This is a genomic window from Massilia sp. BSC265, assembly GCF_000740675.1.
Lineage (GTDB): Bacteria > Pseudomonadota > Gammaproteobacteria > Burkholderiales > Burkholderiaceae_D > Telluria.
This window is the reverse complement of sequence record NZ_JPXI01000033.1, coordinates 1-57,309: the sequence shown is the minus strand read 5'-3', so window position 1 is coordinate 57,309 and position 57,309 is coordinate 1. Positions and strand designations below refer to the sequence as shown.

The window sequence follows — 57,309 nt, the reverse complement described above, 5'->3', positions numbered from 1 at the left end:
TTCAGCACCGAGGTCTTCGGGTCCCGTCCCATGCGCGCCGTGCCTACCTCGTGGATCGCCAGGCCCGGCGGGTATTCCTGTTCCGTCAGCTTGCGCTTGCGCACGTCCTTGAGGCCGAGGTCTTCCAGGATGTTGGCGGCGGTATCGGCCATGTCCTCGCGCATCTTGCGGTCGTTCTCGCCATGGGTGATGTCGATATGGAGCAGCGGGATGCCCCACTTGTCCTTCCTCGTCGGGTGCAGGCTCACCATGTTCTCGAAGCGCGGCAGCATTTCCCCTTGTCCGCCCAGGCTGAAGTGCCAGGGGCCGGGCTTCCTGAGCATGGCCTTGAAGTCCTTGCCGAAACCGGGCTGCCATGCGGCCGACTGCCAGCCGTCGCGCGCGGCACCGCCGGCCAGCGCGTAGCCGCGCAGGAAGGCCGGGTGCTTGTCGATCACGTTGCGAAAGCGCGGGATGTAGGTCGCGGTCGGGCGTCGCCCGCGGTAGTAGTCGTTCTCGAAGCCCTCGACCCGGCCGCTGGCGCCGGCGGCCCACAGGTGGTCCATCAGGTAGTGGCCGAGCACGCCGGACGAGTTGGCCAGGCCGTTGGGGAAGGCGCTCGAGGTCGAGTTCAGCAGGATCGCGGTGGAGGCCAGCGTGGACGCGCACAGCACCACCACCTTGGCGTGGAATTCGCGCGTCTCCATGGTCTCGGCATCGATCACCCGCACGCCCGTGGCGCGGTTGGTCTTGGCGTCGTAGAGCACGCTGTGCACGATGCTGTTGGTGGCAATGCGCAGGCGCCCGGTCTTGATGGCGGCCGGCAGGGTCGCGCTCTGGGTCGAGAAGTAGGCGCCGAAGGAGCAGCCGCGGTGGCACTGGCTGCGCGCCTGGCAGGGGGCGCGGCCCTGCGCCAGGTGTTCGTCGCTGGCCTTGTTCAGGTTCGCGGTGCGGCCGATGATCATGCGCGCCGGGGCGTACTTGGCGTCGAATTTCTGTTTCAGCGCCAGTTCGACCGTGTTGAACTCGAAGGGCGGCAGGAATTCGCCGTCCGGCAGCACCGCCAGGCCTTCCTTGCTGCCGCTGATGCCGACGAAGCGCTCGACGTGGCTGTACCATGGCGCCAGGTCGGTATAGCGGATCGGCCAGTCGGTGCCGTGGCCGTCCTTGAGGTTGGCCTCGAAGTCCAGGTCGCTCCAGCGGTAGGACTGGCGCGCCCACATCAGCGACTTGCCGCCCAACTGGTTGCCGCGGATCCAGCTGAACGGACGGCCATCGGGGGTCGAGTAGGGCATGTCGCGGTCGTTGTTGAAGAACTGCTTGGTGTGCTCATCAAAAGCGTAGCACTGGCGCTGGACGCCGTATTGCTCGTCGGCCACCTTGGCATCCACCCTGCCGCGGTTGGGCATGGTCCACGGGTCCTTGTTCTCGCCGATGTAATCGATGCCATGCTCGACCGGCCGGCCGCGTTCGACCATCAGGGTCTTGAGCCCCCGTTCGGTCAATTCCTTGGCGGCCCAGCCGCCGGTGATGCCCGAGCCGACGACGATGGCGTCGAACTGCTCGGGGCTGCTCTTGATGTAAAACGAGGAGACTGGTTCCATGGGCGCGCTTGGGTAGGGTTCGTGTCGGGTTCGTCGGCCGCGTATCAGTTGATGGCCCAGCTGCGGGTCGACCGGGTGAGCTTGTAGTTGCCCTTGAAGCCGCCCGGGATGGGCAAGTAGGCCAGCTCGCGCGTGGCGCCGGCTTCCGAGGTGTAGTAGGCAAAGGCCACGTAGCCCTTCAGCTGGCGGAAGAAACCCTGCTCACCGGCGCCGAAGGGCGTGCTGCCCGTGTCGAGCGCGTGCAGCAACGCGACCTGGCGCGCCGCCGGCAGGGCGGTGAAACGCTTGCCGCCCTGCGCCTGGGCCACCGCGTCGATGCGCGCCAGCCCGGCCTTGAAGCGCGCCTGCTCTGGCGCCAGCGCGCACACCTTGAGCAGGTGGTCGATGGTGCGGTGCGCGCCGACCCCCAGGGCGCCCGGGGTGTCTGTCTTGGGGATGATCAGTTCGGCCAGCACGCCGGTCAGCAGCAGCTCGTCGCGCGTGAGGAGCACGGGTTCGTACGCGGTGCCGTTCTTCGCTGCGGTCGCGGCGGCCAGCACCTCGCCGCTGGAGGCAAGCGCGGACAATCCAGTCAGTCCGCACAGGGCGCCCAGGCGCAGCAGGGCCGAACGTCTCGTCCGGGCGGCGGGCTCGAGAGGCTTCAACATGGGTTCCTCTTTCGTGAAAAGTTCGTGAACGGCAAAAAGCAGGCGGTGTCGGATCAGGCGGGCAGGCCGGGGTCAGGGCGGGCCTGGGAGGCCCGGCCGGCTGCCAGCGACAGTTGGTACTGCTTGGGCGTGATCCCGACGATGCTGCGGAACTGCTTGGTGAAGTAGCTCTGCCCGCCGAAACCGGTCGCCAGGGCGACCCGGGCAATGCTGTTGGCGCCGGGCAGCAGGCGGCAGGCTTCGTGGACCTTCATGTGCAGCACGTACTGCTTGGGGGTGAGCGAGAAGTGCTCCTTGAACTTGCGCTCGAAGGTCGACAGCGACATGCAGGACAGCCTGGCCAGGTGGTCGATGCTGATGTTCTCCGTCAGGTGCTCCTGTATGTATTCGATGCAGTCCTTGAATGCGTGGAAGGGCGCGATCGTGTCCTGCGAACGGCGGGCATCGCGCGAGAAGCCCTCGATGCCGACAATCGTCCCCTCCCGGTCGCGGATCGGCGCCTTGGTCGTGAACAGCCAGGTCAGTTCGCCGTTGCCGCCTTCGATCACTTCCAGCTTGTTCTTGACGGTGACGCCGGTTTCCATCACCGCAAGGTCGTCGGCGCGGATGCGGTCGGCGATGTCGCGGCGGAAGAAATCGTGGTCGGTCTTGCCGAGGATGTCTTTCACGTTGCCCAGGTCATGCTGCTCCTGCAGCAGGCGGTTGCCCCAGACGAACTGTCCGGCCCTGTTCTTCGCGAAGTAATAGGTGTCGGAGAGCGTGTCGAACAGGGTGCTTGGTGTCGAGATGCCATGCGCCGCAAAGAAATTGGCACATTCCTCGCGTGCCGCGGAAGAGGATGGGGTGCAGAGGGATGGCGCACGGGCGGCGCGGCGGCGCCCTTTGGGCTCCTTGCTCTCCTTGCGCTCGGTGGGCTCACTGCGCGAGCCCATGGCAATGACCATGCCCATGCCGACGACAATTGTGCTCATCCTGCCTGTCTCCGTTCTTGTGGTGGAACCGTGTGTGCGCGCTACCACTGCTGTTGTGTCGAGCCCTCGACCGGTTCCTTATGGAGAAATAGTAGCATTCTGAAAAGTTTAAGAGTGTCAATAATTCGGAGAAATTTATAACGAATTCGGCAAGCTGCGTGTTTGTGGTAGCGCTAACAACAATGGCCGTGCTAGATTGACATTGCCCGTAGCGACGGGCTACCCGCGCCGCGACGGCGGCCTTTTTTCCACAGCCAGTATTTATAAGAGAAGGAGACGCTTGATGACCCGCATTTCCCCGGCCCGCCGCACCGCCATGTCCCACATTGCCCGCCTGGGCCTCCTGGCCGGCGCCCTGGCGCTGTGCACGCCGCTGTACGCCGCCGAGGCCGGATGGACCTCGCTGTTCAACGGCCGCGACCTGTCCGGCTGGACGACCTGGGTCAGCATGCAGCCGACTTCCCCGAACATGAAGACGCCGACGTCCGTGCGCGGCCTGAATAACGATCCGCGCAAGGTGTTTTCGGTGGTCGACGGCATGCTGCGGGTGTCGGGCGAGGAGTGGGGCGCCATCACCACGGTCGGCGAATACGAGAACTTCCACCTGAAGCTCGAATACAAGTGGGGCGGCAAGAAATGGGCGCCGCGACTTGGCGCGCCGCGCGACAGCGGGCTGCTGTACTACGTGGTCGGCCCGGAAGGCGCCCAGAGCGGCCACTGGGCGCGCAGCCATGAAGCCCAGATCCAGGAAGGCGATACCGGCGACTACCACAGCCTGGACGGCGTGACGGTCGATGCCCATGTGGGGGACGCCAACGAGGGCGACTGGAAATTCTTCCGCTACGACCCCAGCCTGCCGATGCGCACGGGGCTGAAATCGCGCATCCTCAAGCGGGGCAACTACGAGAAGCCGACCGGAGAATGGAACACGCTGGAAGTGATCGCCGACGGCAAGACCCTGATCCACATCGTCAACGGCCGCGAGGTGCTGCGCGCCGAGAATCCGCGCCAGAACGTCGGCGGCCGGATGGTGCCGCACACGCGCGGCAAGTTCTCGTTGCAGTCGGAGGGCGCGGAGACCTTCTTCCGCAACATCCAGGTCAGGGCGCTGGCCGGGCCGGCCGGCGCCGCGAAGTTCTGAATCGGCGCAGGTGGATCGGTTAAAATAATTGCAATATTGCCGAAGTGAACTGGAAGCCCTTGAAATTGCTATCGGTATCCCTATATTGCTGCAATCCGTTTGTGTTTAACCCTTTAACCTGATCCACCACCCACGAGGAACAAGATGGCAGTTGCCGAAAAAGAAACCCTTGGCTTCCAGGCGGAAGTAAAACAGCTGTTGCAGCTCATGATTCACTCCTTGTACTCGAACAAGGAAATCTTCCTGCGCGAACTGATCTCGAACGCCTCCGACGCCGCCGACAAGCTGCGCTTCGAGGCGATCAACAACGATGCCCTGTACGGCAACGACCATGAGCTGAAGATCAAGGTCAGCTTCGACAAGGATGCACGCACCATCACGATTTCGGACAACGGCATCGGCATGAGCCGCGACGAAGTCATCTCGCACCTGGGCACCATCGCCAAGTCGGGCACCAAGGAATTCTTCAGCAAGCTGTCGGGCGACCAGCAGCAGGATGCGGCCCTGATCGGCCAGTTCGGCGTCGGCTTCTACTCGGCCTTCATCGTGGCCGACCGCGTCATCGTCAACACCCGCCGCGCCGGCGCTTTCGCCGCGGACGGCGTGCGCTGGGAGTCGACCGGTGAGGGCGACTACAGTGTCGAGCAGATCGAGAAGCCAGGCCGCGGCACCGACGTGATCCTGCACCTGCGCGCCGGCGAGGAAGAGCTGCTGTCGTCGTGGAAGCTGAAGTCGATCATCCGCAAGTACTCGGACCACATCTCGCTGCCGATCGTGATGCAGAAGGAAGAGTGGGACGAAGAGAAGAAGCAGACCGTCCTGAAGGACGAATTCGAGACCGTCAACCAGGCCAGCGCGCTGTGGGCGCGCTCGAAGAGCGACATCACCGAAGAGCAGTACAACGAGTTCTACAAGCACGTGTCGCACGACTTCCAGGACCCGCTGGCCTACACCCACAACCGGGTCGAGGGCCGCAGCGAATACACCCAGCTGCTGTTCGTGCCGAGCCACGCCCCGTTCGACCTGTGGGACCGCAACAAGCGCGCCGGCATCAAGCTGTACGTGAAGCGCGTGTTCATCATGGACGACGCCGAACAGCTGATGCCGACCTACCTGCGCTTCATCAAGGGCGTGATCGATTCGAGCGACCTGCCGCTGAACGTCTCGCGCGAGATCCTGCAGGAGTCGCGCGACGTGCGCGTGATCCGCGAAGGCTCGACCAAGCGCGTGCTGGGCATGCTGGAAGAGATGGCCAACTCCGAAGAGCAGGCCGGCAAGGACAAGTACGCGACCTTCTGGAAGGAATTCGGCCAGGTGCTCAAGGAAGGCATCGGCGAGGACGCGACCAACAAGGACCGCATCGCCAAGCTGTTGCGCTTCGCTTCGACCGCCAATGATTCGGACGCGCAGAACGTGTCCTTCGAAGACTACGTCAAGCGCATGAAGGAAGGCCAGGACAAGATCTACTACGTCACCGCCGACAGCTACAACGCTGCGAAGAACAGCCCGCACCTGGAGATCTTCCGCAAGAAGGGCGTCGAAGTGCTCTTGATGACGGACCGCGTCGACGAGTGGATGCTGTCCTTCCTGAGCGAATTCGAGGGCAAGGAACTGGTATCCGTCGCCAAGGGCGGCCTGGACCTGGGCGGCCTGGAGGACGAGGCCGAGAAGAAGGAGCACGCGGAGACGGAAGCAGGCTACAAGGAACTGGTCGAGAAGATGAAGGGCGCGCTGGGCGACAAGGCCAAGGACGTGCGCGTGACCTTCCGCCTGACCGATTCGCCGGCCTGCCTGGTCGCGGACGAGAACGAGCTGTCGGGTAACCTGCTGCGCATGCTGAAGGCGGCTGGCCAGAATGCGCCGGAATCGAAGCCGATCCTCGAGATCAACCCGAGCCATCCGCTGGTAATGCGCCTGAAGTACGAGGACGCAAACGGCGCGCGCTTCGCCGACTGGTCGCACATCCTGTTCGACCAGGCCATGCTGGCCGAGGGCGGCAGCCTGAGCGACCCGGCTTCCTTCGTGAAGCGCCTCAACGAGATGCTGCTGGCGACCGCGAAGTAAACGTCGCGCATTCGTCACACCATGAGCCGGGGCCCTGCGCCCCGGTTTTCGTTTGTGTTTTTCGTAGGGTGGGCGGCTCCACCCGGACATCAGTCAGCCTGCGGCTCTTCCGCCGCCCACGCGTCCGACATGCGTTCCCTTGTCGAAGCGCGTCGATGGTCCGCGGCCTGCCTTGACCGCGTGGGCGGCGCCGGCGCTATCGGCGAATCGAACGAGAGGGTGGAGCCGCCCACCCTGGGCATCCTTGGTACTTACGCTTGCTGGCCGACGTCATGCCCCAGCTCGTCGCAGAATTCCTGGAGCAGGCGCTCGCCCTCGGGCCAGGGGCCGTGGCCCGAGTCCGCGTTGACGTGGCCGGCGTCGCCGATGTGCACCAGGCGGCTGCCCCAGGCCTGGGCCAGGGCGCCGGCGCGTTCGGGCGTGATGTAGGGATCGTTGCCGCTGGCGAGCACGACGCTCGGGAAGGGCAGGGGTGCGAGCGGAATCGGCGCGAAGCCGCCGGCCGAACCGTTCGGGGCCGGGTAGCTCGGCGCCTCGACGTCGCTCGGGGCCACGAGGAAAGCGCCGGCCACCTTCAGCGGCGAGCCGCTGGCGGCCCAGTGCGCCACGAGCATGCAGCCGAGGCTGTGCGCGACCAGGATCGGGGCGCCTTTGCAGGCGCCGATGGCGGCATCCAGCTCGGCCACCCATTCGTGGCGCTCCGGGCTGTTCCAGTCGCGGTGCTCGGCCTTGGTCCAGGCCGGGTAGCGCCCCTGCCACTGGCTCTGCCAGTGCTCGGGACCGGAATTCCACAGGCCCGCCAGGATCAGTATGTCGCACTTCATCGCGCCTCCGCCGTTGGGAAAAGATTAACGGCGATTGTACGTCGAAAGCCAGAGGGGCGGCATCAGGCCCCGGATTTTTCGACCGCGACGATGGGCCGGCGCGGCGCCAGCAGCCGCGCGAACATCGCCTGGAACACATGGCGGCGATGTTCCGTGAGCGTGCCGAGGGCGAAGGTCGTCGCGATGATCGCTGCCACCAGACCGAACAGGTCGGCGCTGGAAGTGCGGTCGTGCGGATAGACTGCCAGCCACAGCCCGATGACGATCGCATGCGACAGGTAGAGCGTGAAGGTGTACGAGGCCAGCAGCCGCACTGACGGCGCAATGCGCAGCAGCCCAGTGAAGCCGGCATCGCGCGCGCAGGCGAAGTTGAGCAGCACGATCGCGCAGACCACGTAGTCGCCAAGGAAGCGGTCGGCGCTGCCCAGGGGCAGCCCCGGAAAGGGCCACCAGGCGATGGCCGCCATGCGTAGCGGGTCTTCCAGGCCCAGGGCCACCCAGGCGCCCAGCAGCAGCAGGCTGGCCAGCCATCCGGCGCGGGCCGCGGCAACGCCGAGCCAAGGCTCCCGATGGCGCCGGCACAGCCAGGCGCCGGCGAGCCACACCGGCAGCAGGAGCCACAGCTTGTAGCCCATGAGGGCCAGCGCCAGCCCCATGAGAAGGATGCGGCGGCGCCCGCGCAGGTAGCAGGCCAGGCCGAACAGCAGGTAGTACCAGGCTTCGTAGTTGAGCGACCAGTAGGGTTCCATGTAGGGCGGCACTTCGGTCAGGGTCCAGTGCTGGCCGAGGAAGAGCAGATGGAACGGTACGTACACATGCAGTTTGTCGAGCACGTAGCCGTAGGGCGGGACCTGGTCGGTGAAGGCGCGCACGGCGAATGCGCAAGCCAGCCCCAGCAGCAAGACCGGCAGGGCCACCGAATACAGGCGTGACAGGCGCGCCAGCGCATACTGGCGTGCGGACGGGCGGCGCTGCGCCACCGTCGAGGCGATCACGAAGCCGGACAGCACGAAGAACACGATCACGGCTTCGCGCCCCATTTCCGGCACGACGCCCCAGGCCCCTTTCGGGACGGCCTTGAAGTAGTCGAAATGGGCGAGCACCACCATGACCGCCGCCAGGAAGCGGGTCAGGTCGAGGTAGACGGAAAAGGGCTGCGGGAGTGCCGGCGGGGCTGACTGCATTGTTTCCTCATGTCATGGGAACAATGCGATCATACACCGCCCGTCCCGCGCGGCTTACAAAGCAGTGCGCAAAGCAAACAATTCCGGGAACAGGACCACGTCGAGCATCTTGCGCAGGTAGCTGGCGCCGGAGGTGCCGCCGGTGCCCGTCTTGAAGCCGATGATGCGCTCGACCGTGCTCACGTGGCGGAAACGCCAGAAGCGGAAGGCGGTCTCCAGGTCGACCAGCTTCTCGGCCAGTTCGTACAGGGCCCAGTGGTGCTCGGTATCCTGGTAGACCTGCAGCCAGGCCGCCTTCACGCTCTCGTCGCCCGCGGTAGGGCGGGTCCAGTCCGCCGCCAGGCGTTCCGGCGACACGCGGAAGCCGCTGCGCGCCAGCAGCATCACCGCCTCGTCGTAGACGGAAGGGGCGTGCAGCTCGCGTTCGAGGATGGCATGCGCCTCCGGCGACTTCTCGTGCACGCCCAGCAGGTTCGGGTTCTTGTTGCCGAGGATGAATTCCAGCTCGCGGTACTGGAAGGACTGGAAGCCCGAGGACGCGCCCAGGTAGGGGCGGATCGCGGTGTATTCGGGCGGCGTCATGGTCGCCAGCACGTCCCAGGCATGCACCAGCTGGTCCATGATGCGCGCCACCCGCGCCAGCATCTTGAAGGCCGGCGGCAGGTTGTCTTCCTTGATGTGGCGGCGCACGGCCTGCAGCTCGTGCAGCATCAGCTTGATCCACAGCTCGCTGGTCTGGTGCTGGATGATGAACAGCATCTCGTTGTGGTTCGGCGAGAGCGGGTGCTGGGCCGTGAGGATGCTATCCAGGCCGAGGTAGTCGCCGTAGCTCATGGACTCCTTGAAGTCCAGCTTGGCGCCGTGCCACTCGGGCGGCTTGGGGTTCGCTTGATCGTTCATTGCGGTTTCCCGGTAAAGCGTCAGGTGACGGCGCTGCGCTCGGCCCGGATGTCGTAGGCTTCGCGGTCGAGGATGTCCTTCAGGATCGCCACCGCGTCCCAGACGTCGGCGAAACTGGTGTACAGCGGCGTGAAGCCGAAGCGCATGATCTCCGGCTCGCGGTAGTCGCCGATCACGCCGCGCGCGATCAGGGCCTGCATCACCGCATAGCCGTGCGGGTGGGTGAAGCTGGCCTGGCTGCCGCGGCGCGGGTGTTCGCGCGGCGTCACCAGGCCGAGCGGATGTCCGCCGCAGGTCGATTCGACCAGCTCGATGAACAGGTCCGTCAGCGCCAGCGATTTCTCGCGGATCGCCGCCATCGTGGTCTCCTCGAACACCTCGAGCCCGCACTCGACCAGGGCCAGCGATACCACCGGCTGGGTCCCGCACAGCGCGCGCCCGATGCCGTCAGCGGCCGCGAAGCCATGCGACATCGCGAAGGGCCTGGCATGGCTCCACCAGCCCGTGAGCGGATGGGAAAACGCGGCCAGGTGGCGCTGCGGCACCCAGATGAAGGCGGGGGCGCCGGGACCGCCGTTCAGGTATTTATAGGTGCAGCCGACCGCGAAGTCGGCTTCCGCCGCGTGCAGGTCGACCGGCACCGCGCCGGCCGAATGGGCCAGGTCCCAGACGGTCAGCGCGCCGGCCGCGTGGGCTTGGCGGGAAAGCAGCGCCATGTCGTGCTGGTAGCCGGTCCGGTAGTTGACGTGGGTGAGCATCAACACCGCGCAGTCGGCGTCCACTGCGGCCGGGATCTCCTCCACCGAATCGACCAGGCGCACCCGATAGCCGCGATCCAGCCACTGGGTCAGGCCTTCGGCCATGTAGATATCGGTCGGGAAGTTGCTGCGCTCGGTGACGATGGTGCGCCTGGCCGCGCCCGGGCCCCGGGCCTGCAGCTGCAGTGCGGCGGCCAGCGCCTTGAACAGGTTGAGCGAGGTGGTGTCGGTGACCACGACTTCGCCTTCCTTCGCCCCGATCAAGGGCGCGAGGCGATCCCCGAGGCGTTTCGGCAGTTCGAACCAGCCGGCCGTGTTCCAGCTCTTGATCAGGTCCTGGCCCCATTCGCGGGCCACGACCTCCTGGGCGCGCGCCAGCGCCGTCTTCGGCCGGGCGCCGAGCGAATTGCCGTCGAGGTAGATGACGCCCTCGGGCAGGTCGAAGCGCTCGCGCAGGGCGCGCAGCGGGTCGCTTCGGTCGCGCGCGACGCAGTCGTCGCGTGTCATTACAGCGCTCATGCAGCTTCCTTCATTGGTAACTGGCGCAGGATGGCCCGCACCGGGCTGGCATCCATGCCGGCGAATTTCAGGGGCAGGGCGACCAGTTCGTAGTCGCCCTCGGGGACCTCGTCCAGCACGATGCCCTCCAGGATGGCCATGCCGCTTCGGCGCACCGCGTGGTGGGCGTCCAGGGTTTTCGAATCCTGCGGGTCGAGCGAGGGCGCATCGGTGCCGACCAGGATCGCGCCGCGGCTGGCCAGCAGGGCGATCGTGGCCGCGCTGATGGCCGGGAAGTCGGGGTCCCAGGCGTGCTGGGGGCTGTCCGCGTAGGTACGCAACAGCACGCGCGGCGGGACGCCGTCCAGCTTGTCCGCGAGGTGGGCCGGCTCGACGGCCCCGACACCCAGGCAATGGATCACGCGGCAGGCGCCGATATAGGGCCGCAGGTCGACCTGGTCGATCGACTTGCCGGCCGGGTCGTAGTGGCTGGGCGCGTCGGTGTGGGCGCCGAGGTGGGTCGTCATCGTCATGCGGCTGACGCGGACCGGGCAGCCGTCCTCCATCTCCCAGGTAGGGGTGGCTTCGAAGGGCGTGTCGCCCGGCCAGACCGGAAGGCCGCTCGATATCGTGGGGCTGAGATCCCAGATGCGTAAAGATTCCATGCAGCGCCTTTGATTGGTTGAGGCTTGAAGTTGTTGCCGGTTTCGCAGTGTAGCAAGTTCCGGTGCCGGACGTCTGGATTTCTTGTCTTGCCAACAACTTTTTCCACCGCAAAAAATTTTTAAAAAATTTTCTCAAGAACCCTCAAGTTCCCTGAACCCTTGCCGTTATCCCTCCTGGAAGCGCGATAAAGGGTCGTGAAAAATATTTTCAACAAACCCTCAAGTTCCCGGCAAGTGCTCCGCTAATGAGGTGGAGGAGGGCAGCGAAGGATTTGAAAAAATATTTTGCGAAAACCCTAAAGTATTCCTAAAGCTTGACGTAAACCGTATCAAGCGCACGACAGAAGCCTCGTCATGCGTCCACAATTTGGCGGATTTTTCCGCACATCAACAGCCCCGTTTTCATAGGGGCGCCAGAGTGATCCAGCAGGGTTTGTCAGACAAACTCCTACGGGTCATGCCGTCATTTCGCGGACAAAAAATACAGGGTTTGTCCAATACCGAAAAAGTTTCCTCACAGTCAGAATCTATCTCAACGGCAACACCTCAGTGGCAACGATGGCAACTGAGCAGCCGATTCAACGGATACGGAGAGATAGAAAATGACGATGAACGACATGATGGCTGAAATCCGCGACGCTAACCTGAGCTACCTGATGCTGGCCCAGCAGATGATCCGTGCCGACAAAGTCACCGCCATCTTCCGACTCGGCGTCTCCGCCGACATCGCCGACCTGATCGAAGGCATGAGCAATGCCCAGATCCTGAAATTGGCAAGCGGCAACATGATGCTGGCCCGCTTCCGCTTCGACGACACCGCCATCCTCTCGATGCTGACCAGCCACACCAAGGAGCGCAGCCTGGCCCAGTCGCACGCCGCAATCCTGATGGCCGGCCAGCCGGTGGAAGAGATCGTATAAAATCCCGCTGGACGCGGTCCCGTCGGGACCGCATGGCAAGTAAGTAATACGGAAGTAATACGAGCGGGAGCAGCAATGAGCAAGAAGAGTGTCGTATCGGAAGCGCAGGAAATCCAGCTTGCGATCGAACTGATCAACCTGGGGGCGCGCCTCCAGCTGCTCGAAACCGAAGTCTCGCTCTCGCGCGAGCGCCTGCTCAAGCTCTACAAGGAACTGAAGGGCGTCTCACCGCCCAAGGGCATGTTGCCGTTCTCGACCGACTGGTTCCTGACCTGGCAACCGAACATCCATTCCTCGCTCTTCATCAATATCCATAACTTCCTGGTCGAACATGCCGGCGCCACCGGCATCCAGGCGGTGATGAAGGCGTATCAACTCTACCTCGAGCAGATGCCGCCCGAGCCGGGCGAAGAGCCGCTGCTGTCGCTCACCCGCGCCTGGACCCTGGTGCGCTTCTTCCAGAGCGGCATGCTGGTGCTGGCCCCATGCCAGAAGTGCCAGGGCAAGTTCGTCGTCAACGCCCTCGACCTGAACGCCGGCTACCTGTGCGGCCTGTGCCACATGCCTTCGCGCGCCGGCAAGACGCGCAAGGCGAAAGATGCCAAGGATGCGGCCGCCGCCGCCGGGGCTGCCTTCAAACAGGACGAGTGAAACCCGCCATTGCGGCACTGCTCCTGCAGGCTGCCGCTTTCCCGCTGACACTGGCCCTGACCTGGCTGCTGGCCACCGCCAACATCCCGATGTCGTACTTGTCCGTGGCCGTGATCCAGGGCCTGGTCGCCGCCGGCCTGACCTGGTGGCGCGGCCTCGCCAGCTGGTGGCGCGCCATCCAGCTGCTGTTCCCCATCGGGCTGTTCGGCGCATTTCAACTGGCGATCCCGCCGCTGGCCTTTCTCGCCGCCTTCCTGTTCCTGCTTCTGCTGTACTGGTCCACCTACCGCACCCAGGTGCCGTACTACCCGTCCGGCCGGTGTGTGTGGGAGGCCGTGACCGGGCTCCTGCCGGCTCAGCGGGCCGATCGGCGGCCGGTACGCGTGATCGACATCGGCAGCGGCCTGGGCGGCCTGGTGCTGGACCTGGCGCGCCGCGGTCCCGCCGTCGAGGCGACCGGGATCGAACTGGCGCCGCTGCCCTGGCTGGTGAGCCGGCTGCGGGCGCGCCTGGCGGGGAGTAGGGCCCGCTTCATTCGCGGCGACTACAACGCCGTCAATTTCGGCGAATTCGACCTCGTGTTCGCCTATCTCTCGCCGGCCGCCATGGATGCCCTGTGGCGCAAGGCGGCACGCGAAATGCGACCCGGTTCCCTGCTTCTGAGTTACGAATTCGTCATTGACGATCGCTTACCGAACCGTACCGTCTATCCCACAGAGGGCGGTCCGCCCCTTCATATCTGGCACTTTTAGGCGACAAAACCGGCCTTTCTGCTTGCCGATAGGCCATTCTCCCGCTAGAGTGGTTCCTGGCGTCAACTTTGCCTGAAGTAACTATTTTTGTCGTCATTATTTGAGTCTGCCGGACGAAGCATTCCCGGCATATCTGGAGCGGAATTCCTTGTTAGTCATTCTTGGTTACATCGTCGTCTGCGCCTGCGTATTCGGCGGTTTTGCCCTGGCCGGCGGCCACCTGGCCTCGCTGTGGCAGCCGATCGAACTGCTGATGATCGGCGGCGCCGCCCTCGGTGCGTTCTTCGTCGGTAACACCATGAAGTCGGTCAAGGCGACCATGAAGGCCCTGCCGACCGTGTTCAAGGGCTCCCAGTACACCAAGGACATGTACATGGAGCTGATGGCGCTGCAATTCGACGTGCTCTCGAAAGTGCGCAAGGAAGGCCTGATGTCGATCGAAGGCGACATCGAGGCGCCGGAAGCCTCGCCGCTGTTCTCGAAGTATCCGGCGGTGCTGGCCGACCACCACATCGTCGAATTCATGACCGACTACCTGCGCCTGATGGTGTCGGGGAACATGGATGCGATGCAGATCGAAAACCTGATGGACAACGAGATCGAGACCCACCACCACGAAGGCGCGGTCCCGGCCCACGTGATCTCCAAGCTGGGCGACGGCCTGCCGGCCTTCGGTATCGTGGCGGCGGTGATGGGCGTGGTCCACACGATGGAATCGGTGGGCCTGCCGCCGGCCGAGCTGGGCATCCTGATCGCGAAGGCGCTGGTCGGTACCTTCCTCGGCATCCTGCTGGCCTACGCGTTCGTGACCCCGCTGGCCAGCGTGCTGGAACAGAAGCTGGAAGAATCGACCAAGATGTTCCAGTGCGTGAAGGTCACGCTGCTGGCGAGCCTGAACGGCTATGCGCCGGCCCTCGCCGTCGAATTCGGCCGCAAGGTGCTGTACTCGACCGAGCGTCCGAGCTTCGCCGAGCTCGAAGAGCACATCAAGCGCAAGAAGTAAGACGTGATGCTGCTGCATTCCACGCATTTATCCGATCCACCGCAGGAATTGAAGCGAGGAGGGGGGCATGGCTGACGACAACATGCGTCCCATCGTCGTCAAGCGCATCAAGAAGGTCCAGGGCGGCCACCACGGCGGCGCCTGGAAGATCGCCTACGCCGACTTCGTGACCGCGATGATGGCCTTCTTCCTGCTCATGTGGCTGCTCGGCTCGACCGCCAAGGGCGACCTGGAAGGCATCTCGGAATACTTCAAGACGCCGCTCAAGGTGGCGATGGCGGGCGGCTCGGGCGCGGGCGATTCCTCGTCGGTGATCAAGGGCGGCGGCACCGACCTGACCCGCCGCAACGGCCAGGTCAAGAAGGGCGACATCGATCCGACCTCGAAGACCTACAACCTGGAAGCGGCCAAGGCCCAGGTCGCGCGCGCCGAAGCCGAGCGCCTCGAGTCGCTGAAGGCCAAGATCGAATCGGTCATCGAGGTCAACCCGCTGCTCAAGAAGTACAAGAACCAGCTGCTGCTCGACATCACCAGCGAAGGCCTGCGCATCCAGATCGTGGACGAGCAGAACCGCCCGATGTTCGAACTGGCCAAGGCCGAGCTGCAGCCGTACACGAAAGAGATCCTGAACGTGATCGGCATGGTGCTCAACGAAGTCCCGAACAAGATCGGCCTGTCGGGCCATACCGACGCCACTCCGTACTTCAGCCACGCCGGCTACAGCAACTGGGAATTGTCGGCCGACCGCGCCAATGCCTCGCGCCGCGAACTGGTGCGCGGCGGCCTGGCCGACGACAAGGTGCTGCGCGTGGTAGGCCTGGCCTCGGCGGCCCACCTGGACCGCAAGGACCCGTTCAACCCGATCAACCGGCGCATCAGCATCATCGTCATGAACAAGCGCACCGAGGAAGCCGTACAGCGCGACGCGGCTTCGCTCGAGGTGCCGGCGCAGCAACCCGCAGCAGCCGCCGAGGCGGTCGCTGCGGCCGGCAAGTAGTCCAGCTGGAGACTCGAATGAAAAGAAAAAAGATTCTCGGATCGCACGTCAAGCGCCTGCTCTCGGGTGTGGCCATCCACGGGCGCCGTCACCTGACCGAGGTCGAGACCGATCTGCTGCAGACCGAGCTGCTGCTGGAGGAAGCCATCGACAAGCTGACCAGCAGCTTCATGGCCATCCACTCGGCGGTCGGGGCGCGCCAGGACGCAATCAACCGCCTGCTGGCCGGTGAGACGCCGAGCGCCGAAGACAGCGCGAACCTGGCGGACATGTCGGGAGAGATCGGCCAGCACGTGAATTCGGCCATCACCAGCATGCAGTTCCAGGACATGACCAGCCAGCTGATCGACCGCACGCTGCGCCGCGTGGCCGGCCTGCGCGAGTTCCTCGGCACGCTCAGCGAGCATGGGGCCGAGATCGCGCCGGAAACCGACAGCGAGGAAATCATCGAGCGTCTGGGCAAGGTCAGCATGGCGCTGGCGATCCAGTCGCTCGAACTGCGCAGCATGCTGCGCAAGTCGGTGGACCAGCATCACCTGGAGAGCGGGGACATCGAACTCTTCTGAGTGCGTTGCCAAGCTGGACACAACGATACAACGACACTTCGCCACTTAACATTCAACCGGAACATACCGGGATAAAACAGCAGGAGCAAAACATGGCAAAAACGATTCTCGCGGTCGACGATTCCAGTTCGCTGCGCCAGATGGTGGCCTTCAGCCTGAAGGCGGCTGGCTACAACGTGGTGGAAGCCGTCGACGGCCAGGATGGCCTCGACAAGGCGAAGCTGCAGAGCGTCGACCTGGTCCTGACCGACCAGAACATGCCGCGCATGGACGGCCTGGCCCTGATCAAGACCCTGCGCACGCTGCCGGCCTACGCCAAGACCCCGATCCTGATGCTGACCACCGAGTCGTCCGACGAGATGAAGGCCAAGGGGCGCGCCGCGGGCGCCAACGGCTGGCTGGTCAAGCCTTTCGATCCGCAGCGCCTCATCGAGGTAGTGAAAAAAGTCATCGGTTAAGCCGATGATGCGCCGGGTAATTCAGGGAATAGCACCATGACGATCGACATCAGCCAGTTCTACCAGGTCTTTTTCGACGAGGCAGAGGAACTGCTCGCCGAAATGGAGCGGCTGCTGCTGGCGGTCGACGTGGCATCGCCCGACCCGGAAGACCTGAACGCCATCTTCCGCACCGCCCACTCGGTCAAGGGCGGGGCCTCAACCTTCGGCCTGACCGACATGAGCGAAGTCACGCACGTGCTCGAGTCGCTGCTGGACCGCATCCGCAAGGGCGAGATGGCGCTGACCTCGAACCACGTGGACGCCTTCCTGTCGGCCAAGGACAGCCTCAAGATGCAGCTCGACGGCCACCGTCACGGCGGAGCAGTCGACCAGGAAGCGGTCGCCAACGTGCGCATGGTGCTGCACGACCTGGCCGAAGGCCTGGTGCCGCACGCGCCCGTGGTGGCGCCGTCCTACCTGACCGCCGAGGCCAAGGTACATCATCCGACGGAAGGCGCGCACCGCTACAAGATCGAGCTGCCGCCGGTCGAGCAGCGCGACATCAGCGCCCTGGTCGACGAGCTGGGCCTGATGGGCCGGACCAAGGTCACGCCCCTGGAGGCGGGGCGCAGCGCCATCGTCATCACCACGCACGAGAGCCTGGACGACATCATCGCGATCTGCTCCTTCGTGCTCAATCCGGAAGACCTGAAGATCTTCGAGGCCCCGGCCCTCACGCCGGAGCAGCGCGCCATCGAGGCCGCCGAGCGCAAGCGCATCGAGGACGAGCAGGGTTACGGCTTCTTCGACTTCGACGACGACGGTGACGCCGCCGCGGCAAAGGAAGACGAGCTGTCGGACGACGAGCGCGGCTACGGCTTCTTCCAGCCGATCGAACAGATCCGCGCCGCGGCCGGCATCACGGGCGAGCCGAAGCCGCTTGCTGCGCCGAAGGGGCCGGAACCGCTCGAACCGTCGGAGCTGGCCGCCGAGAAGAAGACCGCCGCCAAGAAAGACCCGCACGCGGAATCGTCCTCGATCCGGGTGTCGGTCGAGAAGGTCGACCAGTTGATCAACCTGATCGGCGAACTGGTGATCACCAACGCCATGCTCGAGCAGAGGAGCGGCGGGCTGGACCCGATGCAGCATGAGCGCCTGCTCAATTCCATCAGCCAGCTGGGCCGCAACACCCGCGAGCTGCAGGAGGCGGTGATGTCGATCCGCATGATGCCGATGGACTTCGTGTTCTCGCGCTTCCCGCGCATGGTGCGCGACCTGGCCAGCAAGCTGGGCAAGAAGGTCGACTTCATCACCAACGGCGCCGCCACGGAACTGGACAAGGGCTTGATCGAGCGCATCGTCGATCCGCTCACCCACCTGGTGCGCAACTCGATCGACCACGGCATCGAGATGCCGGCCGCGCGCGTAGCAAGCGGCAAGTCCGAAGCCGGGCGCCTGTTCCTGTCCGCCGGCCACCAGGGCGGCAACATCGTCATCGAAGTCTCGGACGACGGCGGGGGGCTGAACCGCGAGCGTATCCTGGCAAAGGCGACCCAGAACGGCCTGCCGGTCAGCGACAACATGAGCGACGAGGAAGTCTGGCAGCTGATCTTCGCACCGGGCTTCTCGACCGCCGAGCAGGTGACCGACGTGTCGGGCCGCGGCGTCGGCATGGACGTCGTCAAGCGCAACATCACCTCGATGGGCGGCAGCGTCGACATCCGCTCGGCGCGCGGCTTCGGCACCACGATCTCGATCTCGCTGCCTCTGACGCTGGCCATCCTGGACGGCATGTCGATCCGCAGTGGCGAAGAAATCTACATCCTGCCGCTTTCCTTTGTCGTCGAGTCGCTGCAGCCGGCGCCCCAGGACATCCGCGAGATCGCGGGCCGCGGGCGCGTGCTGAAGGTGCGCGGCGAATACCTGCCCATGATTCCGCTGTACCAGATGTTCGACATCGAGCCTCGCATCACCGACCCGTCCGAGGGCATCGTGGTGATCCTCGAGACCGAGGGCAAGAAGGCGGCGCTGTTCGTCGACGAACTGGTGGGCCAGCAGCAGGTGGTGGTGAAGAACCTGGAAGCGAACTACCGCAAGGTGGCCGGCATTTCGGGCGCCACCATCCTGGGCGACGGCGGCGTCGCCCTGATCCTCGACGTGGCCGCGCTAGTGCGTTCTTCGCGCCAGCTGCTCGGCGACACCGTCGTATCGTGAAGCTTTTACAAAACATCAACCCCGAGAGGACGTGACCATGTCTACTGTACAGAACACCAAGCCAAGCGATGGCGCTGCCGAGGGCACCGGCCGCGAATTCCTGGCCTTTACCCTGGGCTCCGAGGAATACGGCATCGACATCCTCAAGGTGCAGGAGATCCGCGGCTACGAGGCGGTGACCCGCATCGCCAACGCACCCGAATTCATCAAGGGCGTCATCAACCTGCGTGGCATCATCATCCCCGTGGTCGACATGCGCATCAAGTTCAAGCTGGGCACCCCGGTCTACGACCAGTTCACCGTGGTGATCATCCTGAACATCGGCGGCCGCATCATGGGCATGGTGGTGGACAGCGTGTCGGACGTGACCACGCTCACGCCGGACCAGATCAAGCCGGCGCCGGAGATGGGCACCGCCTTCAACTCGGACTACATGATCGGCCTGGGCACCGTGGACGAGCGCATGCTGATCCTGGTCGACATCGACAAACTGATGTCGTCCAGCGAAATGGGCCTGATGGACAAGCTGGCAGCATAAGCAGTGGTAGGGTGGGCGGGTATCCCGCCCACGCGGCGATAGTTACAGGCGAGATCACCGAATCGGGTGTCGCAGCCGATAACGATCACCGCGTGGGCGGCGAAGCCGCCCACGCTACGAGAACCACGGTTTCGGCACACGCAGCAGGAAACAGATAGTCCGGATCTCCGGGCAAATAGCAACGAAGAGGCAACAACGTGCCGCAGCAACGAACCGATACGGCCAAGGAATTCGATTTCACGCGCAGTGACTTCGAACGGGTCCGCGCGCTGATCTACCAGCGCGCCGGCATCTCGCTGGCCGACAGCAAGCAGGAAATGGTCTACAGCCGCCTGGCGCGGCGCCTTCGCGCCACCGGCATCCAGTCCTTCGCACGCTACCTCGACGACCTGGAAGCGGGCCGCACGCCGGCCGAATGGGAAGCCTTCACCAATGCGCTGACCACCAACCTGACCTCGTTCTTCCGCGAAGCCCACCATTTCCCGCTGCTGGCCGAGCACCTCGCGGGCCTGCGCCGCCGCGACGGTGCTCCGCTCACCATCTGGTGCTCGGCCGCGTCCACCGGCGAGGAGCCCTACTCGATCGCCATGACCGCCTGCGAGGCCTTCAACACGCTCACGCCGCCCGTGCAGGTGGTGGCCACCGACATCGACACCAATGTGTTGGCGGTCGGCGCCAGCGGGGTCTACCCGATGGAACGCGTGGAGAAGGTCGGCCCGGAACGCCTCAAGCGCTTCTTCCTGAAAGGGAAGGGCGCCAACGAGGGCATGGCGCGGGTGCGTCCGGAACTGCGCCAGCTGGTGAATTTCCGCCAGCTGAATTTGCTTGCGGGCGAGTGGCCGGTGGAAGGGCAGTTCGATGCGATCTTCTGCCGCAACGTGATGATCTACTTCGACAAGGACACCCAGCGCCGGATCCTTGCGCGTTTCGTGCCACTGATGAAGCCCCATGCCCTGCTGTTCGCCGGGCACTCCGAAAACTTCCTGTACGTGTCGGATTCGCTGCGCCTGCGCGGCAAGACGGTGTACGAACTTCACCAGGCTGCGGGCCACCATGTGCCCTGACGCACCGCCATGAACAGCACGCCATGAACAACCAGTTCGCCACCAACGTCTACTACGACCGCACCTTCGACTGCGACGCCGCCAAGATCCTGCCGGGCGAGTACTACTACACCGGCAAGAACATGCTGATCGTGACCGTGCTCGGCTCCTGCGTGTCGGCCTGCATCCGCGACCGCGTCACCGGCCTGGGCGGCATGAACCATTTCATGCTGCCGGACGGCGGCGACGGCGGCAGCCCGGTGTCGGCCTCGATGCGCTACGGGAGCTTCGCGATGGAGATCCTGATCAACGACCTGCTCAAGGCCGGCGCGCGCCGGGAGAACCTGGAAGCCAAGGTGTTCGGCGGCGGCGCGGTGCTGCGCGGCTTCACCGCCATGAACGTGGGCGAGCGCAATGCCGCCTTCGTGATGAGCTTCCTGAAGACCGAGCGCATCCCGGTGCTGGCCTCGGACCTGAACGATGTCTACCCGCGCAAGGTGTACTTCTTCCCCAAGACCGGCAAGGTGCTGGTGAAGAAGCTGATGCAGACCCAAAACGATACGCTGGCAAAACGTGAACTCGATTACGCCAAACGACTCAAGGTCGAACCGGTCGGCGGCGACATCGACCTCTTTTAAGCGTTTTGACCGGATAAGAACAAGACCTGAAAGGACGACGCATGACAATCAAGGTACTGATCGTCGACGACTCTGCGCTGATCCGCAGCGTGATGAGCGAAATCGTCAACTCCCAGCCCGACATGGAAGTGGTGGCCACGGCCCCCGATCCGCTGGTCGCGCGCGAGCTGATCAAGCGCCACAACCCCGACGTGCTCACCCTCGACGTCGAGATGCCGAAGATGGACGGCCTCGACTTCCTGGAAAAGCTGATGCGCCTGCGCCCGATGCCGGTGCTGATGGTGTCCTCGCTGACCGAGCGCGGCTCGGAGATCACGATGCGCGCGCTGGAACTGGGCGCGGTCGACTTCGTGACGAAGCCGAAGATCTCGATCCAGACCGGGATGCGCGAATACACCGAGCTGATCGCCGACAAGATCCGCGCCACCGCGCGCGCCCGCATCAAGCGCATGGTGCCGGGCAGCGTGCCGGCGCCCCAGCTCTCGGCCCTGCGCAGCCCGCTGATATCGTCGGAGAAGCTGATCATCATCGGCGCCTCCACCGGCGGCACCGAGGCGATCCGCGAATTCCTGATGCAAATGCCCTCGGACTGCCCGGGCATCCTGATCGCCCAGCACATGCCGGAAGGCTTTACCAGCTCCTTCGCCAAGCGCCTCGATTCGCTGTGCAAGATCAACGTGACCGAATCGCAGGGCAACGAGCGGGTGCTGCCGGGCCATGCCTACATCGCCCCCGGCCACTCGCACCTGCTCTTGAGCCGTTCCGGCGCCAACTACATGACGAAGATCGAGCAGAGCCCACCGGTCAACCGGCACCGGCCCTCGGTGGACGTGCTGTTCCGCAGCGCGGCCCAGGCCGCGGGCAAGAATGCCGTTGGTGTTATCCTGACCGGCATGGGCAAGGACGGCGCCGCGGGCATGCTGGACATGCGCCATGCGGGAGCGCACAATTTTGCCCAGGACGAGGCAAGCTGTGTGGTGTTCGGCATGCCGCGCGAGGCGATCGCATTGGGCGCCGCCCACGAGGTAGGCAGCCTGCAGGCCCTGCCGCGCATGGTGCTCGATCACCTGGCATCGCAGGGCGGCCGGGCGTTGCGTGTTTGATCCGTATGCAGTTGTATTGCTGCCATTTTATCGCCGTACGGCAACAAAAATGCTATTCTTGAGCCTGATCCCCGGTCGCGCGCATTTGTCATTCGCATTTGTCATTGCCTTGCTGTGCCGATTCAGCGCCCACCCACTAAACCAAAGTAAAAGATTCACAACGGAGTAATTCATGGCTGATCCAAAGATGCGTTTTCTGGTTGTTGACGATTTCTCGACGATGCGGCGCATCGTCCGGAATCTGTTGAAAGAACTGGGTTATGCCAATGTCGACGAAGCCGAGGACGGCGTGATGGCGCTGGCCAAGCTGCGCAGCGAGCCTTTCGATTTCGTGGTGTCGGACTGGAACATGCCGAACATGGACGGCCTGACCATGCTGCAGAACATCCGCGCCGATCCCGCGCTGGCCAAGCTGCCGGTGCTGATGGTGACCGCCGAAGCCAAGAAGGAAAACATCATCGCGGCCGCGCAGGCAGGCGCCAGCGGCTACGTGGTCAAGCCGTTCACGGCCGCCACGCTGGACGAGAAGCTCAACAAGATCTTCGAAAAAATGAAGGCTGGAGCCTGAAATGCTGGAGCAGACCGCGGCACCGGCCGAGTCCTCCCATGAAGAGGTCCTGAGCCGGATCGGGCACATGACGCGCGCGCTGCACGAGAGCCTGCGCGGTCTCGGCCTGGACAAGCTGATCGAGAAGGCGGCAAGCGACATCCCGGATGCCCGCGACCGCCTCGACTATGTGGCGCGGCTGTCGGAACAGGCTGCCAAGCGCGTGCTGGACGCCACCGACGCCGCCGGCCCGGTGCAGGATGCGATCGAGACCAGGTCGAACGAGCTGTCCGGCGCCTGGCAGGCGCTGCTGGACAAAGGCGCCTCGGAAGAGGACTGGCGCGCGCTGGCGCAGCGCACGATCGCCGGCCTCGATGAGTCCCGCGCCGGCGCCGTGGCCACGCGTGCCCAGCTAATGGACATCATGATGGCCCAGGACTTTCAGGACCTGACCGGCCAGGTGATCGGACGCATCACCGGCATTGCCCAGAACCTCGAGAAGCAGCTGGTGCAGGTGCTGATCGACTTCGCCCCGAGCGAAATCCGGCGCGAGATCGACAACGGCCTGCTCAACGGCCCGCAGATCAACCCGCAGGGCAAGAGCGAAGTGGTGGCGGACCAGGGTCAGGTCGACGACCTGCTCGACAGCCTCGGCTTCTAGGCGCGCCGGGTAGGGCGCCTCGCGCACCGAAACACGTTTCATTCACGCGCCACATGCATCAAACAAACTTCATCGTTCGCGAACCCCTGCTCGACCCCAAGCAGCGCGTCATCGGCTACGAACTGTCGTGGCAGCATCACGACGGCAAGGTTCCGACCGACCAGGAGCTGGAAGACCTGGTCGGCTTCGTCGCCGAGCACGTCATCCATGCCGAGCACGGCTGGCTACTGCGCGACAAGATCCTGTTCCTCGACGCCGTCCCGGAGATGCTCTCGCTCGATGCGCTGCACGCGCTGCCGCCGGAGCGCACCGTGTTGACCCTCGACATCCGCAAGCTGACCGACCCGAACGTGCGCGCGGCGGTACAGGCGGTACGCGTGGGTGGGGTGGGTATATCGATCCGCGGGGCGGACCTCAAGCTACTGGGCCGCAATCTGTCGCCCTATGCCTCGTATGTCGAGGTGCAGTTCGCAGGCAGCGACGTGGCCACCCAGGCGCGCACCTATGCGGCCGCCAAGCATGCGGCGGTGCGCATGGTGGGCCGGCCGGTGGCCACCTGGTCCGACTTCGACGCCTGTGCTGCGCTCGGCCTGGACGCCTTCGTGGGCAAGCTGCACCTGACCCCGCGGCCGGGCAACCCGGTCAAGGGCATGAACCCGACCCAGGGCGTGATCCTGCAGCTGATGCAGATGGTACAGAACAACGAAGACGTGCCGAAGCTGGAGAACGTGCTCAAGCGCGATCCGGCGCTCACCTACAAGCTGCTCAGCTACATCAATTCGGCCGGTTTCGGGGCCGCGCGCAGGGTAGAGTCGCTGCGCCAGGCGATCGCCCTGATGGGCTACGCGCCCCTGTACCGCTGGCTGGTGCTGCTGCTGGCCACGGCCAGCACGAGCGGCTATTCACCGGTGCTGATGGAAACCGCGGTGGTGCGCGGCCGCCTGGCCGAGCTGCTCGGCGCCACCCGCCTGCGCGGGGAGGGCGAGCACCTGTTCGTCGCCGGCATGTTCTCGCTGCTGGACCGCCTGCTGGGCCTGCCGATGCAGGAGGTGCTGGAGACGGTGCCGCTGCCCGAGGAGGTGGTCAGGGCGCTGGTCTCGCGCGACGGCAAATATGGACCCTACCTGGCGCTTGCGGAGGCTTGCGAGCTCAATTCCAGGCTGGTTGCCTCGCTGGCCGAATCGCTCGACATCAGCCCGCTGGAAGTCAACAAGGCGCACCTGTCGGCCCTGGCCTGGGCCCAGTCCATCGCGGCCTAGGGCTCGATAACAAAGGGGAACAATGCCACTGGCCTTGCTCTCCGATGCTTTGTCTGTCGCCACGCTCAGCGTGCGGCAGCCCGCCGCGCCGCCGGCCTGCTGGTCACGAAGCGCTCCAGCGTCTGCTGCATCTGCATCGAGATGCTGGAGAAGCTGCACCCTATCTGCACCTGCTCGCCCAGCAGGAAGGTGCGGAAAGGCCGCAGCAGGCGCACCTCGAGGTCGGCCATGATCACCAGGTTCGGCCCCAGTTGCAGCCGCACGCCATCCAGCTTCTTCCCCACGTGCAGGCCGAAGCATTGTTCGGGCGTGGCGCGCAGCCCGACACCGCTCTGCGAGAAGTCGTACAGGGGCAGTTCCATCTCTGCGCCCTTGATGCGGAAGGTGGCCAGGTAGTGCACCCCCACCGGCGTCTCGACGCGCCGCGCCGCGCGGCGGTTCAACACCAGGCAGGAAGGCGGGAATTCGGCCGCGACGTGCATCTTGTTGGAAGGTAGCGGCTTCCAGGACTGGTCGAGGTCGAACTGCAGCTTGGCGTTGCCGCCGAGCGAAGCGACCAGGGTGGCCTTGCCGGCGGGCGGACGCTCGCTGCCGGTGAAGTCGATGACGAAATCCGGCAGCTCCGGGTCGACCGATTCGATGCGCGCCAGCAGCGGCTCGATCCAGCCCGACGGGAATACCGTGACCGGCTCGCCGGACAGCGAAAGCGCCGTCAGCGCCTCGCCGATGTCGAAGGGATCGCGCATTTCGTGCGGCTCGGCGGTGCTGCCGATGCGGCTGAGCGCGTCGTTCGGCTTCGGCGGGCCCTTGCGGTCGATGGGGGCAGTGGTTTCAGTCACGGCATCAAGTCCTTGCAAGATTCCTTCATGTTGCGCGGATGCCTGGTGGCTGCCGCGCGTCTCAAGTATAAGGCCACACTCACGCGTATTGCAATTTTGCAAGCAAAGATGGTGTTTTTACACCGTTCAGATCTCGAGGTTGTCGATCAGGCGCGTGTTGCCGAGTTTGGCTGCGGCGAGCACCACCAGCGGGGTGCCGGCTTCCAGGTCGGCGCTGCCGGGCGCCTGCAGGTCGATGCGCTTGCGGATCGAGACATAGTCCGGCTTCCAGCCGCGCGCGGCCAGGAAGTCCATGGCCTGGCGCTCGACGCCGGCGACGTCGCGGCTGCCTCCGCGCATCGCCTCGGCCACGGCATTGAGCTGCTGGTACAGCCTTGGGGCTTCCGCGCGCTCCTCGATTGAGAGGTAGCCGTTGCGCGACGACAGGGCCAGGCCGTCCTCGGCGCGGAAGGTCTCGGCGCCGATGATCTCGGTCGGCAGGGCGAATTGGCGTGCCATGTTACGGACGATCATCAGCTGCTGGTAATCCTTCTTGCCGAACACGGCCACGCGCGGCTGCACGCAGGAGAACAGCTTGGTCACCACGGTGCAGACGCCGTCGAAAAAGCCGGGGCGGAACTCGCCTTCGAGCGTGTTGCCCAGGCCCTCGGGCGGGCGCACGCGGTATTCCTGCGGCTCCGGATACATGTCCTTCTCGGTCGGCGCGAACAGCACGTAGACGCCTTCCTTCTCCAGTTTCTCGACGTCGGCCTGGAAGGTGCGCGGGTACTTGTCGAAATCCTCGTTCGGACCGAACTGCAGGCGATTGACGAAGATGGAGGCCACCACCGGGTCGCCATGCCGGCGCGCCAGGCGCATCAGGGACAGGTGGCCCTCGTGCAGGTTGCCCATCGTCGGCACGAAGGCGGTGCGCAGCTGGCCGCGCAGCTGGTCGCGCAATTCGTCGATGGAGGAAATGATTTTCATGGGTTGACTGAATAGGAATAAAGTAACCGGCTCTTCAAGCCGGGGAATAGGCCAGACGCACATAGATCGGCGCGAAGGGCTCGGCCTGCGTGATCTCGATCAAGGTTTCCTTCGCCAATTCGAGCATGGCGACAAAGTGTACAACCACGATTGGAATCGTGTGCTGGCCTGCGAACAATTCGGAAAATTCGACGAAGCGCTGCGACTGCAGGGTGCGCAGGATGGCCGACATGTGCTCGCGCACCGACAGTTCCTGGCGGCTGATCCGGTGGTGCTGGGTCAGCTTGGCGCGGCGCATCACGTCGAGCCAGGCGCGCTGCAGGTCCCATGGGTCGACGTCGGGCAGGGCGGGCGCCAGGCCCTGTTCCACGAACAACTGCGGACGCACGAAGTCGCGGCCTTCCTGGGGCAGGGAGCCGAGCGCCACTGCCGCGGCCTTGATCTGCTCGTAGTCCAGCAGCCGGCGCACCAGTTCCGCGCGCGGGTCGCCGACGTCCTCGACCAGGTCGTCCTGCCGTTTGGGGAGCAGCATCCGCGACTTGATCTCGATCAGCATCGCCGCCATGAGCAGGTACTCGGCGGCCAGTTCCAGGTTGCGCTGGCGGATCTGCTCGACGTATTCCAGGTATTGCAGGGTCACCTGCGCCATCGGGATGTCGAGGATGTTGAAGTTCTGCTTGCGGATCAGGTACAGCAGCAGGTCGAGCGGACCTTCGAAGGCGTCGAGGAAGACCTCGAGCGCATCCGGCGGAATGTACAAGTCGTTGGGCAGGCGCGTCAGCGGCTCGCCGTACAGGCGGGCGATGGTGGCTTCGGCCGCATCGGCCGCCGCATTCAGCTGGGCGTCGTCGGGTGGGAGAGGCGCCCCATCCTGCGGGGGATCGGCCGGCAGCGCATCAGGCAACTGCGGTGCGGCCTGCTCGGGCAGCATGGGAGCGCTATCCCCGGCCTCAGACCTTGGACTGGTACGGGTAGGCTTGCTGGCGCAGGCGCGAAGCCTTGATGCGTTCCTGTTCGTCCAGCGACAGCGGGGCCTTGTCCCACAGCAGGGCACGGCCGGCAACCTGGCGCTCTTCCATGCCAGGGGTCTTGGCCTTCAGTTCGTTGATGAACTTGGTGTGCTCGGATTCGTACAGCGAGTGTTGTTTCTTGAAGAACATGATTTCCAGAATGAAGTGAGGACAGACACGGCATGTTGCGGGGCAGATTCTTCCGCCCCGGCGTGTCCGGGTCAAGTTTACTTGTGCAGTTCGTTCAGCTGGCGGGCAATGATGTCGTGGCTGAGCCACAGCACCGGGGCAATCTTTTCAGAAGCGCCATGGAACATCAGCGGACCGGCGCCTTCCAATACCAGACTCGACAGGTGGTCGGTGATGAGTGCCTTCTTGTCCTTGTGCAGGGCGGTAATGGCTTCCGAGGTGCCGATCATGACCTCGGCCAGTTCCGGAGTATTGTCCATCGGCCAGGCTTCGAAGTTGCGGAAGTGGGCGCTGGTGGCGTCATTGTTGTAGCGCTCGATGGTGTCGAGCAGCGAATGCAGCGAGGTGCCTTCGCCCAGCAGGTCCTGGCAGATCTGCCACTGCTGCTCGGCCCATTCTCCGCCGCCTTCCTTCTTCAGTGCGGTGAGCAGGGGGAACAGCGACAGCTCGACGCCCACGAAGATGTCCGAGGAATTGGTGCGGATTTCCGGGCAGTTGAACACGGTGGCATAGACGCCCCCGTTCCAGGCGGCCTGCGCGATCGACTCCAGGCGCATCTTGGCGTAGCCCTGGGTGTAGTTGGTGTAGGTCTGCCAGACGTACTGCCCGCCGATCAGGATCTCGGTGCCGTGATAGCCGTAGGCGGTGTAGCGCACTTCGCCGCCGGCTTTCGTGACGCGCTCGCGGATCGCGCTTGAAGCATCGATCAGGTACTTCAGTGTGTTGGCGGTGACTTCGTCGAAGTTCATCAGGATCAGCTTGCCCAGATCGCTGTCGAGCAGGGCGCGCGAGGACATAAAGCGCTCGCCGCGGCCTTTATAGATGCGGTTGGCGATGGCCAGGAAGGCCTTGATCTTCGGGATGCCGCCGGCCATGGTGTGGGCGAAGAAGACGTTGGCGCCTTCCGGGACCAGCTTGTCGATCTCGCCCATGACCTCGGCGGCGCTGGTGGTGAAGCGGCGCACGCCGGCTTCGCGGCAGCGCTCGATCTTTTCCCAGTCCAGCTTGTCTTCCTGCCAGCTCTTCAGGGTGATCCCGGACAGCATCTCGGTCGGGTTCTGCTCGCCTTCCGGCGCATCCATGTCGAAACCGGCCATCAGCGGCACGTTGATGATCTTGCCGCCGAGCTTTTCTTCCGCCTCGGCGTGCTCCTCTGCGGTCAGGGCGCGCAGGGCGCCGGATTCGTCGCGGCGGCCCACGGTGATGCCGACGATGGTCATGCCGGCCTGGCGTGCCTCGTCGATCAGGCCGTTCACATAGCCGCGGCCGAACAGCTCGCCGAACAGGACGAACACGTCGCCCTTGCGGAACACGTTGGCTTGCGGAATATGGCGGAGAGGAGTGAATTCGGTCATCTTATTATCTACCTATCTTGTATGGTCTGAAGAAGGCCTGCCGGCGAGGGCCGTAGGGGCACGAGTTTCAGAAAAAACACGCCATTATAACGCTGTGGTTGACGGCGGGAGTTGATTTTGGCGGTGGACAAGGGGCGGGAAAGCGCCGGAAATGCGGAGGGCGCCGGGCTCCCATGGGGCGGGAACCCGGCCGATGTTCGGAACTTAGCGAATGCGCATGCCCGGCGTCGCCCCCGGCATCGGATCCAGCAGGTACAGCCCCGGATTCGCCTTCTCGTCCGCGCTGGATGCGCACAGCACCATGCCTTCCGACACGCCGAACTTCATCTTGCGCGGCGCCAGGTTCGCGACCATGACGGTCAGCTTGCCGACCAGCTCTTCCGGCTTGTAGGCCGACTTGATGCCCGAGAACACATTACGGTAGCGGCCTTCGCCGACGTCCAGGGTCAGGCGCAGCAGCTTGCCGGCGCCTTCGACGTGTTCGCAGTTGACGATCTTCGCCACGCGCAGGTCGACCTTCAGGAAGTCATCGATCGAGATTTCCGGGGCCAGTTCCTCGATATCGCCTGCAGCAGCTTCCGCAGCCGGCGCCGCAGCTTCGGCGGCTGCAGCCGGGGCGGCGGCAGGAGCGGCAGCAGGGACGGCGGGCTTGTCGAACAGGTTCTCGACCATCTTCGCGTCGACGCGCTGCATCAGGTGGCTGTAGGCGCCGATGGTACGGCCCAGCATGGTTTCGTAGACGGCCGCGCCGTGGGTGTCAGCCCAGCTCAGCTCGCCGTCGCCCAGGAACTCGACCACGCGCGCCGCCACCTGCGGCAGCACCGGCGACAGCATGATGCTCAGCTGGCGGAACAGGATCAGCGCGGTGGTGCAGACGTCGTGCAGCTCCGCAGTCTTCGATTCGTCCTTGGCCAGCAGCCAGGGCTTGTTCTCGTCCACGTACTGGTTGACGATGTCGGCGATCTCCATGATTTCGCGCATCGCACGGCCGTACTCGCGCGCCTCGAAGGCGGCGGCGATGCCGGCCTGGCGCTCGGCGCCATCGATCATCAGGGCCTTGCAGATCCACGTCTTGGCGCTATCCGACAGGCTATCGGCCAGCTTGCCGTCGAACTTCTTGGCAATGAAACCGGCGCAGCGGCTGGCGATGTTGATGTACTTGCCGATCAGGTCGCTGTTGACGCGGGCGACGAAGTCCTCGCCGTTGAAGTCCAGGTCTTCCACCTTGGCGTTCAGCTTGAAGGCCAGGTAGTAGCGCAGCCATTCCGGGTTCATGCCCAGTTCGAGGTAGCGCAGCGGCGAGATGCCGGTGCCGCGCGACTTGGACATCTTTTCGTTGTTGACGGTCAGGTGGCCGTGCACCGCGACCTTCAGCTTGTCGATGATCGGGTGGTTCGAGAAATGCAGCATCGCCGGCCAGAACAGCAGGTGGAAGGAGACGATGTCCTTGCCGATGAAGTGAATCTGCTCGGCCGCCGGGTCGTTCAGGAAGGCTTCGTAGTCGACGCCCTTTTTGCTGAAATAGTTCTTCAGCGAGGCCAGGTAGCCGACCGGCGCGTCCAGCCACACATAGAAGAACTTGCCCGGCGCATCCGGAATCGGGATGCCGAAATAGGGTGCGTCGCGCGAGATATCCCAGTCGGCCAGCTTCTCGCCGGATTCGCCCAGCCATTCCGAAACCTTGTTGACCATTTCCGGCTGCAAGCGACCCGGGGTGTTCAGCCATTCCTTCAGGAAACCGAAGCAGCGCGGGTCGGACAGCTTGAAGAAGTACTGCTCCGAAGGTTTCAGGATCGGCGTCGAGCCGGTGAAGACCGAGAACGGGTTGATCAGTTCGGTCGGCTGGTAGGCGGCGCCGCAGACTTCGCAGTTGTCCCCGTACTGGTCCTTGGCGTGGCAGGTCGGGCACTCGCCCTTGATGTTGCGGTCGGCAAGGAACATGCCCTTGACCGGGTCGTAGAAGCGGTCGACGGTCCTGGTGACGATCAGGCCGGCGTCGCGGAGTTGACGGTAGATGCCCTGCGAGAGTTCGACGTTTTCCGGCGAATCGGTGGAATACCAATTGTCGAAGGCGATGTGGAAGCCGTCCAGGTACTGCGGGCGGCCGGCGGCGATCTTGGCCACGAATTCCTGCGGCGTGATGCCTTCCTTCTCGGCCGCGATCATGATCGGGGTGCCGTGGGTATCGTCGGCGCAGACGAAGTGCACCTGGCGCTGCACACCATTGTCGCGCTGCATTCGCTGGAAGCGGACCCAGATGTCGGCCTGGATGTATTCCATCATATGGCCGATATGGAAGGCAGCATTGGCGTAGGGCAGGGCAGTGGTGACGAACAGCTTGCGGGTCATGGTCGAAGCGCTTGGGTTATATGAAAAGAAGCATTTTAACAGCGGAAGGCCCCCCTGCGCAGGTCCAGGGTACCGGGTTTGCCAAACCAACAAGAAGCAAGATGCATTTTGCGTTACACTTCGCCCCTATCACACTGGAGAAATTCATGAGCATCACTGAGAACGATGTCAAGGCAGCATTGTCGGCGGTCATCGATCCTAACACCGGGAAAGATTTCGTTTCTTCCAAATCAATCAAGAACATCAAGCTCAGCGGCAGCGACGTTTCCTTCGACGTCGAGCTGGGCTATCCGGCCGCCAGCCAGATGGCGAGCATCCGCGACAGCGTCGTGGCCGGCGTCAAGGGACTGCCCGGCGTGGGCCAGGTTACGGCCAAGGTCTACAGCAAGATCCTGTCGCATGCAGTGCAGCGTGGCCTGAAGGTCATGCCGAACGTGAAGAACATCATCGCGGTCGCCTCCGGCAAGGGCGGGGTCGGCAAGTCGACCACCGCCGTCAACCTGGCGCTGGCCCTGGCGGCCGAAGGCGCCAGTGTCGGCATCCTCGATGCCGATATCTACGGCCCTTCGCAGCCGATGATGTTGGGGATTAACGCGCGTCCCGAGAGCCGCGACGGCAAGACCATGGAGCCGCTGGAGAACCACGGCGTGCAGGTGTCCTCGATCGGCTTCATGATCGACCCTGACGAGCCGATGGTCTGGCGCGGTCCGATGGTCACCGGCGCACTGCAGCAGCTGCTCGAGCAGACCAACTGGCGCGACCTCGATTACCTGATCGTCGACATGCCCCCGGGCACCGGCGACATCCAGCTGACCCTGTCGCAGAAAGTGCCGGTCACCGGCGCCGTGATCGTTACCACGCCGCAGGACATCGCGCTGCTCGACGCGCGCAAGGGCCTCAAGATGTTCGAGAAGGTCGGCATCCCGATCATCGGCGTGGTCGAGAACATGAGCACCCACATCTGTTCGAACTGCGGCCACCACGAGGAAATCTTCGGAGCGGGCGGCGGCGAGAAGATGTGCCGCGACTTCGGCGTCGACTTCCTCGGCAAGCTGCCGCTCACGCTGTCGATCCGCGAGCAGACCGATTCCGGCCGCCCGACCGTGGTGGCCGATCCGGAGGGGCCGGTCGCGAGCGTTTACAAGCAGATCGCGCGCAAGGTCGCCGTCAAGGTCGCCGAGAAGGCCAAGGACATGACCAGCAAGTTCCCGAGCATCGTCGTCAAGAACGACTAATTTTTACCAACTGGTAAATTTCCAGGTTCTTCGATGCGACTCTCGGCCATCCGCGAGCGCCTGGCGGCGCTCGGCGCGCTGCCGCTGCACCAGGAGCGCGTGCTGCGCGACTGGGTGCAGGGCGCCGCGCACGAGCGCGGACGGCGCCCCGCCTCCGATTTCCTTCCGAAACCCGTGCGCGAAGCCTTGCCCGCGCTCGACGAGGAGCTGGCCGGCCTGGTGCGGCTGGTCTCCAGCCACCCGGGCGAGGACGGCTCCGAGCGCCTGCTCGTCGGCTTGCAGGATGGCCAGATGGTCGAATCCGTGCTGCTGCCGCGCGACGGCGTGTGCGTGTCGAGCCAGGTCGGCTGCGCGGTCGGCTGCCGCTTTTGCATGACCGGCCGCGAAGGCCTGCTGCGCCAGGTGACGAGCGGCGAGATTGTCGCCCAGGTGGTGCTCGCGCGTTCCCGCCGCCCGGTGAAGAAGGTTGTCTTCATGGGCATGGGGGAGCCGGCCCACAACCTCGACAACGTGCTGGAAGCGATCGAGTTGCTGGGCGTCGAGGCGAACATCGCGCACAAGAACCTGGTGTTTTCCACGGTAGGCGACCTGCGCGCCTTCGAGCGCCTGGCGGGAAGCCGGGTGAAGCCGGCACTGGCGCTGTCGCTGCACACCACGAAGCCCGACCTGCGCGCCGAACTGCTGCCGCGTGCGCCACGCCTGACACCGCAGGAACTGGTGGCGCACGGCGAGCGCTATGCGCGCCTGACCGGCTACCCGATCCAGTACCAGTGGACGCTGCTGGAGGGCGTGAACGACGGCCCGGACGAGATGGACGGCATCGTGTCCCTCCTGCGCGGCAAGTACGCCATCCTCAACATGATTCCGTATAACACGGTGCCCGACCTGGACTTTCGCCGGCCCGGCTGGGAGCGTGCCCGCGAGATCGCGGCGAGCCTGCACGCGCGCGGTGTGCTGACCAAGCTGCGCGATTCGGCCGGGCAGGACGTCGAAGGCGGCTGCGGCCAGCTGCGGGCGCGGGCTGGCCGCACGATCGCACTGCGCCGCGCCTGACATGGAGGTTTTGTCGGGCGCTTTCACGCCAGCGGCGCGGGCCGTCCCAACAAATAACCTTGTCCGGCCTTGATGCCCAGACCGCGCAGTACGGCCAGCTCGGCATCCGTCTCGATGCCCTCGGCCACCACGTCGCTGCCGGTATCGCGCGCGAAGCCGGTCAGGGCGGCGGCCAGCGCCCGGCGGCCGGGATCGCCGTCGATGCCCTGGACCAGACTCTGGTCGAGCTTGATGATGTCGGGCCGGAGCTGCAGGATATGGCGGAAGCTGGCGTAGCCCGAGCCGGCGTCGTCGATCGCCAGCCTCAGGCCGGACCGGCGCAGGCCGGCCAGGGCGCCGGCAATGGCCGGATACTCCTCGACGGGCGCGTGCTCGGTCAGTTCCAGCACCAATCTGTCGAGCGGCGCGGCGCCGAGGCGGGAAGCCAGTGCGCCGCTCAGGATCGTGCAGGGGGACACGTTCAGGGACAGGTAGGCCTGCGGCGGCAGCCTGGCAAGGCCGGACAGGGCCAGCTCGATGGCGAGCAGTTCGAGTTCGGTGCCCTTGTCGACCCGATGCGCGTCTTCGAACCAGCCTGCCGGGCAGCTCGCGGGAGCGGGAAAGCGCGACAGCGCTTCGTAGCCGAGCACGCCGCCGCTGGAGAGGTCGACAATGGGCTGGCAGGCGATGGCGATCGCGCGCCCGCCCATCACCTCCGCGAGACGGGCACAGGTCTCTTCGGCCGCCCGCTCGGCGATCACCCGCTGCTCCAGCATCGTCGCAATCAGGCGGGCGAAACGCCGCAGCGCGTCCACGTCGACCTCGCGCAGCGAGGAACTCGGGCTGCGGTTGTAGCAGCAGAAGGTCCCGAACACCGAGCCGTCGGACAGCCAGATCGGCACGCCCAGGTGGGCGCGGATCTTCAGCGCCTCGGTGCTGCCCAGGCGCTTCAGGATGGGGTAGATGTGGCTGTCGTCGACGATGGGCGGGATCGAGCCGTCGACCACATGTTGGCAGTAGCTCTCCGCCAGCGGGTCCGAATGGCCCGGCTGGACCGGCAATTCGCCGTCGGCCGCGATGTGGCGAAAGATCCGGCGGCCGTGCCTGAACTCGGAAACGAAGGCCACGTCCATGCGCAGGCAGATCCTGGCCAGGTCGACGGCGGACAGGATGATCTCATGCAGCGGTGCTTGCGACTGCCTGGTTTGTGTCACGTTCGACATGGCTTGCGCTACCCTGGGTTGTCTGAGTGACATTCTAAGAAACTGTTCGCAGATCGACAATACCCACCCCGCAGAAGATGCCTGTTGCATGCCAGGGTAGGCGGGCGCTGAGCAGCATCGAAGCGGCTCTTCTTTTCGGCAACTTTCTGTTTGAAAATAAAGTTCACCGGAATATTCCTCCCTACACTCGGTAGGAGAGCGTGGGCATGGGATAAGCGATGAGCGACAAGAGAGACCAACGGTGGCGCGGGCGTTACCTGGACGCGGCTCACCTGTTCATACCCGCCAGGCTGCGTCACGACGCGGCCGTGCTCGCCCGTGCCGAGAACGTGGTCAACGCAGCCCTGATGGCGGCCACCGCCGGCCCGCTCTACGCCCTGGCCTACTGGAAGCTCGGCCTGAAGCTGGCTGCCGCCGAGATCCTGGCCTGCTGCCTGGTCATGCTGATGGCGCCGCCCGTGCTGCGCCTGACCGGCAGCATCGCAGCCGCGCGCGAGCTGTTCCTGTGCGCGCTGTTCTTCAATTTCACCTGGCTGACCTGGCACCTGGGCGGCATCGACGCGCCCACGGCCAGCTGGCTGATCACCGCCCCGGTGGTGGCGATGTTCCTTGGCGGCGTGGCAAGCGGCGTGTTCTGGCTGGCGGTCAGCTGCAGCGCCGCCGCCACGATCTGGGGCTTGAGCGCCTACGGCCTGGCGGCGCCGGGCGCGCCACGCCTCGACATGCCGCTCCTGCACCTGATCTGCAACATCGGCCTGTACGTGGTGGTGCTGGTGTTCGTGCTGCTGTTCGAGCTGACCAAGACCGAAGGCTTCGTCAAGCTGCAGCACGCCCTGTCCACCATCAACGAGCTGGCGATCCGCGACGAGCTCACGGGCAGCCACAACCGCCGTTTCATGCTCGGGCTGATCGACCGCGAGAAGGAGCGCGCCGACCGCAATGGCCGGCCGTTCTGCCTGTGCCTGTTCGACATCGACTTCTTCAAGCGCATCAACGACACCTACGGGCACGCGGCCGGTGACCTGGTGCTGCGCCGCTTCGCCGCGGCGGTGCAGGGGCAGATCCGCGGCACCGACGCCTTCGGGCGCTACGGCGGCGAAGAATTCCTGCTGATGCTGCCCGAGACCTCGGCGCCGGACGCGCTGGTGCTGGCAGAGCGGGTGCGGCGGGTGATCGCGGGCCTGCGCTGCGCTGACAAGGGCTCGGATATCACGCTCACGGTGTCGGTCGGCGTGGCCGAGTACCGGATCGGCGAAGCCATGGCGCAAGCCATCGCGCGCGCCGACGAAGCCTTGTACGTGGCCAAGTCGCTGGGGCGCAATCGGGTGCAGTGCCATGACGACGACGAGCGCCTGCCGGTGGTGCCGAGGCAGGAAGCCCAGAGGGGAGGGAGGCAAGGCGAGGGCGTCGGCCCAAGGGTGAGCGCGGCGCGCCTGCTCGATGGTGCCCAGTGCGACCAGCTTACCGGACTGCTCAACCGGAACCTGTTGCGCGACCGCCTGCGCCACGCGATGGACCGGGCCAACCGCAACCGCCGCCTGGTGGCGCTGCTGCTCCTGAACATCAACGGCTTCAAGGAGATCAACGACGAACTCGGCTACGAAGCCGGCGACGAGCTGCTGACCCGGGCCGGCACCGAGATCCGGCGCTGCCTGCGCGACTCCGACACGGTGGCGCGCTGGGGCGGCGACGAATTCATCGCGCTGCTGGAAGACCTGAGCTTCGAATCCGACGCCCAGGTGGTGGCCGAGAAGATCCTCGACCGCTTCGGCCTGCCCTTGAGCGTGGCGGGGCGCGAGTGCTTCGTCACGCTGGCGGTGGGCGTGGCCCTGTACCCGGCGGCCGACTGCGGCCTCGACGCCCTGCTCAAGCGCGCCGATACCGCCATGCGCGGCGCCAAGCGCTGGGGCGAGAACAGCGTCCAGGTCTACTCGGGGGACACGGTGCAGCCGCAGAGCGAGCGCCTGGCGCTGAAGAATGGGCTGCGCGACGCCCTCACGCAAGGGCAGTTGTTCCTGGAGTACCAGCCGCAGATCGACCTGGCCACGCGGCGCGTGATCGGCGTCGAGGCCCTGCTGCGCTGGCAGCATCCGGTGTACGGGCGCGTCGATCCGGGACGCTTCATCCCGCTGGCCGAGGAGACCGGCTTGATCGTCCCGATCGGCGACTGGGCGCTGCGCACCGCCTGCCTGCAGAACCGTGCCTGGCGCGCGGCCGGGCTCCCCGAGATCAAGACCGCGGTGAACCTGTCGGCGCGCCAGCTCAAGGAGCCGGGGCTGCCGGCGCGGGTGCTGGGGATCCTGGCGGAGACCGGGATGCCGGCGCGCTGCCTCGACCTCGAGATCACCGAAGGCATGCTGATCGAAGACCTGGCGGGCAACTGCGCCCTGATGAACGGGCTGCGCCAGGCCGGCGTGGTGGTCTCGATCGACGACTTCGGCACCGGCTACTCGAGCCTGAACTACCTGTCCGAACTGCCGATCGACATCCTCAAGATGGACGGCCTGTTCGTGCGCCGCCTGGGCAAGGCGGGCGGCGCGGGGGGCGGCGCCGGCATGGTCGACGGGCGCTCGTTTGCGATCGCCGAGGCCATCGTATCGATGGCGCACCGTCTCGGCCTGAGCGTGATCGCCGAAGCGGTCGAGACACCCGAGCAGCTGGCCGACCTGTGCGCGATGGGGTGCGACGCCGCCCAGGGGTATTACTTTGCCCGGCCGCTGCCGCCCGCCGAGGTGGCGGCGCTGCTGGGGCGCCAGGTCGAGGACGAGTCCCTCGAGCCGGCCTGAGTTCCTATCGCTTGCTTGTTTCTGGAGGATACCGTGCTGAATGAACCGATTCCGTTTGATCCCGCCCACGACCTGGATGCGTTGGCCGCGTCGGGGGCCCTGGGCGGCAATGTTGCCCTGTTCCGCCAGCCGCGCGGCCGCGACCTGCTGCGCCGCGCCGCGCCTCTCGAGGAGTGGTGTGAGCTGCGCGCGCGCCACGGGGTCTGGCCCTATTGCCGCACACTGGACGGTCCGCCGGCGCCGATCGCCCTGGTGGAGGGCGACGGCCTGGCGGCGCAGCAGGGCATCAATTTCGCTTCGCAGGACTACCTGTCGCTGAGCGCCCATCCGGCTGTCATCGAAGCGGCGATGCGCGTGCTGGCCGAGTGCGGGCCGCACAGCGCCGGCTCGGCCATCCTGCTCGGGAACAGCCGCTATTCCGCCGCGCTGGAGGAAGCCATCGGCAGCTTGCTGGACTGCCAGCACGTGGTGCTGTTCCCGACCGGTTGGGCGCGGCTTTCGGTGCGGTGACGTCCCTGGTGCACGGCAACGACCACGTCCTGATCGACGCGCTGGCCCATGCCTCGCTGCGCCAGGGCGCCGCTGCCGCCACCCGGAACGTGGCCGCGTTCCGCCACAACGACTGCGACCACCTGCGCGAGCTGCTGGCCGGAATCCGCGCGGTGGATGCCGGCGGCGCGATCCTGGTCGTCACCGAAGGCCTGTTCAGCATGGACGCCGACAGTCCGGACCTGCCGCTGATGCAGTACCTGTGCCGCGAGTATGGCGCCACGCTGCTGGTGGACGTGGCGCACGACCTCGGGGCCATCGGGCCGGGCGGCACGGGCGCCATCGGCGCCCAGGGCATGCTGGGCAAGATCGACATCGTGATGGGCGCCTTTTCCAAGACCTTCGCCTCGAACGGCGGCTTCGTCGCCTGCTCGGAGCGCAGCGTGCGGCGCCAGTTGCAGCTGTTCGCGGGCCCGCACATGTTCTCGAATGCACTGTCGCCGGTGCAGGCGGCCACGGTGCTGGAATGCCTGCGCATCGCGACGGGCGACGAAGGCGAACGGCTGCGCGCGGACGTGATGCGCAATGCGGTCGAACTGCGCGCCCTGTTGCAGGAGGAGGGCATGCGCTGTTTGGGCAAGCCGTCGCCGATCGTGCCCTTGTGGCTGGGCTCCGAGTCCGCCACGCGGGTCGCCGGCATGCTGCTGGCGCGCGAGCAGGTGTTCGTCAACCCGATGGAATTTCCCGGCGTGCCCCTCGGCTCGGCACGCCTGCGGCTTCAGCTGATGGCCCGGCATACGCCGGCCCAGGTCCGGCGCGCGGCGCGGCAGCTGGCCTCGGCGGTGCGGCGCGCCCTCGAGGCGCCGCGGCCGGCGCTCCGCCCATCCGGGGAGGGCTGAGGCAGGGCGGGCGGTCCGACAGGCGGCCATCGGCGCGGATGGTGCGCGCCGATGGCGGCGGGGTAAAATAACGCCTTTACCTTTCTTGCATCCAGTCATGACCGTCCGCACCCGCTTCGCACCCAGCCCGACCGGCTACCTCCACCTGGGCGGCGCCCGCACCGCGCTGTATTCCTGGGCCTATGCACGCCACTTCGGCGGCACCTTCATCCTGCGCATCGAAGACACCGACCTCGAACGCTCGACGCCCGAAGCCGTGCAGGCGATCCTGGACGGCATGCAGTGGCTCGGCCTGTCGCACGACGAAGGCCCGTTCTACCAGATGCAGCGCATGGACCGCTACCGCGAGGTGATCGCGTCGATGCTGGAGCAGGGCAGCGCCTACCTGTGCTACTGCTCGCCGGAAGAAGTCGAAGCGATGCGCGAGCGCATGCGCGCCGCGGGCGAGAAGCCGCGCTACGACGGCACCTGGCGCCCGGAGCCGGGCAAGGTGCTTCCGGAAGTGCCGGCAGGCGTCAAGCCGGTGGTGCGCTTCAAGAATCCGCTCGACGGCGAAGTCACCTGGAACGACGTGGTCAAGGGACCGATCACCATTGCCAACAAGGAGCTCGACGACCTGATCATCGCGCGCCCGGACGGCACCCCGACCTATAACTTCTGCGTGTCCGTGGATGACTGGGACATGAAGATCACCCACGTGCTGCGCGGCGACGACCACGTGAACAACACGCCGCGCCAGATCAACATCCTGCGCGCGCTCGGCGCCGAGCTGCCGCAGTACGGCCACCTGCCGATGATCCTGGGTGCGGACGGCCAGAAACTGTCGAAGCGCCACGGCGCGGTGAGCGTCATGCAGTATCCGGAGCAGGGCTACCTGCCGGAAGCGATGCTCAACTACCTCGCGCGCCTGGGCTGGAGCCACGGCGACGACGAGATCTTCTCGATGGAGCAGTTCGTCGAGTGGTTCAACCTGGAGCACCTGACCGCATCGGCGGCACAGTTCAACCCGGAAAAGCTGGCCTGGCTGAACAACCACTATATCAAGCAGGCCGACAACGAGCGCCTGGCCGCCCTGGCGCGTCCGGTGCTGGAGCGCGAAGGCGCGCAGTTCGAAGGCGCACCTGAGCTGTCGACCGTGGTCGCCCTGGTGAAGGACCGCGCCAACACCGTCAACGAGCTGGCCGATACCGCCATGCTGTTCTACCGCGAGCCGCAACCGGATGCCGCGCTGCTGGCCCAGCACCTGACCGACGCCGTGCGCCCGGCGCTGGCCACCTTTGCCGAGCGCTGCAAGGATGTGGAGTGGAGCAAGGCCGCGATTGCCGCCATGTTCAAGGAAGTCCTGGCGGCGCACGGCCTGAAGATGCCGCAGATCGCCATGCCGCTGCGCCTGATCGTCACCGGCCAGCTGCAGACCCCGGCCATCGATGCAGTGCTGGAACTGTTCGGTCGCGAGGTCGTCTTGGCGCGCGTGGCGAAGTACCTGTAAGGGCCTGTTTTGCGGAGCGCGCATTTTCTGAAAACAGGTATTTGCGAAATGCAAGGCGCTCCGCTATAATGCTCGCACTTCAGCAGCACACGGTAGCAAAGAAGCAGTACGCTACAGTGTGAAAAGAGGGGGTATAGCTCAGCTGGGAGAGCGCTTGCATGGCATGCAAGAGGTCAGCGGTTCGATCCCGCTTACCTCCACCAATACGCTGAAGTGCGGCAGCAGTCGGGTCGCGGTAGTAAAGTAGTACGGTAGTTCCGAGGTCCCCATCGTCTAGAGGCCTAGGACATCACCCTTTCACGGTGAGTACCGGGGTTCGAATCCCCGTGGGGACGCCAGCGCGCAACCAGCGGCGCGCAGTAGTAGAAGTAGTTGCAGTATGTTAGAATGTTGTTTTCCCGTAGGGGGTATAGCTCAGCTGGGAGAGCGCTTGCATGGCATGCAAGAGGTCAGCGGTTCGATCCCGCTTACCTCCACCACGTAGGAAAAACAACGTTGTAACAGTCCAGGGTCCCCATCGTCTAGAGGCCTAGGACATCACCCTTTCACGGTGAGTACCGGGGTTCGAATCCCCGTGGGGACGCCAAGAATTTGGTAGTAGATAATAAATGAGTTGATGCCGCGGTGCGGCGCAACCGGAAACAAGTAGCAGCAAGTACAGTTCATAGGTCCCCATCGTCTAGAGGCCTAGGACATCACCCTTTCACGGTGAGTACCGGGGTTCGAATCCCCGTGGGGACGCCAGTACAAGACCGGAGTAGACCAACGCGCGTGCGCGGAGAGGTGCTCCGGTTTTTCTTTTTGTCCATCGCTTTTGCGTGATCGACATGCCATCCAATCCAAACCTGACCCTCGCGATCTTCTGCAAAGTCGTCGACAACTATGGCGACATCGGCATCTGCTGGCGCCTCGCGCGCCAGCTGTGGCGCGAGCACGGCGTCCACGTCACGCTGTGGGTCGACGACCTCGTCAGCTTCCGCCGCATCTGTCCCGAGGTCGACACGGCTGCCGGCGCGCAGCAGGTCGACGGCGTGCTGGTGCGCCACTGGTGCGATCAGGAAGGCAGGTTCGCGCCCGAAGACGTTGCCGACATCGTGATCGAATTCTTCGCGGTCGACCCTCCGCCGGGCTATGTCGCAGCCATGGCGCAGCGCTTGCCGCGTCCGGTGTGGTTCAACCTCGAAGGCCTCACGGCGGAAGAGTGGGTGGAGGGCTGCCATCGGCTGCCGTCCATGCATCCGCGCCTGAAGTTGACGAAGCACTTCTTCTTCCCGGGTTTTACCGCGAAAACCGGCGGCCTGCTGCATGAAGCCGGCCTGGACGAGCAGCGCAGGGCTTTCCAGGCCGACCGCGCGGCGATCGCCGCTTTCCTGGCTGGCCTCGGCCTTGCCGAGGCCGAGATGGAGGCGCTGAAGGTATCGCTGTTCTGCTATCCGCACGCGCCGGTCGCCGACCTGTTGCGCGCCTGGTCGACCGGCTCCCAGCCGGTAAGCTGCCTGGTGCCGGAAGGTGTTGCAGTGGAAACCGTCCGTGCATTCATGGGGAGCGACGCACGCGCAGGCGACCATGCCACGCGCGGTGCCCTGACCGTGCGCGTGCTGCCTTTCGTCCCGCAGCCCGACTACGACCGGCTGCTGTGGGCCTGCGACCTGAATTTCGTGCGGGGCGAGGATTCCTTCGTGCGTGCCCAATGGGCGGGGCGGCCCTTCGTCTGGCACATCTATCCACAGGACGAGAACCTGCACCACAAAAAATTGCGCGCCTTTCTCGATCGCTATGCCCGCGGCCCCGGCCTCGAGGCACTCGAGCACCTCTCGCTCGGATGGAATGGCGCGATCGACATCGGTTCAATGTCGGTGGCATGGCAGGACCTGCGGGCCGAATTGGAGCGCATCGCCATTCGTGCAGAAGAATGGCGCCGGGAAGTGCTCGCCCATGGTGATTTGACGACGAAGCTGCTTGATTTCACCCGTGAACTGGGGATGGCTGCGGAAAATCCGGTATAATGCGCGATTAGTCTGCAACGAATTACACACGATCAAACGTAGGCTTCAAAGCTCACTTCGCTCATAGCCACCGCTGATTTAATGCAACTTACTTTTTACGTAAAATTACTATGAAATTCGCTAAAGAAATCCGTGTTGGCAACATCATTATGGTCGAAGACAAGCCGTTCATCGTGCTGCGTTCGGACGTGAACGGTTCGAGCCGCACGGGCTTCACCTACAAGTGGAAGATGAAGAATCTTCTGACCAACGCGCCGCTGGAAAACGTGTTCCGCGGCGACGACAAGTTCGACGTCGTCGTGCTGGACAAGAAGCCGGTGACCTACTCGTACTTCGCCGACCCGCTGTACGTCTTCATGGACGAAGAGTACAACCAGTACGAAATCGAAGAAGAGAACATGGGCGACGCCATCAACTACCTGAAAGACGGTATGGAATGCGAAGCCGTGTTTTACGACGGCAAGGCCATCTCGGTGGAACTGCCGACCACCATCGCGCGCCTGGTCGTGTACTCGGAACCGGCCGTCAAGGGCAACACCTCGGGCAACGTCCTGAAGGAAGCCAAGATCGAGAACGCCATCGAAGCCAAGCAGCATACCGTGATGGTGCCGCTGTTCGTCAGCACCGACGACGTCATCGAGATCGACACCCGTACCAACGAGTACAAGAAAGTCGTCCGTAACTAACCGGCGACACAAGGAAAAACGCTGCTTCGGCAGCGTTTTTTTTTGCCCGTTGTCTTGCCTGGGAGTAGCAGTAGAAGAGGCATCGACCACGACTTTCCGTGCCCGCATGTTGTGTGGCATGAGTAACTTTACTGTTATGCTCATGCATTATTTGACATGGAGGCTTGTATGAAGCGCAGGGATTTCGTTCGGCTCGGAGTAAGCGCAGGCGTGGCGGTGGGCGCCAGTGCCGGGGTGGCACAAGCGGCGGCAGCGGCCAAGGCGCCGGGCGCGGGCGCGGCCGGCATCCTGGATGCAGGCGTGCGCGAGCAGGGGGCCCGGATGGCGGCCGGCAAGCTCACGTCGACCTCCCTGGTGCAGCAATACCTGGCGCGCATTGCCGCCATCGACAAGGCTGGTCCGCGCCTGAATTCGGTGATCGAAACCAACCCCGATGCCCTCAAGATCGCCGCCGAGATGGACCGCGAACGTGCGGCAGGGAAGGTACGCGGGCCGCTGCACGGTATCCCTGTCCTGCTGAAGGACAACATCGCCACCGCCGACCGCATGAGCACCAGCGCCGGTTCGCTGGCGCTCGACGGTGTGCGCGCGGTCAAGGATGCCCACATCGTCACCATGTTGCGCAATGCCGGCGCCGTCATCATCGGCAAGACCAACCTGTCCGAGTGGGCCAACATGCGCTCGACCCGTTCGGTGAGCGGCTGGAGCGGCCGCGGCGGGCAGACCAAGAACCCCTATGCGCTCGACCGCAACACGAGCGGCTCCAGCTCGGGCTCGGGCGCCGCGGCGGCGGCCAGCCTGGCCACGCTGACCGTCGGCACCGAGACCGACGGCTCGATCGTCTCGCCCTCGTCTTCGTGCGGTATCGTCGGCATCAAGCCGACCCTGGGCCTGCTCAGCCGCAGCGGCATCATCCCGATCGCCCATTCGCAGGACACGGCCGGCCCGATGACGCGCAGCGTGGCGGACGCGGCCCTGATGCTGGCCGCGATGGCGGGCCCGGATCCGGACGACAAGGCGACCGCCGATAGCAGGCACCACCTGGCCGACTACGCGGCAGCCCTGCGGCTTGACGGCCTGAAGGGCAAGCGCATCGGCGTGGCCCGCAACTTCTTTGGCAGCAACGACGCGGTGGATGCGATCATCGAGAAGGAACTGGCCGTGCTGAAGGCGCAGGGGGCGATCCTGGTCGACGTGAAGGTGCCGAATGTCGACAAGTACAACGAGAGCGAACTGCAGGTGCTGCTGTACGAATTCGCGCCGGGCCTGGAAGCCTGGCTGAAGCATTATGCGCCGCATGCGCCGATCAAGAACATGCTTGATGTGATCACGTTCAACGAAAAGAACGCGGCGCGCGAAATGCCGTATTTCAAGCAGGAACACCTAATAGCAGCCCAGGCCAAGCCAGGGCTGGATGCGCGCGAATACCGCGAGGCCCTGGCAAACGACCTGCGCTATTCGCGCGACGAAGGCATCGACCAGGTCATGAAGGAGCACAAGCTCGATGCGCTGGTAGCGCCGACCGGCGGCCCGGCATGGCTGACCGACTACGTCAATGGCGACCACTACGGCGGCAGCTTCTCGAGCCCGGCCGCCGTGGCGGGCTATCCCCACATCACGGTGCCGGCCGGCTTCACGCGCGGGTTGCCGGTGGGGATGTCGTTCGTGGGCGGGGCGTGGAGCGAAGCGTCCCTCATCGGGATGGCCTATGCCTACGAGCAGGCATCGATGCGCCGGCGCGCGCCGATGTATCCGGCCACCATCAACGTCAAGTTGTAACCGAGCGGCCGCTCAGCGTCCCGCGTTCTGGCGCGCCTTGGCGAACTGCGGCCCCCACAGCGGGTGGCCATGTTCGCCGGGCGCCAGGTCGAACGAGCCATCCAGTCGCAATGCACGCTCGAAGGCCTGGCGGCAGGGAACCGGCCGGTTGGTGACGCAATAGCTGAACGCGGTGTACTTGAGCGCGCTGACGCGGTTGCGTACCGAGCCGCCGTTCATGTCGCTCGAGGTGAGCCGCTTGATCGCGCCATTGAAGTCGCCGTCGTGGTACAGGGCAATGCCTTCGCGCAGGGCGGTGTCGTCGCGGTTGGAGGCCGGCCGTTCGGGGCGTGGCGAAGGCCGCTCGTTGCGCTCCGCGCGCTCGGCGCGGGGGTGGGAGCGATCGTCCACGCGCGCACGGGAACGCGGCGGATCGTTCTTCCCCAGGATGGAATTCAGCTGCGAATTCAGTTCGGCGCAGCCGCCGAGCAGCAGCAGGGTGCCGAGCAGGCCGGCGCGCAAGCCGTGCAAGCGATAGGTCGGGATGCGCGGATTCACTCCACCTCCTCTTCAGTAAAGTCCATTTCGATCACCGAGGCCCCGCCCTTGACGGCGTTCACCGTCACGGTGTGCTCGGGGAAGCTCGGGTTGACGATGCGGATCGTGTGCTGGCCGGGCGCCAGGGTCAGGCGCTTGAGCGGCGGGCTGGCGCCGTAGTCGACGCCGTTGACCTGCACCATGCCCCAGGGCTTGATCACCAGCTTGTAGGTCGCGCCGGCTGCGGCTGGCACGGCGCGATGCGCGGCAGGCTGGTCAGGCGCGGCGGTGCTTGCAGGCGGGATTGTGGCGGCATGCGAATCGGCCGGCGTCGCCGCGGCAGCCAGGTCCGCCGGGCCGGTGGCGGCGAGGGCCGCAGGATCGCCTGCGGCAGCACCTGCAGGCGCTGCCGCCGGCTCGGGCGCCGGGCTTGTGTGCGCAGGGGAATCCTGCGGCGCCTGCCCGGCATCGCCTGGCAGGGCCAGCGTGACGGTATCGCGCGAGTCTGCCTGGTGCAGCAGGGCGAACAGGGCGCCCAGGGCGGCCAGCAGGACGGTTGCCGCGGCGACCAGCAGCAGCCAGCGTCGCGGGCCGCCCTCGTCGCTCACGGGGGCGGATTCATCGAGGAAGGAAGCCGGCTGCTCCGGCGGCGTCGACAGCGGCTGCGCGGGGACCGGCGGGCCGAGCGGCACGATGCCGAGCAGGTTGCGCAACTGTTCGATAGTGTGGGGGCGCTGCTGCGGATCGGGTGACAGGCAGCGGTCGACCGCGGTGACGAAAGTATCGCTGTATTCGTCTCCAGTGTTGTTCGGTATCCGGCCCCGCAGCGGGGCCGCCGGCGGATACTCCCTGGTAATGGCGTAATGGACCACGGCTGCCAGGTCGTGCATGTCGCCGGCTTCCGACCAGGCGTTGCCGACATCGGAAGACGGCAGGAGCATGGGGTCGCCGGAGTCGAGGACCAGCACCGTGTCGGGGCTGATGGGGCGGTGCGGCATCTGCATCGCATACTGCAGTTCGAGCGACTGCAGGATCTGGCGGAAAATGCGCCGGCACCAGACCTCGTTGACGAGTTCCTGGTTGAACTCGACGACCTCGCGCACGGTCCGGCCATCGGTCTGTTGTTGCTGGGTTACGGGAGTGCTGGTCATCATGGCGTCGAGCCGCGCCCTGACACGCAGGAATGTGCCCGGAGTGTGTCCCGGCGCGGTATTTGTATTTTGACAAATAATGCCAGATTTGCCGCGCCGGTGCCGCTGCTGAGCCAAACGTGCGCGGCTGTTACAACTTCGTTACAACTCAGCCATATGAGCGCCTGGCCTCGCCCCCGGGGCAAGACGGAACAAGACAGCCATGGAGGCTTTGCCGGGCGCTGTCAGACTTCGAGGAAGCGCATCTTGAAGTAGCGGCCCTTGATGGCGCCGAATTCCGGCCCCGGCGCCTGGCGGTCGCTGAGCCTGGCTACTGCCGCGTGGGCGGCGTGGCGGTCGAGCGCCACGTAGCTGGCGAACTCGCCGACGTTGATCTTGCCCACCTGTTCCTTGCTCAGGCCGGCATCGCCGGTCAGGGCGCCGAGGATGTCGCCCGGGCGCAGCTTGGCCTTCTTGCCGCCCGCGATGTGCAGGGTCAGCATGGGTGCCGGCGCGGCGACTTCGGGATGCTCGCCCAGCTCTTCCAGCTTGTGCCATTCCGCCGGCGCGTCCTGGTATTCCTCGATCAGGCGCACCCATTTCTTCTCGTTCGGCGCGCACAGCGTGAGCGCCAGTCCTGCCTCCTCGCCGCGGCCGGTGCGGCCGATGCGGTGCACGTGCACTTCCGGGTCCTTCGACACGTCGGCATTGATCACGGTGTCGAGATTGGGGATGTCGAGGCCGCGTGCGGCGACGTCGGTCGCCACCAGCACCGAGCAGCTGCGGTTGGCGAACAGCACCAGGATCTCGTCGCGCTCCTGCTGTTCCAGCTCGCCGTACAGCGCCAGCGCCGAGAAGCCCTGGGCGCGCAGGTGATCGGCCAGCTCGCGGCAATGCGCCTTGGTGTTGCAGAAGGCGAGGGTGGAGACAGGTTGATAATGCTTGAGCAGCCGGGCCACCGCTTCGTCGCGTCCCTCGAAGCCGATCTCGTAGAAGCGCTGTTCGATCTTTTCGGCGCTGTGCTGGCTCTCGACCGCCACTTCGAGCGGGTCAACCAGGAAGCCGGCAGTGGCGAAGCGGATGTCGTCCGGATAGGTTGCGGAGAACAGCAGGGTCTGGCGGCGCTGCGGGCAAGCCGAAACGATGCCCTCGATCTCGTCGTAGAAGCCCATGTCGGTCATGCGGTCGGCCTCGTCCAGCACCAGGGTCTGGACCTTCGACAGGTCGAGGGTCTGGCGTCCGAGGTGGTCGCGGATGCGGCCCGGCGTGCCGACCACGATGTGGGCGCCGTGTTCGAGGGAGGCGATCTGCGGGCGCATGGCCACGCCGCCGGTGAGGGTCAGGATCTTGACGTTGCCCACGCCGCGCGCCAGACGCCGCAGCTCGTTCGCGACCTGGTCGGCCAGCTCGCGCGTCGGGCACAGCACCAGGCCCTGCACCGCGAACCAGGCCGGGTTGAGCTTGTGCAGGACGCCGATGCCGAAGGCGGCGGTCTTGCCGCTGCCGGTCTTGGCCTGGGCGATCAGGTCGCGTCCTTCGAGCACCGCCGGCAGGCTGGCAGCCTGGATCGGCGTCATCCCGTGGTAGCCCAGGGTGGCGAGGTTGGCGAGGAAGCGCGGCGCCAGCGCCAGCGAGGTGAAGGGTTGCGTATTCATGGGTGTTCCGCCAAAAGGATTGACCCCATGAGCGAACTACGCTGAGGCCGGTGCCCAGACCGGCAGGCCGGTCAGGTCGAGGTTGTCGTCGCGGCGCCAGACTGGCAGGCCGGTGGTGTCGGTTTGTTCGAGCAACTCCAGTTGCTCCTGCTTCAGGGAGACGCGGCGCGGCCTCGGTGCGGCACGCTTCGGTTCGACAACGGGGTCAAGCGGTGCGGCGGGCTCGAAGCCCGGCAGGTCGATTGTCGCGTTGTCTTTCTTGTCTCTCATCAGCTTCAATGCGCAGCTTCAATGCGCGGCTATTCATCCGCAGCTTGTCATTCGCAGTGTTTCTGCGCTGCTTTTGCTGCCTCAGAAAACAAAAGCCCGGCTGCAAGAGTCGGGCTTTTGTTCAGTATTTGGTTGCGGGGACAGGATTTGAACCTGTGACCTTCGGGTTATGAGCCCGACGAGCTGCCAGACTGCTCCACCCCGCGTCTGAGAAAAAGATTATAGCGCGGATCGCCGGCTTGCGCAATCATCGGTTTTTTTTCGGCTGCGACGCTTGAGCCGCCCGCCCTACGGGATCGCACGCAGGCGCCATAGCGAGGTGACCTCGCGCGCACGGGCCGTGTGCAGCGGATCGTCCGGATCGCTTGCCTTGCCGTGGGTTGGCCGGACGTCGTGGCGCGCCACGACTTCCAGCCCGGCCTCCGCGATCCAGCCGAGCAGCTGTTCGCGCGGGCGCAGGCCAAGGTGCTCGGCCAGGTCCGACAGGATCAGCCAGCCTTCGCCGCCCGGTTCCAGGTGTTGCGCCAGCCCCCCCAGGAAACCCTTGAGCATGCGGCTGTCGGGATCATAGATGGCGTACTCGATGGCCGAACTGGGCTTGCCCGGCAGCCAGGGCGGGTTGCAGACCACCAGCGGCGCACGCTGATCGGGGCCTCCGGGGAACAAATCGGCCTGGATCACCTCGACCTGGGCGTCGAGGCCGAGGCGCGCGATGTTCTCGCGCGCGCAGCCGAGCGCGCGCGCATCCATGTCAGTGGCGAGCACGCGCTGGACGCCGCGCCGGGCGAGTACCGCCGACAGCACGCCGGTGCCGGCGCCGATGTCGAAGGCCAGCTTGGTTCCCGACTTTGCCCCATTGGGTAGCGGGGCCTGCGCCACCAGCTCGACGTATTCGCCGCGCACCGGCGAGAACACGCCGTACCAGGGGTGGATGTGCGCGTCGAGCGCGGGGATGCGCACGCCCTTGCGGCGCCATTCGTGGGCGCCGATGACGCCCAGCAGTTCACGCAGCGAAGCGACATAGGGACGGTGTGCCCGACCGTAGGCCTCGAGGCAGGCCTCACGGACGTCGGGCGCGCGGCGTAGCGGGATCGTATGGTCCGCTTCGAAAGGGATCAGGAGCATGGCCAGCGTGCGGGCGCGCTGCAGTTGCTGCAGGCGGTGGCGGTGGAACAGCTCGGCCGGGGTGGCCGGTGCCTTGGACGCCTTGGCGCGGCGCGCACGATCGCTCTTGTGCTCGACGCGCCGAACCAGCGCGCTCAGGAGCTGGCGCGCGTTCTGGAAGTCGCCGCGCCAGAGCAGGGCAGTGCCGTCGAGCGCCAGCCGGTAGGCGGCGTCGGCGTTCATGGTGTCGTCGGCGACGACGACCTTCCTGGGCGCCGGCCAGCCGCTCTCGGAGCGCCAGTCGGCCGAGCGCTCGGCGCCCCCTTCCAGCCACGTGATCACGCTCATATCAGTGATGGTGGTGCCAGTTGCCGTCGGCCGATTCGAGATAGGACTTGACCGCGTCCGGGCTGCCGGTGGCATGACGCTTGGGTTCGCCGCACTCGCAGACGCCGAGGTAAGGCTGGATGTGCGAACAGGCCGAGACTTTCTGCAGGGTGACCTTGACCGGTTTGGCGCACTTGGCGCATTTGAAAGTGAGGAAGCGGGCGGGTTTCATGGTGCTTTGCGTGTTGGAACAAAGGGCGCATTGTACCGGAGCCCGTCGCTGCCGGGGCGCTTCGCCGCGGCGGCTTGCCGGCATGTGCTCGCGCCGGTCGATCGCAATCGGATTGCGGCAGGCGGCGGCTCCCTCGTGCCAAGCGCGCCAGGCGCAGATCCTGCGTCACGACGCCGCCGAATTGGTAGAGCGACCCGAGGACGTATTTCGGGAGGCTGTGGCCCAATGCCTGTCGGTTAGGAAGGACTGTAGGGGGGGCGGGGTAATGCCGGGCAATGCCCGGAATGACAAACGCCCACGCGGTGATAGTTGAGATACGAAAAATCGACCGGGCTGCAGTACTGTGACTTGACCGCGTGGGCGGGAGACCCGCCCACCCTACGGATGAGCGGCGCCTCTTAAGTGACAGGCATGAGGCAGTGGCCGGCCATGGCGGAACTGTGCAGCAAGCGCGTCAGCTCGGCAGGCGGCCCTGTGTCGCAGCGACATCCAGCAGCCACCTGAGCTTCGCCATGGGGTCATGCTCGTCAAGCTCTCAAGAATAGTGCGTCAGATACCATCGCTCGACGGTTCGGCCACCGACGACAGCAGGCTTGAGGCAGATCGCGGGCATACCAGTCCGGCCTGAATTCAGCGCCGAGCGCCTTGCACGGAGGACGTGGCCGCCGGGAAAAGGTAGTGCCCGGTGATCGGATAGGCGAACAGGTGGTCTTCCATGCGGGTGCCTGCCCCGATGTTGTGGATGACCAGCGACACGCCGCCAGCCGTGCGGACATCGGCAACCAGGCCGATGTGCGGCAGGCCCGGCGGCAACATCCAGGTGACGATGTCGCCCGGAGCATAATCGCCGCCGACGCTGCTCACCGGCAGCGAGCGGCGGTTCTGCCTCTTACTCGACCACGACCGCACTGCTACCGCCGCCGGCCGGGCGCACCAGCACCTTGGTGGCGATGCGTTCGGTCATCTCCTGCACGTGGGAGATCACGCCCACCTTGCGCCCCAGGGACTGCAGCGCGTCGAGCGCATCCATTGCCACGCCCAGGGTCTCGGTGTCGAGGCTGCCGAAGCCTTCGTCGATGAACAGCGATTCGACCCGCACCCGGTTCGAGGACAGCGAGGCCAGGCCGAGCGCCAGGGCGAGCGACACCAGGAAGGACTCGCCGCCGGACAGGGAATTGACCGAACGGACTTCGCCGCCCATGTCCTGGTCGCGCACCATCAGGGCCAGCGAGGGCGCGCCGTTGTGACTGACCCGCTCGAGGCGGTAGCGTCGTGCCAGTTGGCCAAGGTGGGCATTGGCATAGCCGAGCAGCACGTCGAGCGTGAACTGCTGGGCGTAATTGCGAAACTTCTTGCCGTCGCTGGAACCGATCAGCTCGGACAATTTGCCCCAGCGCTGCTCTTCAAGCTGCTGGCGTTCGATCTCGGCCAGTACGGCCTGCACCTGCATTCGGCGGGTATCGTCCTGGCCGATGCGCATGCGCAGTTCGGTGGCCAGGTCGTGTGCCGCGCGGCGCTCGGCCGTGAGGGCTTCGACGGCGGCGGCCACGGTCTCCAGGCTCAGTCCGCTTTCGGGCGCGCCTTCGCCGTGCAGGACACGCTGCGCACGGCGTTCCGCCAGCACGGCGGTGGCGCTGGCGACCTGGGCGTCGAGCGCCCCCAGCGCCGTGCGTTCCTGCGCAAGCCAGGTGCCACCGACCGCCAGAAGGCGGCCGAGATCTGCCGAGTCGTCCACCGGGTCGAGGCCCTTCAGGAAAGCCGCCTTGCGGTAGTCCTCCAGCCATTCGGCCAGCGCAGCCGCCGCCTTGGTGCCGGCGGCGTCCAGGATGGCAATGTGCCCGGCCAGTTGGGCCAGCGCAGTGCGGGCGCTGGCTTCGCGCTGTGCGGTTTCGGTGGCGACTGCCTGGCGTGCGGACAGGTGATTGCGCGCGGCGCCGACGGCGGCCTGCAGTTCCTGTTCCACTTCCGCTAGCTGCCGGCCGTTCCACAAGGCGAGGCGCCTGGCGCGCTTGTCCTTCAGTTCGCCATCGATGCGGTTGAACTCGGCGGCCACGCCGGCGCCGTGTCGATCGGCCTGGGTTATGCGATCGAGGGCGCCCGCCACCTCGGCCTCAAGGGTGGCAGCGGCAGCGGCGCTGCGGGTCTGCTGGGCCGTCTGCTCCTGCCATTGCGCGGCTTCCTGGGCGCGGCCTTCGCGCCAGGCGGCCGGCTGGCGGCGCCACGCGTCCTGCCAGCCGTCGCCGCAGGCACCGGACAGGACCGGGTCGAGCTCGGCCAGCCATCCGGCCAGCTGGCCGGCGATGGCTTCCTGCTGGACGGACATGGCACGCAGCTCGGCCTGCAGGCGCGCCCCGGCCTCGCGGGCGCCATCGAGGGCCTGGCGCAGGCGCGCGTGTTCCTGCTGCGCCTTGTCGTAGGCGACCTGGGCGGCGTCGCGGGCCTGGGCGGCGCGGCGCTGGGCGGCGGCGCGGCCGTCCAGCGCTGCCACGGCTGCGCGCAGGCCGTCGCGGGTCTCGGCAAACCAGGCCCTGCGCACCGTATCGTCCTGCCCCTCGGCTGCCGGGACCTCGGCAGCCAGCGGTTGCGCAGCCCATTCCGCCTCGAGCTCGTCGAGCACCCGGCGCAGCGTCGTGCGCTCGCGTTGCAGCGCGGTGAGCCGATCGCTGGTCGCCGCCAGGGTGGCAGCCTGCGCTGCCTGCACCGCTTCGTTGTCGCGCAGGCGCGCCCGGCAGTCGCCGACTTCCGCCCGCAGGTTCGCCAGCATATTGCGCAGCACATCCTGGCGGCCGACATCCCGATAGGGATGCTCATGGGAACCGCAAACCGGGCAGGGCGCCTCGTCGTCCAAGGTCGCGCGCAATTGCTCCACGTTCGCGGCACAGGCCAGCTCAGCCGCCCCCAGCGATTTCTCGGCCTGTTGCAGCGCCGCCATGAGGGCGGGTGCGGCGCTGCGTGCTTCCTCGAGCAGGCGGCTGGCGCCGGCCCGTGCCGTGTCCACGCGGTCGAGCTCCCCGGCGGTATCGGCATATTCCTGGCGCGTGGTGACGAGCGCCGTCCAGGCTTTTTCGGCGGCAGCGAGGCTTTCGCGACGTATGTCCAGGGCCTGGCGCTCGGTGTCCAGCGCCTGTGGGTCGGCGGCCTCGAGGACGGCCATCGCTTCGCGCCGCGCGGTGTCGAGTGCATCGAGACGCCGGGTGGCCTCCGTCAGGGCCAGGACGGCGGCCTGTTCGTGCTCGGCGGCCTGCCGGGCCTGGCCGCTCACCGTTGCCAGCGCGTTCGCGGCAGCGGCTTCGGCAGCGACCGCGTGCGCGGCCTGGGCCAGCAGCTTGTCCCAGCGCGGCCACTGGGCTGCCATCGGTTCCAGCCGCGCGTGAAGCGCCAGCCAGCCGACGGCACGCTCGCGCTGGCCTTTCGCGGTCTCGTGTTCGGCCGCTTTCGCAGCGTGCACGGTGCGCGCCTGGCGCGCCTCGGCGCGCGCGGCTTCCAGTGCGCTGGAGGCCTGGCCGTGCGCGGGCGCGAGCGCGGCGATGGCGGCGTCCAGGGCCTTGCCAGCGTCGAGCTGGGGCGCCGCGCAGCGCAGGCTGGTTTCGGCCGCCTCGACGGCAGCGAGGGCGGCGTCGACGTCCAGTACTGCCTGGCGGCGCGCGTCCAGCGCCGTCGCCAGCGCGCTTTCGTGCTTGGCGGCCGACTCGACCGCCGCCTTGTGCTCGTCCTGCAGGCGCAGGACTTCCGCCACCAGCGCTCGGGCCGGCTGCACCGCGTCGAGGGTGGCGAGGCGCTGGCGGCGCCCGCTCGCTTCCTGCTGCGCGCCCTGCGCCGCCGCCAGGGCATCGACGGCCAGGGCTTCGCTGCGCTCGAGCTTGGCGGCTTCCTGGTGCCAGCGCAGCTCGCCTTCGAGGGCCGCGCGGCGCGCATCCACCGCTTCCAGCGCGAGCTCGGCATTCACGCGCTCGGCCTCCAGCTTTTCGCGCTCCTCGGGCGGCATCGGGGCCTGGTTGGCCAGCTTCGCAGTCAGCGTCCGGGTGCGCTCCTGCTCGGCGCGGTAGCGCTCGAAGGCACGCCTCGAAATATCGCTGTAGATCGTGGTGCCGGTGAGGGTTTCGAGCAACTCGCCGCGCTCGTTCTCGTCGGTCTTGAGGAAGGCCGAGAATTCGTTCTGGGCCAGCAACACGGCGCGCGTGAACTGTTCGAAGGACAGGCCGATGCGCTGGACGATCTCGGCGGCGACCTCGGTCTTGGTGCCGCCCAGTGGGTCGAGTTCCGGCAGGCGGTGCAGGGTCATCTTCGAGGGCTGCAGGGCGCCGCCCGGCTTGCCGTAGGCGCGGCGCACGCTCCAGCGCGCGCGGTAGCGGATGTCGTCGTTGCCGGCGAAATCGACTTCGGCCCAGGCTTCGGCGGCGCCGCGCCGCAGCAGGGTGCGCGGGTCGAGTGCCGAGACGGTATCGCCGCCGACGTCCGGCAACTGGCTGCCGGCACGCTTGAGCAGGCGCGGGGTGGCGTCGTACAGCGCCAGGCAGAGGGCGTCGAGCAGCGTGCTCTTGCCGGCACCGGTAGGGCCGCTGATGGCGAACAGGCCGCTCGAGGCGAGCGGCTCGGATTCGAAGTCGACCAGGAATTCGCCGGCCAGCGAAGCCAGGTTCTTGCCGCCGATGCGCAGGATCTTCATGCCGCGTCTCCACCCAGTGCCGTGGTGAGCTCGGCAAAAGCCGCCAGTTGCTCGGGCGGTGCCTCGTCACCGTAGCGTTGCGCCCACAAGCGGCGGAAGATGTCGTCCGGCTGCAGTTGGGCCAACTGGTCGAGGCTCAGGGCTTCCTCGGTGGTGTCGGCGGAGGCGTGGCGGCGCGTCGGCTCGATCTTGGCCAGGCGCACCGGCTTGCCGGCCAAGGCCGCTTCGACCCGGGAACGCAGGCCCGGCTCGGGGCCTTCCAGCAGCACGCGCACCTCGAGGAAGGGCTGCTGCTGCGGGGGCGCATCGGGTACCTCGAGCGCTTCGAGCGCCGCCAGCACCTCCGCGAGCGGCGCCGGCTGGCTCGGCACGCGCAGCAATTGCACCGCGCGCGGCACGGGCAAGGGCGTCACCGACTTCGTGCTCGGCCCGTCGAGTTCGATGCGCAGCACCTGGTGCTGGTAGCCGACCTCGGAGAAGGACAGCGGCAGCGGGCTGCCGCAATAGCGCCGGTGCTCGTGGCCGCCGACGCGCTGCGCCAGGTGCAGGTGGCCCAGCGCCACGTAGGCGACCGCCGGATCGAACATCGAGGCCGGCAGGGCCTCGGTGCCGCCGATCACGATGCGGCGCTCGGAATCCTGGGACGACTGGCCGTCCACCATGTGGCAGTGGCCCATGGCGATGATCGCCTCACCCCCGGTGCAGCGCGATTGGGCCAGGGCGAAGGCCTGCCGGTAGAGTACGGTGGTGCCATGCAGGTAGGGGTCGAGGGCCATGGTGTCGTCCTCGGCCACGACGCGCGGCACGTCGCCCGGACGCAGGAAGGGAACGGCCAGGCACCAGGCCGCCACCGTCCCGTCGCGCCGGCGCAGGGGCACCAGCAGGCGCTCGAGGTCCACGCTGCCGTCCGGCGCGCGCGCGACGTTGCCCACCACGATCGTGCCGTGGGCTTCCAGCAGCGGCGTGGGAGCTTCCAGCCGACCCGGCGAATCGTGGTTGCCCGCGATGACGACCACCTGCAGGTGCGGCACGCGGCTGCGCGCCTGTTGCAGGAAGCGGTACAACTGGCGGTGGGCGGCGGCCGACGGGTTGGCGTTGTCGAAGATGTCGCCGGCGATCAGCAGTACGTCGATGTCTTCCGCCACGAGCGTTTCCACGAGCCAGTCGAGGAAGCACGCGTGCTCGTAGGTCCGGTCGAAATTGTGCAGGGTCTGGCCCAGGTGCCAGTCGGAAGTATGAAGCAGCCGCATGGTAAGAGTGGTAAGTCGGGTCGGCGGACACTATAGCGCAGACTCGCGGTGTCGCGCAGAAAAAGACTGTGTTTTTTTACAGTGGTATTCGTTTGCCATTAAAATAAGGACATGAGCTCGATCAATCCGGATTTCGAACTTTCCATTAGTAGTGCCCGGGCCCTGCACCTGGCCGCGCAGGACATGCTGGCGCCGCGGCGGCGCCGTGCGGCAAAGGCCGATGTGCTGGCCGCGATCCGGCGCATGGGGATGCTTCAGATCGACACCATCAGCGTGGTCGCGCGCAGTCCCTATCTGGTGCTGTGGAGCCGGCTGGGCGACTACGAGCCGGCCTGGCTGGACGAACTGCTGGCCGAAGGCCATCTGTTCGAATACTGGGCGCACGAAGCCTGCTTCCTGCCGATCGAGGATTATGGCCTGTACCGCCACCGCATGCTCGACCCGGAAGCGATGGGCTGGAAATATTCCACGAAATGGATGCGCGAGCGCGCCGGCGAGGTCGCGGCCCTGCTGGCGCACGTGCGCGAAAAAGGACCGGTACGCTCTTCGGATTTCGAGCGCCGGGTCGGGCAAGACCACGGGAAAGCCGGCGGCTGGTGGGAGTGGAAGCCCGAGAAGCGCAGCCTGGAAGTCCTGTTCACCGCCGGCGAACTGATGATCGCACGCCGCCACAACTTCCAGCGCATCTACGACCTGGCCGAGCGCGTGCACCCGACCTGGCACGACGGCCGCCTGCCCCCGCTGGACGAAGTGCGCCGCAGCTTCGTGCTGCACACGGTGCGCGCGCTGGGACTGGCCAAGGCCGCGTGGATTCCGGACTACCACCGCACCCGGCGTCCGCACCCCGACCCCGCGGCGATGGCGGAGCAGGGCCTGCTGCTGCGCGGGCGGGTCGAGGGCTGGATTGATCCGGTCTACATCCACCCCGACCATGCCGCGCTGGCGCGCCAGGCAATGGAGGGCAGGCTGGCGCCGCGCCTGACGACGCTGCTGTCCCCGTTCGACCCCGTTGTCTGGGACCGCCGCCGCGCGCTCGAGCTGTTCGGCTTCGACTACCGGCTCGAATGCTATACGCCGGCGGACAAGCGGCGCCACGGTTACTTCACGCTGCCGATCCTGCGCCGTGGCGCGCTGGTCGGACGGGTCGATGCCAGGGACCACCGCAAGGCGGGCAAGTGCGAGTTGCGCAGGGTCCACCGCGAGCCGGGCGTGCGCCTCAGCGGGCGGCGGGTGAGCGACGTGGCCGCGGCGATACAGCGC

General features: G+C 65.9%; 51 protein-coding genes and 6 tRNA genes (1 of these 57 only partly in view). 32 read left to right on the top strand and 25 right to left on the bottom strand.

Annotated features, from left to right (window positions below; all coding sequences use genetic code 11):
* The 3 genes in view from MA09_RS12415 to MA09_RS12405 are tightly spaced (at most 53 nt apart) and all read right to left on the bottom strand, a layout consistent with a single transcriptional unit that may run on beyond the window.
* Positions 1-1,583: the 5' portion of a GMC oxidoreductase gene (locus MA09_RS12415; protein ID WP_036248862.1), read on the bottom strand. 157 nt of this gene lie to the left of the window's left edge; the window shows 1,583 of its 1,740 coding nt (coding positions 1-1,583); the start codon lies at positions 1,581-1,583; the stop codon falls past the left edge of the window.
* A gap of 44 nt (positions 1,584-1,627) precedes the next feature.
* The gene (locus MA09_RS12410) at positions 1,628-2,230 is read right to left on the bottom strand and encodes a gluconate 2-dehydrogenase subunit 3 family protein (RefSeq protein ID WP_036248859.1); all 603 of its coding nucleotides are present in this window, start codon (positions 2,228-2,230) and stop codon (positions 1,628-1,630) included.
* Positions 2,231-2,283: 53 nt separating this feature from the next.
* A complete protein-coding gene (locus tag MA09_RS12405; protein WP_081897568.1) occupies positions 2,284-3,201 on the bottom strand; it encodes an AraC family transcriptional regulator in 918 nt (305 codons plus the stop codon).
* Positions 3,202-3,484: 283 nt separating this feature from the next.
* On the opposite strand from MA09_RS12405, the gene MA09_RS12400 reads away from it, so the two are divergent.
* Entirely contained in the window at positions 3,485-4,342 is an 858-nt protein-coding gene (locus tag MA09_RS12400) for a DUF1080 domain-containing protein (RefSeq protein WP_200883066.1), read from the top strand.
* 144 nt (positions 4,343-4,486) lie between these two features.
* The gene (htpG, locus tag MA09_RS12395; protein ID WP_036248855.1) at positions 4,487-6,406 is read left to right on the top strand and encodes a molecular chaperone HtpG; all 1,920 of its coding nucleotides are present in this window, start codon (positions 4,487-4,489) and stop codon (positions 6,404-6,406) included.
* 251 nt (positions 6,407-6,657) lie between these two features.
* Here the strand turns inward: htpG and MA09_RS12390 are convergent, their stop codons facing one another.
* The 5 genes from MA09_RS12390 to kynB form a co-directional block, all read right to left on the bottom strand.
* Positions 6,658-7,230, bottom strand: coding sequence for an alpha/beta hydrolase (locus MA09_RS12390; RefSeq protein ID WP_036248853.1), 573 nt, complete (start codon positions 7,228-7,230; stop codon positions 6,658-6,660).
* Positions 7,231-7,292: 62 nt separating this feature from the next.
* Positions 7,293-8,414 (bottom strand): acyltransferase, encoded by a 1,122-nt coding sequence (locus MA09_RS12385; RefSeq protein WP_036248850.1) that lies wholly within the window; start codon positions 8,412-8,414, stop codon positions 7,293-7,295.
* Between the two features lie 54 nt (positions 8,415-8,468).
* On the bottom strand, positions 8,469-9,314 hold the full coding sequence (kynA, locus tag MA09_RS12380) for a tryptophan 2,3-dioxygenase (RefSeq protein WP_036248847.1): 846 nt from the start codon (positions 9,312-9,314) through the stop codon (positions 8,469-8,471).
* Positions 9,315-9,334: 20 nt separating this feature from the next.
* Positions 9,335-10,591, bottom strand: coding sequence for a kynureninase (kynU, locus tag MA09_RS12375; protein ID WP_036248845.1), 1,257 nt, complete (start codon positions 10,589-10,591; stop codon positions 9,335-9,337).
* Positions 10,588-11,235: an arylformamidase gene (kynB, locus tag MA09_RS12370; RefSeq protein ID WP_036248843.1), complete on the bottom strand. Its 648-nt coding sequence runs from the start codon at positions 11,233-11,235 to the stop codon at positions 10,588-10,590. Before kynB ends, kynU begins: the two co-directional genes overlap by 4 nt.
* A 602-nt stretch (positions 11,236-11,837) precedes the next feature.
* On the opposite strand from kynB, the gene flhD reads away from it, so the two are divergent.
* The 15 genes from flhD (at position 11,838) to MA09_RS12295 (ending at position 24,567) form a co-directional block, all read left to right on the top strand.
* The gene (flhD, locus tag MA09_RS12365) at positions 11,838-12,155 is read left to right on the top strand and encodes a flagellar transcriptional regulator FlhD (protein WP_036248842.1); all 318 of its coding nucleotides are present in this window, start codon (positions 11,838-11,840) and stop codon (positions 12,153-12,155) included.
* A 75-nt stretch (positions 12,156-12,230) separates the two neighbouring features.
* Positions 12,231-12,806, top strand: coding sequence for a flagellar transcriptional regulator FlhC (gene flhC, locus MA09_RS12360; RefSeq protein ID WP_036248839.1), 576 nt, complete (start codon positions 12,231-12,233; stop codon positions 12,804-12,806).
* Positions 12,803-13,558: a trans-aconitate 2-methyltransferase gene (locus tag MA09_RS12355; RefSeq protein ID WP_036248837.1), complete on the top strand. Its 756-nt coding sequence runs from the start codon at positions 12,803-12,805 to the stop codon at positions 13,556-13,558. The genes flhC and MA09_RS12355 overlap by 4 nt, the downstream gene beginning before the upstream one ends.
* 148 nt (positions 13,559-13,706) lie before the next feature.
* Positions 13,707-14,561 (top strand): flagellar motor stator protein MotA, encoded by an 855-nt coding sequence (gene motA, locus MA09_RS12350; protein WP_036248835.1) that lies wholly within the window; start codon positions 13,707-13,709, stop codon positions 14,559-14,561.
* 67 nt (positions 14,562-14,628) lie between these two features.
* Positions 14,629-15,558, top strand: coding sequence for a flagellar motor protein MotB (gene motB, locus MA09_RS12345; protein ID WP_036248833.1), 930 nt, complete (start codon positions 14,629-14,631; stop codon positions 15,556-15,558).
* Between the two features lie 17 nt (positions 15,559-15,575).
* A complete protein-coding gene (locus tag MA09_RS12340; RefSeq protein WP_036248830.1) occupies positions 15,576-16,124 on the top strand; it encodes a hypothetical protein in 549 nt (182 codons plus the stop codon).
* A 92-nt stretch (positions 16,125-16,216) separates the two neighbouring features.
* Positions 16,217-16,582 (top strand): response regulator, encoded by a 366-nt coding sequence (locus MA09_RS12335; RefSeq protein WP_036248827.1) that lies wholly within the window; start codon positions 16,217-16,219, stop codon positions 16,580-16,582.
* Positions 16,583-16,618: 36 nt separating this feature from the next.
* Entirely contained in the window at positions 16,619-18,778 is a 2,160-nt protein-coding gene (gene cheA, locus MA09_RS12330) for a chemotaxis protein CheA (RefSeq protein ID WP_036248824.1), read from the top strand.
* Between the two features lie 37 nt (positions 18,779-18,815).
* On the top strand, positions 18,816-19,316 hold the full coding sequence (locus MA09_RS12325; RefSeq protein ID WP_036248822.1) for a chemotaxis protein CheW: 501 nt from the start codon (positions 18,816-18,818) through the stop codon (positions 19,314-19,316).
* Between the two features lie 197 nt (positions 19,317-19,513).
* Complete coding sequence (locus MA09_RS12320) at positions 19,514-20,380, top strand: CheR family methyltransferase (protein WP_036248820.1); 867 nt, start codon at positions 19,514-19,516, stop codon at positions 20,378-20,380.
* Positions 20,381-20,403: 23 nt separating this feature from the next.
* Entirely contained in the window at positions 20,404-20,997 is a 594-nt protein-coding gene (gene cheD, locus MA09_RS12315; RefSeq protein ID WP_036248817.1) for a chemoreceptor glutamine deamidase CheD, read from the top strand.
* A gap of 41 nt (positions 20,998-21,038) precedes the next feature.
* Positions 21,039-22,100 carry a chemotaxis response regulator protein-glutamate methylesterase gene (locus MA09_RS12310; RefSeq protein WP_036248814.1) on the top strand — a complete coding sequence of 354 codons (1,062 nt, stop codon included), beginning with the start codon at positions 21,039-21,041 and terminating at the stop codon, positions 22,098-22,100.
* Positions 22,101-22,272: 172 nt separating this feature from the next.
* Positions 22,273-22,668 carry a chemotaxis response regulator CheY gene (gene cheY, locus MA09_RS12305; RefSeq protein ID WP_036248811.1) on the top strand — a complete coding sequence of 132 codons (396 nt, stop codon included), beginning with the start codon at positions 22,273-22,275 and terminating at the stop codon, positions 22,666-22,668.
* Between the two features lies 1 nt (position 22,669).
* On the top strand, positions 22,670-23,308 hold the full coding sequence (gene cheZ / locus MA09_RS12300; RefSeq protein WP_036248808.1) for a protein phosphatase CheZ: 639 nt from the start codon (positions 22,670-22,672) through the stop codon (positions 23,306-23,308).
* Between the two features lie 53 nt (positions 23,309-23,361).
* On the top strand, positions 23,362-24,567 hold the full coding sequence (locus MA09_RS12295) for an EAL and HDOD domain-containing protein (RefSeq protein ID WP_036248806.1): 1,206 nt from the start codon (positions 23,362-23,364) through the stop codon (positions 24,565-24,567).
* 65 nt (positions 24,568-24,632) lie between these two features.
* On the opposite strand, the gene MA09_RS12290 is transcribed toward MA09_RS12295, so the two are convergent.
* The 6 genes from MA09_RS12290 to metG form a co-directional block, all read right to left on the bottom strand.
* The gene (locus tag MA09_RS12290; RefSeq protein WP_229440694.1) at positions 24,633-25,406 is read right to left on the bottom strand and encodes a PilZ domain-containing protein; all 774 of its coding nucleotides are present in this window, start codon (positions 25,404-25,406) and stop codon (positions 24,633-24,635) included.
* Positions 25,407-25,532: 126 nt separating this feature from the next.
* Entirely contained in the window at positions 25,533-26,372 is an 840-nt protein-coding gene (gene panC / locus MA09_RS12285; protein ID WP_036248804.1) for a pantoate--beta-alanine ligase, read from the bottom strand.
* 34 nt (positions 26,373-26,406) lie between these two features.
* Positions 26,407-27,303, bottom strand: a complete 897-nt coding sequence (locus tag MA09_RS12280) for a ScpA family protein (RefSeq protein WP_036248801.1) — start codon at positions 27,301-27,303, stop codon at positions 26,407-26,409.
* 19 nt (positions 27,304-27,322) lie between these two features.
* Complete coding sequence (locus tag MA09_RS12275) at positions 27,323-27,532, bottom strand: DUF3460 family protein (protein WP_036248798.1); 210 nt, start codon at positions 27,530-27,532, stop codon at positions 27,323-27,325.
* Positions 27,533-27,609: 77 nt separating this feature from the next.
* Complete coding sequence (locus tag MA09_RS12270; RefSeq protein WP_036248796.1) at positions 27,610-28,926, bottom strand: hypothetical protein; 1,317 nt, start codon at positions 28,924-28,926, stop codon at positions 27,610-27,612.
* 204 nt (positions 28,927-29,130) lie between these two features.
* Entirely contained in the window at positions 29,131-31,275 is a 2,145-nt protein-coding gene (gene metG / locus MA09_RS12265; protein ID WP_036248794.1) for a methionine--tRNA ligase, read from the bottom strand.
* Between the two features lie 146 nt (positions 31,276-31,421).
* On the opposite strand from metG, the gene apbC reads away from it, so the two are divergent.
* Positions 31,422-32,510 carry an iron-sulfur cluster carrier protein ApbC gene (apbC, locus tag MA09_RS12260; protein WP_036248792.1) on the top strand — a complete coding sequence of 363 codons (1,089 nt, stop codon included), beginning with the start codon at positions 31,422-31,424 and terminating at the stop codon, positions 32,508-32,510.
* Between the two features lie 33 nt (positions 32,511-32,543).
* Positions 32,544-33,563 carry an RNA methyltransferase gene (locus MA09_RS12255; RefSeq protein ID WP_036248789.1) on the top strand — a complete coding sequence of 340 codons (1,020 nt, stop codon included), beginning with the start codon at positions 32,544-32,546 and terminating at the stop codon, positions 33,561-33,563.
* 23 nt (positions 33,564-33,586) lie between these two features.
* On the opposite strand, the gene MA09_RS12250 is transcribed toward MA09_RS12255, so the two are convergent.
* Complete coding sequence (locus MA09_RS12250; protein WP_036248785.1) at positions 33,587-34,765, bottom strand: EAL domain-containing protein; 1,179 nt, start codon at positions 34,763-34,765, stop codon at positions 33,587-33,589.
* Positions 34,766-34,983: 218 nt separating this feature from the next.
* Here MA09_RS12250 and MA09_RS12245 point away from each other — a divergent pair, with 218 nt between their 5' ends.
* The 12 genes from MA09_RS12245 to MA09_RS12195 all read left to right on the top strand — a co-directional run bounded on the left by MA09_RS12245 (position 34,984) and on the right by MA09_RS12195 (position 44,899).
* Positions 34,984-37,551 carry a bifunctional diguanylate cyclase/phosphodiesterase gene (locus MA09_RS12245; protein WP_036248783.1) on the top strand — a complete coding sequence of 856 codons (2,568 nt, stop codon included), beginning with the start codon at positions 34,984-34,986 and terminating at the stop codon, positions 37,549-37,551.
* Between the two features lie 33 nt (positions 37,552-37,584).
* Positions 37,585-38,061 carry a hypothetical protein gene (locus MA09_RS25300; protein WP_229440693.1) on the top strand — a complete coding sequence of 159 codons (477 nt, stop codon included), beginning with the start codon at positions 37,585-37,587 and terminating at the stop codon, positions 38,059-38,061.
* Positions 38,037-38,939: an aminotransferase class I/II-fold pyridoxal phosphate-dependent enzyme gene (locus MA09_RS12240; RefSeq protein ID WP_229440692.1), complete on the top strand. Its 903-nt coding sequence runs from the start codon at positions 38,037-38,039 to the stop codon at positions 38,937-38,939. The genes MA09_RS25300 and MA09_RS12240 overlap by 25 nt, the downstream gene beginning before the upstream one ends.
* Before the next feature lie 97 nt (positions 38,940-39,036).
* A complete protein-coding gene (gene gltX / locus MA09_RS12235; RefSeq protein ID WP_036248781.1) occupies positions 39,037-40,428 on the top strand; it encodes a glutamate--tRNA ligase in 1,392 nt (463 codons plus the stop codon).
* 127 nt (positions 40,429-40,555) lie between these two features.
* Positions 40,556-40,631 (top strand) — tRNA-Ala (locus MA09_RS12230).
* Positions 40,632-40,690: 59 nt separating this feature from the next.
* Positions 40,691-40,766 (top strand) — tRNA-Glu (locus MA09_RS12225).
* Between the two features lie 65 nt (positions 40,767-40,831).
* A tRNA-Ala gene (locus MA09_RS12220) sits at positions 40,832-40,907 on the top strand.
* Between the two features lie 31 nt (positions 40,908-40,938).
* Positions 40,939-41,014 (top strand) — tRNA-Glu (locus MA09_RS12215).
* Between the two features lie 82 nt (positions 41,015-41,096).
* Positions 41,097-41,172: transfer RNA gene (locus tag MA09_RS12210), tRNA-Glu, on the top strand.
* Between the two features lie 83 nt (positions 41,173-41,255).
* On the top strand, positions 41,256-42,434 hold the full coding sequence (earP, locus tag MA09_RS12205; protein ID WP_036249933.1) for an elongation factor P maturation arginine rhamnosyltransferase EarP: 1,179 nt from the start codon (positions 41,256-41,258) through the stop codon (positions 42,432-42,434).
* Between the two features lie 110 nt (positions 42,435-42,544).
* Positions 42,545-43,120, top strand: coding sequence for an elongation factor P (locus MA09_RS12200; RefSeq protein WP_027863741.1), 576 nt, complete (start codon positions 42,545-42,547; stop codon positions 43,118-43,120).
* 168 nt (positions 43,121-43,288) lie between these two features.
* Positions 43,289-44,899: an amidase gene (locus tag MA09_RS12195; protein ID WP_036248779.1), complete on the top strand. Its 1,611-nt coding sequence runs from the start codon at positions 43,289-43,291 to the stop codon at positions 44,897-44,899.
* A 12-nt stretch (positions 44,900-44,911) separates the two neighbouring features.
* On the opposite strand, the gene MA09_RS23700 is transcribed toward MA09_RS12195, so the two are convergent.
* The 10 genes from MA09_RS23700 to MA09_RS12145 form a co-directional block, all read right to left on the bottom strand.
* On the bottom strand, positions 44,912-45,436 hold the full coding sequence (locus MA09_RS23700; RefSeq protein ID WP_152594639.1) for a TssQ family T6SS-associated lipoprotein: 525 nt from the start codon (positions 45,434-45,436) through the stop codon (positions 44,912-44,914).
* Positions 45,433-46,569, bottom strand: coding sequence for a hypothetical protein (locus MA09_RS12185; RefSeq protein ID WP_036248776.1), 1,137 nt, complete (start codon positions 46,567-46,569; stop codon positions 45,433-45,435). The genes MA09_RS23700 and MA09_RS12185 overlap by 4 nt, the downstream gene beginning before the upstream one ends.
* A 221-nt stretch (positions 46,570-46,790) precedes the next feature.
* On the bottom strand, positions 46,791-48,200 hold the full coding sequence (gene dbpA, locus MA09_RS12180; RefSeq protein WP_036248772.1) for an ATP-dependent RNA helicase DbpA: 1,410 nt from the start codon (positions 48,198-48,200) through the stop codon (positions 46,791-46,793).
* A 36-nt stretch (positions 48,201-48,236) separates the two neighbouring features.
* On the bottom strand, positions 48,237-48,470 hold the full coding sequence (locus MA09_RS12175) for a hypothetical protein (protein ID WP_036249928.1): 234 nt from the start codon (positions 48,468-48,470) through the stop codon (positions 48,237-48,239).
* 129 nt (positions 48,471-48,599) lie between these two features.
* Positions 48,600-48,676 (bottom strand) — tRNA-Met (locus MA09_RS12170).
* A gap of 82 nt (positions 48,677-48,758) precedes the next feature.
* The gene (locus MA09_RS12165; RefSeq protein ID WP_229440691.1) at positions 48,759-49,922 is read right to left on the bottom strand and encodes a class I SAM-dependent methyltransferase; all 1,164 of its coding nucleotides are present in this window, start codon (positions 49,920-49,922) and stop codon (positions 48,759-48,761) included.
* Position 49,923: 1 nt separating this feature from the next.
* Positions 49,924-50,133 carry a hypothetical protein gene (locus MA09_RS12160; RefSeq protein ID WP_027863734.1) on the bottom strand — a complete coding sequence of 70 codons (210 nt, stop codon included), beginning with the start codon at positions 50,131-50,133 and terminating at the stop codon, positions 49,924-49,926.
* Positions 50,134-50,763: 630 nt separating this feature from the next.
* A complete protein-coding gene (locus tag MA09_RS12155) occupies positions 50,764-51,042 on the bottom strand; it encodes a DUF1287 domain-containing protein (RefSeq protein ID WP_081897567.1) in 279 nt (92 codons plus the stop codon).
* Positions 51,023-54,799 carry an AAA family ATPase gene (locus MA09_RS12150; protein WP_036248769.1) on the bottom strand — a complete coding sequence of 1,259 codons (3,777 nt, stop codon included), beginning with the start codon at positions 54,797-54,799 and terminating at the stop codon, positions 51,023-51,025. Before MA09_RS12150 ends, MA09_RS12155 begins: the two co-directional genes overlap by 20 nt.
* The gene (locus MA09_RS12145) at positions 54,796-56,049 is read right to left on the bottom strand and encodes an exonuclease SbcCD subunit D C-terminal domain-containing protein (RefSeq protein ID WP_036248767.1); all 1,254 of its coding nucleotides are present in this window, start codon (positions 56,047-56,049) and stop codon (positions 54,796-54,798) included. Before MA09_RS12145 ends, MA09_RS12150 begins: the two co-directional genes overlap by 4 nt.
* 111 nt (positions 56,050-56,160) lie before the next feature.
* Between MA09_RS12145 and MA09_RS12140 the strand changes: the two genes are divergently transcribed.
* Positions 56,161-57,309, top strand: a 1,149-nt coding sequence (locus MA09_RS12140) for a winged helix-turn-helix domain-containing protein (RefSeq protein ID WP_036248763.1), incomplete at its 3' end; no start/stop codon positions are given.

Bases quoted from the DNA above. Each gene is read 5' to 3' on its own strand.
- MA09_RS12270 (WP_036248796.1), bottom strand. From the start codon at position 28,926: ATGACCGAATTCACTCCTCTCCGCCATATTCCGCAAGCCAACGTGTTC.
- MA09_RS12400 (WP_200883066.1), top strand. From the start codon at position 3,485: ATGACCCGCATTTCCCCGGCCCGCCGCACCGCCATGTCCCACATTGCC.
- MA09_RS12150 (WP_036248769.1), bottom strand. From the start codon at position 54,799: ATGAAGATCCTGCGCATCGGCGGCAAGAACCTGGCTTCGCTGGCCGGC.
- kynA (WP_036248847.1), bottom strand. From the start codon at position 9,314: ATGAACGATCAAGCGAACCCCAAGCCGCCCGAGTGGCACGGCGCCAAG.
- MA09_RS12335 (WP_036248827.1), top strand. From the start codon at position 16,217: ATGGCAAAAACGATTCTCGCGGTCGACGATTCCAGTTCGCTGCGCCAG.
- MA09_RS12385 (WP_036248850.1), bottom strand. From the start codon at position 8,414: ATGCAGTCAGCCCCGCCGGCACTCCCGCAGCCCTTTTCCGTCTACCTC.
- flhC (WP_036248839.1), top strand. From the start codon at position 12,231: ATGAGCAAGAAGAGTGTCGTATCGGAAGCGCAGGAAATCCAGCTTGCG.
- MA09_RS12410 (WP_036248859.1), bottom strand. From the start codon at position 2,230: ATGTTGAAGCCTCTCGAGCCCGCCGCCCGGACGAGACGTTCGGCCCTG.
- MA09_RS12185 (WP_036248776.1), bottom strand. From the start codon at position 46,569: ATGATGACCAGCACTCCCGTAACCCAGCAACAACAGACCGATGGCCGG.
- MA09_RS12255 (WP_036248789.1), top strand. From the start codon at position 32,544: ATGCGACTCTCGGCCATCCGCGAGCGCCTGGCGGCGCTCGGCGCGCTG.
- motB (WP_036248833.1), top strand. From the start codon at position 14,629: ATGGCTGACGACAACATGCGTCCCATCGTCGTCAAGCGCATCAAGAAG.
- MA09_RS12310 (WP_036248814.1), top strand. From the start codon at position 21,039: ATGACAATCAAGGTACTGATCGTCGACGACTCTGCGCTGATCCGCAGC.
- MA09_RS12175 (WP_036249928.1), bottom strand. From the start codon at position 48,470: ATGAGAGACAAGAAAGACAACGCGACAATCGACCTGCCGGGCTTCGAG.
- MA09_RS12250 (WP_036248785.1), bottom strand. From the start codon at position 34,765: ATGTCGAACGTGACACAAACCAGGCAGTCGCAAGCACCGCTGCATGAG.
- MA09_RS12165 (WP_229440691.1), bottom strand. From the start codon at position 49,922: ATGAGCGTGATCACGTGGCTGGAAGGGGGCGCCGAGCGCTCGGCCGAC.
- cheY (WP_036248811.1), top strand. From the start codon at position 22,273: ATGGCTGATCCAAAGATGCGTTTTCTGGTTGTTGACGATTTCTCGACG.
- MA09_RS12245 (WP_036248783.1), top strand. From the start codon at position 34,984: ATGAGCGACAAGAGAGACCAACGGTGGCGCGGGCGTTACCTGGACGCG.
- htpG (WP_036248855.1), top strand. From the start codon at position 4,487: ATGGCAGTTGCCGAAAAAGAAACCCTTGGCTTCCAGGCGGAAGTAAAA.
- earP (WP_036249933.1), top strand. From the start codon at position 41,256: ATGCCATCCAATCCAAACCTGACCCTCGCGATCTTCTGCAAAGTCGTC.
- MA09_RS12325 (WP_036248822.1), top strand. From the start codon at position 18,816: ATGTCTACTGTACAGAACACCAAGCCAAGCGATGGCGCTGCCGAGGGC.
- MA09_RS12340 (WP_036248830.1), top strand. From the start codon at position 15,576: ATGAAAAGAAAAAAGATTCTCGGATCGCACGTCAAGCGCCTGCTCTCG.
- kynB (WP_036248843.1), bottom strand. From the start codon at position 11,235: ATGGAATCTTTACGCATCTGGGATCTCAGCCCCACGATATCGAGCGGC.
- MA09_RS12200 (WP_027863741.1), top strand. From the start codon at position 42,545: ATGAAATTCGCTAAAGAAATCCGTGTTGGCAACATCATTATGGTCGAA.
- cheZ (WP_036248808.1), top strand. From the start codon at position 22,670: ATGCTGGAGCAGACCGCGGCACCGGCCGAGTCCTCCCATGAAGAGGTC.
- flhD (WP_036248842.1), top strand. From the start codon at position 11,838: ATGACGATGAACGACATGATGGCTGAAATCCGCGACGCTAACCTGAGC.
- metG (WP_036248794.1), bottom strand. From the start codon at position 31,275: ATGACCCGCAAGCTGTTCGTCACCACTGCCCTGCCCTACGCCAATGCT.
- dbpA (WP_036248772.1), bottom strand. From the start codon at position 48,200: ATGAATACGCAACCCTTCACCTCGCTGGCGCTGGCGCCGCGCTTCCTC.
- MA09_RS12280 (WP_036248801.1), bottom strand. From the start codon at position 27,303: ATGCTGCCCGAGCAGGCCGCACCGCAGTTGCCTGATGCGCTGCCGGCC.
- kynU (WP_036248845.1), bottom strand. From the start codon at position 10,591: ATGAGCGCTGTAATGACACGCGACGACTGCGTCGCGCGCGACCGAAGC.
- cheD (WP_036248817.1), top strand. From the start codon at position 20,404: ATGAACAACCAGTTCGCCACCAACGTCTACTACGACCGCACCTTCGAC.
- MA09_RS12405 (WP_081897568.1), bottom strand. From the start codon at position 3,201: ATGAGCACAATTGTCGTCGGCATGGGCATGGTCATTGCCATGGGCTCG.
- MA09_RS12295 (WP_036248806.1), top strand. From the start codon at position 23,362: ATGCATCAAACAAACTTCATCGTTCGCGAACCCCTGCTCGACCCCAAG.
- apbC (WP_036248792.1), top strand. From the start codon at position 31,422: ATGAGCATCACTGAGAACGATGTCAAGGCAGCATTGTCGGCGGTCATC.
- gltX (WP_036248781.1), top strand. From the start codon at position 39,037: ATGACCGTCCGCACCCGCTTCGCACCCAGCCCGACCGGCTACCTCCAC.
- MA09_RS12145 (WP_036248767.1), bottom strand. From the start codon at position 56,049: ATGCGGCTGCTTCATACTTCCGACTGGCACCTGGGCCAGACCCTGCAC.
- MA09_RS12275 (WP_036248798.1), bottom strand. From the start codon at position 27,532: ATGTTCTTCAAGAAACAACACTCGCTGTACGAATCCGAGCACACCAAG.
- panC (WP_036248804.1), bottom strand. From the start codon at position 26,372: ATGAAAATCATTTCCTCCATCGACGAATTGCGCGACCAGCTGCGCGGC.
- MA09_RS12390 (WP_036248853.1), bottom strand. From the start codon at position 7,230: ATGAAGTGCGACATACTGATCCTGGCGGGCCTGTGGAATTCCGGTCCC.
- cheA (WP_036248824.1), top strand. From the start codon at position 16,619: ATGACGATCGACATCAGCCAGTTCTACCAGGTCTTTTTCGACGAGGCA.
- MA09_RS12195 (WP_036248779.1), top strand. From the start codon at position 43,289: ATGAAGCGCAGGGATTTCGTTCGGCTCGGAGTAAGCGCAGGCGTGGCG.
- MA09_RS12160 (WP_027863734.1), bottom strand. From the start codon at position 50,133: ATGAAACCCGCCCGCTTCCTCACTTTCAAATGCGCCAAGTGCGCCAAA.